The organism is Pseudomonas sp. S1(2024), from assembly GCF_046557535.1.
Map to the genome: position 1 here is coordinate 1 of NZ_JBKGFP010000088.1, position 57,671 is coordinate 57,671.

Below are 57,671 nucleotides of genomic sequence, written 5' to 3' on the forward strand. Positions count from 1 at the left end.
GCGCCCGGTTCTGCGATGCCACTGATCGTGGTGCCATTGCTGGCGTTGACCACTGGTGCGGCCGGGGCCTGCGAATCCACTGTGGTGCTCGACGGAATACTGCTGTTGCCGGCTGCGTCCTGGGCCACCACATTGATTACTGTGCCATCAGCAATCGGCGTGACCGGGGTGTAGGTCCAGTTGCCACTGCCATCGGCCGTCACCTGGCCGATCGGATTACCGCTGCCATCGGTGAGGGTCACCGTGCTGTTTGGCTCGGCGGTACCGTTGAGTACGGCGCCATTGCTCGGGTTGACCACCGGCGCAGCGGGTGCGAGCGCATCCACCGTGGTGCTGCCCTGCGGGCCGGTATTGCCGGCCGGGTCCTGGGCCACGGCGTTGACCACCGTGCCGTTGGCCAGCGGTGTGGCCGGGGTAAATGTCCAGTCACCGTTGCCGTCGGCAATAGTCTGGCCGATCAGGTTGCCGCTGCCATCGGTCAGGGTGACCGTGCTACCCGGTTCTGCGGTGCCGCTGATTTCGCTGCCATTGCTGGGGTTGACTGCCGGTGCCGCCGGGGCCTGCGAATCCACTGTGGTGCTCGAGGGCATGCTGGTGTTGCCGGCTGCGTCCCGAGCCACCACGTTGACCACTGTGCCATCAGCAATCGGCGTGGTCGGGGTGTAGATCCAGTTGCCACTGCCATCGGCCATCACCTGGCCGATCGGATTGCCGCTGGCATCGGTGAGGGTCACGGTACTGTTCGGCTCGGCGGTGCCGCTGATCACGGTGCCGTTGCTCGGATTGACCGAGGGGGCCGACGGCGCCACGCCATCGATAATGGTGCTGGCGGGCGGGCTGCTGTTGCCGGCGGCATCCTCGACCACCGCATTGACCACCGTGCCATCAGGCAGTTGGCTATCCGTGGGATACGACCAGTTGCCATTGCTGTCGGCTGTAGTGTGGCCGATGGGATTGCCGTTGCCATCGGTGAGGACCACAGTGCTGCCTGGCTCGGCGGTGCCGCTGAGGCTGCTGCCATCGCTCAGGTTGATGGTGGGCGCGCCCGGGGCCACGCCGTCCACGGTGGTGCTGCCCTGTCCGCTGGTATTGCCGGCCAGGTCGGTCGCAGTGGCGTTGACCACGGTACCGTCAGGCAGCGGTGTCGCGGGGGTGAAACTCCAGCTGCCGTTGCCATCGGCGGTCGTCTGGCCGATCGGATTGCCGCTGCCATCGGTGAGGGTAACGCTGCTGCCCGGCTCGGCGGTACCGCTGAGTTCGGTACCGTTACTCGGGTTGATCACCGGTGCCGACGGCGCCACGCCATCGATGATGGTACTGGCGGGCGGGCTGCTGTTACCGGCGGCATCCTCGACCACCGCCTTGACCACCGTGCCGTCTGGAAGCCGGGTGTCCGGGGTGTATGACCAGTTACCGTTGCCGTCGGCGGTAGTCTGGCCGATAGGGTTACCGTTGCCGTCGGTGAGCACCACGGTGCTGCCCGGCTCGGCGGTACCGCTTAGGCTGGAACCATTGCTCGGGTTGATCTGCGGCGCATCAGGAAAGTCAGGGGCCTGCACGGTCACGGGCGGGCTGCTGTTGCCGGCCGGATCGGTCACCACTACAGAAACCGTTTCGCCGTTGGTCAGTGGCGGGTTCAGCGGAATCTGGAAGTTGCCATCAGGGCCGACCACCACGCTTACATCCGTTTGCCCGTCGCCGTTGCTGTCGACGCCCACGGTGGCGCCCGGCTCGGCCTTGCCGCTGATGCTGCTGCCATCCGTGGCAATCTGCAGGCCGCTAGCCGGGGCCGGGGCCGTGGTGTCAGGCGGCACGCTGCCTTCACCACTGCCACCGCCACCACCACCATCGTTGCTATTGGCGATCGCAACGCCGCCACCGATGATCGCTGCGCCGGCCAGCAGTGCACCGCCAGGGCTCAGCCCGGCAACGGTGCTGTCGGCAGCAGTGAGCGAGTCGAACCCGGCAAGGCTTTCCTGGGGCACATAACCCGCCACCAGCGGCCCATCGGCAGCAACCGGCGGCAAGTCGACGGCCAGTAGTTTGTCCCGGTCAACCAGGTACAACTGGCTTGCAGGCTGCCCCTCGACATAGAAGTTGGCAATGCGCAGGCTTTCGCCGGACTTCAGTTGTACGATCAGATCGGGACCGCTTTTTGTGTAGCCCGTCACGCTTTCAGGAGCAATATCCAGAACAACGTTACTGCTCTGGGTGAGTGTCAGTATTCCGTTGTTGGGGATTGCGATGGGGGCGGCAGAAGAAACACTTTGAGCGAGGGGAGATACCTTGGCCTGAATCGACATACCTGACAGTCCCTTTGTCAACAGCACGACCGAGCAGTCGCACTCGTATATCCAGAAATAGCATGCCCTCCCTAAAACGCCAGTCGGTTTTCTATAAATAACTCGGAAAGACTTACAACGCTGACGACTACGCCAACACGGCGACCCGAGTGCCCTGCTATTCCGAATTAAATAGTCAAAAATAGTTTCTTGATCAATAAAATAAAGTTGACCTTATTTGGGAAAGCGTACGTAAAAGTACCTTCGGCCATGTTGATGGATGCAAACGGATGGCACTTCCCGGTCAGACCCACTCAACTGGACGCAGGCAAAAAATTGGCAGTCTCCTGGCCAAACTTGAGTTTGGCCACTTTGCTCAGAGACCAGCCACTGGTTTTGAACACATCAGCGCGGCGTCCAGCAGCCTGCCGTGGTCGTACCAGGCATCGCGTTGATAAGCCCTGAACTGTTGCCGGGCTCCCGTGCCCCGCACCTCGACCAAGCCACCCGCCTTGTTGGGGTCGGTGCTATCGACGAACAGTTTGACCGAGTTGTCACCATCGACCTGGTAGGTTTTCACACGCCCTGGAAGTTCGCTTTTGACGCACCCCAGGTACGCCGGCGTACTTCTTTCCGTGGCTCCGGACGCATACCCATGGCCCTCACGTACATCGGGGTCATGTGCGCAGCCTGCCATGAACAGTGTGGCGAAAGTAGACATCAGTATTGCGCCTGCTACCGACCTTGAGCTCTTCACGCGACACACTCCTGCTACCCCATCGAGTAACCTGGTAAAGTGTTGCCAAGCCGCATGCCCTTTTTTTGTTTTGGTTTGCCCATGTTACTGCTCAATGTCACCCGGGCATTAGGCTTGTTTGCTATATCGGTTCAAGGGGCGGGCTCTCCCCGCGAAGATAACCTGGTTCGTGGGTTACTCGGCATGTTCCAGATCGGCCAGCCTGGGCGAGCTTCCCTTGTTTTCCAGTGGGCTCGCACAGGCATGGCCGCAAGCGCATGGTCTTCTTGCGCGAGATTTCAGCTGGCGCTCGACTCGGGGCCTGCAGTGCCGTGTGGCCATGACCCCGACAGAGAGCGGGCAAGGCTTGCCCGAGCCGGGTTGTCACCCTGCCGAAGACCCCGATTTCGGGTGCAACTGGGCCCACAAACGGGGATCAGGCGATGGCCTTCAGAAACACAAACGTCGCTGCCAGATCCAGGACCAGCACAGCAACCACAACGAAGATCATGTAGTAGCGGTCATTCTGAGTCATTTCTGCGTACCCCGCATGATCGATGCCTCAGGGGCGCAGCAATTCCCGTTCCAACATCCTGACACTGGACTGTCCCGCAAAGCTCTACATACAAGCTAAGCTCCACGTTCGGGCGCTTTTTCGATGGCCTCAGTACCCTGCATCTGCATCGTCGCTCTAGCGATCCATACCATCTGGCCAGAACCGGCCTTGAAGAGGATGCACCCATGGCGACAATCGAGACTCAAGCCCTAGCACAAGGGCTCTCGCAAGTAGAAAACAGCTGGCAAAAATATGTAGTTTCCCAAAAAAAAGCTGAAGGCCTGAACGGAGACGAGCTGAACGCAGCCCTGAAAGCAAGTGCGCAGAACTATAAAAGATTCCAGAATCACAGCCAGCAATTTTATGCCGAGGTTCGCAAACGGGTGACGGATGCCGAAAAGCTGGAACACGACATGAAGCTTTATCCTCACCACTACACTTAGAGGGTTTGTTTGCGCTTATGTCCCAGGGGGCACGGCATTTTGCATTCCCTCCCTGGTGCCCTCGGGGGCGGGTTCAGGCCGACCTGGCCTGCCGGATGGGCAGTTCGACCTTGAATGTCGTACCGACACCCACCTCGCTGTCTACGCGGATCTCGCCACCATGACGCTTGATGATTCCGTACGAAAGTGACAATCCCAGCCCGGTGCCCTGGCCGATGGGCTTCGTCGTGTAGAACGGATCGAAGATCTTTTGCAGGCTTTCGGCAGGAATGCCACACCCATTGTCTGCAACTTCGATCCACACCCAATTGTCACTGGCGCCGGTTCGCAGGGTAATTCTGCCACGCTCGGCGCCCATCGCTTGGGTGGCATTGACCAGCAGATTCATGATTACCTGATTGATCTGCGAAGGCAGGCACTCGACCTGCGGCAATGCGCCGTAATTCTTGACAAGGTCTGCCTTGTGCCTGAGTTCGCTGGCAACAATGTTCAATGTTGACTCTATGCCTTGATGCAGGTCTGCCAGTTGCCAGTCATGGCTGCTGTCTACTCGTGAAAAGTCCTTGAGGTCCTTGACGATCCGCGCAACGCGGCTGATACCGTCCTTGGATTCGCGGATCAGCGCCGGAATGTCCTCCAGCAAGTAGTCCAGCTCGATTTCCGTGCGCAATTTCGCCAGCTCCGCGCTGAGCCCGTTCGGAATCAGGGTATTTTCCGCGTCAGCATATGCCTTGAGCATGTCCTGCAAACGGTTGAAATAATCATCCAGTGCGCCGAGGTTGGACGAGACAAAACCAATCGGGTTATTGACCTCATGGGCGACGCCGGCTGCCAGCTGACCGAGCGAGGCGAGCTTTTCCGACTGGACCAACTGGTTTTCGAGTTGCCGGCGTTCATCCACCTCGCGCTGCAGTGCAGCGCTGGCTTGGGTGAGTGCCTGGGTGCGCCGTTCAACCCGCTGTTCCAATTCGTCGTTGGCGCTCACCAGCGCTCGGTTTACACGGTTAATTTCGGCATAGCTGCGCATTAGCCATATCCCCATGTACAGCAACAGCAACACCAGCAGGGTGGAAAACACCAGCAGGTAGAAATGGTATCGCTGAGCCGTTAGCGCTGCTGCTTGCTCGTCGCGGTCCAGCATCAGGGCAATGGCGTCCAGGCGCTCGGCGATCGGAACCGCCTCGATCGCTTCAAGCAGCTGATCGACCTTGGGTTGCTCACGAAGAATCAACTCTATGTGTTTGCTGATGGTATCGATGGGCACCTGAAAGTCGACAGGCAAGCGCTCCTTGTTGACCGAAAGATTGTTGAGTCCAACCAGGATGTCGGCAGCTTTTTCATCGGTTGTGGTCTGGGCAAACTCAAGGCTGCTTAGCATCAAGTCATAGGTATCGCTGGTGATTCTGCGCAGGCGCAGTGTATCGGCATCGACCAATTGACGAAGGTGCACCTGTATTACATCCGCTGCAGCCGGGAGAAAAGCCAGGGAGTTTCGCAGGATCGCATTGTGCGACTTGAAGCGCGAGACCAGCAGCACCTTGTCGTCGAAGGCTTGTTGGTAATCGCGAAAGGCCGTTTGCCAGGCAAGCATATCTGTTTGCGGGTGACGCCCCTCCAGCGTGCCGAATTCCCGCCAAAGACGTTTCATTTCCAGCAGCGGCAGCACCAGCGGGTCATAGTTGTAATTGGTAGTGGTGCGCGACTTGAGCACTGCGCCTTCCCACTGGGCATCGTACTGCTTGATCTGGCGAATCAGATCACGCGCCTGGGCGTAGGTACCATTCTCATCGGATTTGGACATCCAGTACAAATAGACCAGCACCGACGCCAGCGACATGGCACATGTAGCCAACAGCAGAAGACTGCGCCGCGCGTTCAATCTCATAGCGGCTTACCCTCCCACTGGCCAGTGAGCGTCTGCAGAAACTTGATGATCAGCGCTTTATCATCGTCGCTCGGATTACGTCCCAACTGATAATGAAACATGGCATCGACAGCGGCTTCCAGGGTAGACGCCGAACCATCATGAAAGTAAGGGGCAGTGACCGCTACGTTTCGCAGGCTGGGAACTTTGAACAGATAGAGGTCATCCGGATCACCGGTCACGTTGTAGTGCCCCCGATCCGCCTCGGCAACATTGCCACGGTTGGCGAAGTAGTCATCGAAAACACCGAACTTCTGCAGCATATTGCCGCCGATGTTCACGCCCTGATGGCAGGCTATGCAACCGTATTCCTGGAAGCGCTGATAGCCATGCTTCTCTTCCAGGCTGAGGCTGCTGGTATCGCCCTTCAGATAGCGATCGAAGCGTGAATCGGGTGTCAGCAAGGTACGCTGGTACGTGACGAGGGCATCCCTGGCATCGAGGGTAGTCACTGGCTTGCCATAGGCTTGGGCAAAACCAGCCTGGTAGGCCGGATCGCCAGCAATTCGTTGAACCACGGCAGACCAGCCATCTCCTTTGTCGTCCGCACTACCGGTTGCCAGGTGCACCAGGCCGTCAAACGATTGCGCACGCCCATCCCAGAACTGCAGGAAGTTCAGGCTGGCGTTAAAAACGCTGGGGGTGTGAACGGCCAAGGGCTTGCCATCTGCACCAGGCGAGCGCACCTGCCCGTCCGCGCCACCACGGTCCAGGCGATGGCAATCAGCACAGGACTGGCTGTTATCGGGGGACAAACGCGGGTCATTGAACAGTTTGCGTCCCAGCTCCACCCGGGCAGGGTCAAGCTCAGGCACCGCCGGCAATGGCGTCAACGGCCCACCGATGCTCTGGGCAAACGCCAATGCTGGCAAAACCACAAGCATCGCGGAAACGATGCGAACCTGCAGACAGATCGGCACAGCGCAACCCTCCCTGGCGAGAAGCACCTGTCTCCGAGCATAGTGAGGCCAACCGACAAAAGCTAACAGCCGGGGCAAATATCATCTAGGCTGTGGCCAGGGACTAGTCTGGCTGAGACCGGCAAGGAGGGACCCATGGAGCTACCCGTTACCGATGGCACAGCAGACAAAGCCGTGATACTTCTGGTTGACGACGAACCCTCGATTCTCAACAGCCTTCGACGTCTGCTACGCAACCAACCCTACGAACTCCTCCTCGTTGAAAACGGCGCCGATGCCCTGCAGTTACTCCAGCAGCGCCCGATCAACCTGGTGATGAGTGATGCACGCATGCCAAACATGGACGGGGCCACGCTGCTGGCGCACGTACATGAGCGTTTTCCCGACACGTTGCGCATTCTGCTTACGGGTTACGCTGACACGGACACCATCGCAAAAGCCATCAATGATGGGCATATCTATCGTTACATCAGCAAACCCTGGAATGATGAAGAGCTGGTGGTCACCTTGCGCCAGGCGTTGGCCCACCAACATTCGGAAAGCGAACGTAAGCGCCTGGAACAGCTTACTCAGGTTCAGATCAAGCAACTCAAGGCGCTTAACGAAAGCCTTGAACAGCGTGTAGCGGCCCGCACCGCCGAGTTGCAACAAACTGCCGACATGCTTGACCTTGCCTATGAAGAACTCAAGCGCAGTTACGTGACCAGCACCGAGTTCTTTTCGCAGTTAGGCAACATGCGCCTGCCCAAGGCCAAGCAGACGAACCGGCAGGTCATAGAATTGATACGGGTGTATTGCGCCAGCCATGGGCTGGACGAAGGTACCTGTCGCAACCTGACCATGGCTGCAGCCCTCTACAACATCGGCAAGATGAGCTGGACCGACAACATGCTCACCTGCCCCGCCGATCTCATACCTCCACAAGAGCGCGAACTGTACCGGTCGTACCCGAAACAGAGCGAAGCGCTGGTCATGACCCTGGAGCCAATAAAAGAAGCCGCACAACTCATACTTCACCACCAGGAGCGCTGGGATGGCAGCGGTTTTCCGGATCACCTGAAGGGAGTGGCAATTCCACTGGGCGCCCGCTGGTTGAAAATGGCTGTGGATTTCATCGAATTGCAGCGCGGACTGGTTCTGGATCGCCAGCTCAATAGCGATGAGGCACTGCTCTACATACGCAAGCATGCTGGAAAGCTGTATGACCCAGATCTGGTGGAAGACTTCGTCAATGTCTGTGCCGCGTACATGCGCGACATTACCTTGACCGACCCGGCGATCAAGGTGTTGAGCACGCACGAACTGGCAGAGGGCATGATACTGGCCCGCAACCTAAATGCCGACAATGGCATGCTGCTATTGAATGCCGGCAAGGTACTGAGCGGTCCGCTGGTGAAAAAACTGATTGCCTTCGAAGAAATGGAAGGTGGCAGATACAGCGTGTTCGTCAGGGTTCCCGAGCAGGCAGGCAGCCTGCAGCCATCGCCCGCAACGGCAGGCTGACCCCGTTGCGGGCAGGTGCTGAAATCCGTTCGTCATGCATCGTGGCAAGCGGGGTGCCTGGCCGTCCCCGTATGACTGCCGGCACTACTACCAGCCAACGGCTATCCTTCAGGTTTCGGTAGGAGGGCGTATGTGCGGAAGGCTCAGCCAGTACCGTGGCATACATGACTTCGTTGAAACCCTGAGCCTGCCAGAGGCCTGGCGGAACAACGTCGGCGACCAGCCGCTTGGCCGGTACAACATCGCGCCGACCACGCCGGTGGCAGTACTGCGGATGGATGATGCAGGCCCACGAGCGGACCTGGTGAAGTGGGGATGGCGGCCGCACTGGGCGAATGATCGCGCTGCGCCGATCAACGCCCGCGTCGAGAAGGTGGCGCATGGCCCATTCTTCCGGGCGATCTGGCCGCACCGGGCCATCACCCCTATCGACGGCTGGTACGAATGGGTTGATGAAGGTGGGCCGAAGAAGCAGCCGTACTACATCCGCCGCCAGGATGGGCGCCCTGCCCTTTGTGCCTCGATCGGCCAGTTCACCGGCACAGAGCGCGACGGGTTCGTCATCATCACCGCCGACGCTCAGGGCGGAATGGTCGACGTTCACGACCGCCGGCCTGTCGTGTTGTCGCCAGAACTGGCGTACGAGTGGATCGCGGCAGCAATGCCGAGCGAGCGCGCAGAACAACTGGTGCTCAACCTGGGTGAGCCGGCCGAAGCCTTCGACTGGTACCGGGTGGGTATCGCCGTGGGGAATGTGCGTAACCAAGGTGCCGAGCTGATAAACCCGCTTCAGTGAATGGAGGCAAATCCTTTCCGCGCGCTTTGGTATCAGAAATCAACCTGTACGGAACCCGTTTGAACAGCTTGGACAGATACCACGGGCCAATCACCACTTTCGGGCGACTGCTCTTTCCCCCAGCACCAACGTCAATCCCGCTCGGCTCTTTGGCTGGCCTCCGGAGGGGAGTACGCCATGCGATACTCGCCAAGTCGACGAAAAGGTGACTGCTTTATCCAGGGCTGAGCCTTGTGCAGAATAAACAGCTGTAAAGCCCAGAAGCCAAGGCAGAAGGTTGTTCTTCCGCCATTCTCCAACGGCATTTCATAAGACAGTGCCACGCCAGCGAACATGATGCTGACAAAGAAGAAACCGCTGGCCAGGGCATTCGCCAGAAAATTGAGCCTGTACCATTGTTCTGGAAGCAGCTCCAGCGGCCCCAGCGCGATCAGAGCAATGCCGAAAGGCACCGAATACATGATAAATGACGCGGATGGGTCCCCGTATCGCAGGATCGCTATCCACATCGCTAGGTAAACGAACGCTGCCGTCGGAGATCTAGTCGGCTTTATTCGTAAGCCAAACGTCCTGAACCTTCGCAACAAACCCATTACCAATCTCCCTGTTTGGTAAGCGGAGGAAGCATATCACCCCCTTTCAACCAATGACTCCTCCCCGATGAGGCCAACGCCTGGAGCATCCATGACGATTGAGTGGACCGCGCGCCAAACGGCGTGCTCAAGGCAAAGCGCATTTCGCCGAATCGCCATTGGTCATCCCGCCCGGTAAGAACGGTGAGCACGTAAAACCAGCACCATCAGTAGCGCCCGATCGTCAAGGGTCCGGGGATCAGATACCGCCCCCGTATAACTGCCGTCGCACCTATGCGACAATGTGCTCAATGTCTGGTCTCAACCCCGCATTCATCGCCCATCAGCTCGGGCATAGCGTGCAGATGCTCTTATCGACTCATGCGCGCTGGATTAACTCGTCCAACGACTGGCAGGAGCTGGAAAAGCTCCCGATTGGTCCAGAATGGGTCCGACGCTGCGAAGAAGTCACGTAAGTTATTGATAGGTAAGTCTCTTGATCTCCACCGCCAACATCACCATGCAGTTCGGCTCCAAGCCGCTGTTCGAAAACGTTTCCGTCAAATTCAACAACGGCAACCGCTACGGCCTGATCGGCGCCAACGGTTGCGGCAAGTCGACCTTCATGAAGATCCTCGGCGGTGACCTGGAGCCGTCCGGAGGCCAGGTCATGCTCGAGCCGAACACGCGCCTGGGCAAGCTGCGCCAGGACCAGTTCGCCTACGAGGAATTCACCGTGATCGACACGGTGATCATGGGCCACGGCCAGCTGTGGAAGGTCAAGGCCGAGCGCGATCGCATCTACTCGCTGCCGGAAATGACCGAGGAAGACGGCATGGCCGTCGCCGAGCTGGAAACCGAATTCGCCGAGATGGACGGCTACACCGCCGAATCCCGTGCCGGTGAACTGCTGCTGGGCCTGGGTATTCCGCTGGAACAGCACTTCGGCCCGATGAGCGAGGTGGCACCGGGCTGGAAGCTGCGCGTCCTGCTGGCCCAGGCGCTGTTCTCGGACCCGGACGTACTGCTGCTCGACGAGCCGACCAACCACCTGGACATCAACACCATCCGCTGGCTGGAAACCATCCTCACCGCGCGTAACAGCACCATGGTGATCATTTCCCACGACCGGCACTTCCTCAACAGTGTCTGCACCCACATGGCCGACCTGGACTACGGCGAGCTGCGCGTGTTCCCGGGCAACTACGACGAGTACATGACCGCTGCCACCCAGGCCCGCGAGCAACTGCTGTCGGACAACGCCAAGAAAAAAGCCCAGATCGCTGAACTGCAGACCTTCGTCAGCCGCTTCTCGGCCAACGCCTCCAAGGCCAAGCAGGCCACCTCGCGGGCCAAGCAGATCGACAAGATCCAGTTGGCCGAGGTCAAGCCGTCGAGCCGGGTGAGCCCGTTCATCCGCTTCGAACAGACCAAGAAGCTGCACCGCCAGGCTGTTACCGTCGAAAAAATGGCCAAGGCCTTCGACGACAAGGTGCTGTTCAAGGACCTGGGTTTCACCATCGAGGCTGGCGAGCGCGTGGCGATCATCGGCCCCAACGGTATCGGCAAGACCACCCTGCTGCGCACCCTGGTCGGTGAAATGACCCCGGACAAGGGTGAAGTGAAGTGGACCGACAGCGCCGAAGTGGGCTACTACGCCCAGGACCACGCCCACGACTTCGAAGACGACATGACCCTGTTCGACTGGATGGGCCAGTGGACCTCCGGCGAGCAGGTGATCCGCGGCACCCTCGGGCGCATGCTGTTCTCCAACGACGAGATTCTCAAGTCGGTGAAGGTGATTTCCGGTGGTGAGCAAGGCCGCATGCTGTTCGGCAAGCTGATCCTGCAAAAGCCGAACGTGCTGGTGATGGACGAGCCGACCAACCACCTGGACATGGAATCGATCGAAGCGCTGAACCTGGCGCTGGAGAACTACCCGGGCACCCTGCTGTTCGTCAGCCATGACCGTGAGTTCGTGTCTTCGCTGGCCACGCGCATCATCGAGCTGTCGGCTGATGGCGTGGTGGACTTCAGCGGTACCTACGACGATTACCTGCGTAGCCAGGGTGTGCTCGTCTGATTGATGGAGCGGCCTGGCCATCTTGTATTGGCTGGGCCGGACTCTTCGCGGGTAAACCCGCTCCCACAGGGGCTGCGTAGCACTTGAGGCCTATGCAAATCCTGTGGGAGCGGGCGAGCCCGCGAATGACGATTACCTGCGTAGCCAGGGTGTGCTGGTCTGATTGATGGGGCGGCCTGGCCATCTTGTATGGCTGCGCCGGCCTCTTCGCGGGCATGCCCGCTCCCACAGGGGCTGCGTAGCATTTGAGGCCTATGCACATCCTGTAGGAGCGGGCTCGCCCGCGAAGAATTCACCGCCGATCCCACGGGCTGGCACTGCCCGACGAATAATTCGTTAGCCTGCTTTCATTTCCTTCGCGCAACGGCCATGATGGGGCCACGCCCAACCGCCCGCCCGCGAACGAGCCCATGACCGCGCAACAACCCGCCCCCGCCAGTAACACGCTGCAAATCACCCTGCAGATCCTGTCGATCGTTTTCTACACCTTCATCGCCTTCCTCTGCATCGGCCTGCCGATCGCCGTGCTGCCCAGCCATGTGCACGACCAGCTGGGGTTTGGCGCGGTGGTCGCCGGGCTGACCATTGGCCTGCAATACCTAGCCACGCTACTCAGCCGCCCGTTTGCCGGGCGCGTGGCCGATACCCTGGGGGGCAAGCAGGCCATTCGCTTCGGCTTGCTGGGGATTGCCGGCTGCGGGGTGTTGACCCTGCTCTCGGCCTGGACCCTGACGCTTCCGCTGCTGAGCCTGGCGCTGTTGCTCGGCGGGCGCCTGCTGCTGGGCATCGCCCAAGGGCTGATCGGCGTAGCCACGCTGAGCTGGGGCATCAGCCAGGTCGGGCCCGAACACACCGCCAGGGTGATTTCCTGGAACGGTATCGCCTCCTATGGCGCCATCGCCATTGGTGCCCCCTTGGGTGTACTGGCCGTCGACGGGCTGGACTTCAGCGTGCTGGGGCCGGCATTGCTGGTGCTGGCGGTATCTGCCCTGCTGGTACTGCGCAAGCGGCCGGACGTGGTGGTGGTGCGCGGCGAGCGCCTGCCCTTCTGGTCGGCCTTCGGCCGGGTCGCACCGTGCGGTCTGGGCCTGACCCTTGCCTCTATCGGCTACGGTACCCTGACCACCTTCGTCACCCTGTATTACCTGGAACGCGGCTGGGTGGGCGCAGCTTGGTGCCTGAGTGCCTTTGGCGTGTGTTTCATCATTTCCCGGCTGCTGTTCGTCAATGCGGTCAACCGCTTTGGTGGCTACAACGTGGCGGTCGCGTGCATGGCCACCGAAGTGCTCGGCCTGAGCCTGCTGTGGCTGGCACCGTCGCCGCCGTGGGCGCTGATCGGTGCCGGGCTTACCGGTTTCGGGCTATCGCTGGTGTACCCGGCGCTGGGAGTTGAAGCGATCAAGCAGGTACCCAGCAGCAGCCGTGGTGCAGGGCTGGGAGCCTACGCCGTGTTCTTCGACATGGCCCTGGCCATCGCCGGGCCGGTGATGGGCGCAGTGGCCGCACATCTGGGCTATGCCTCGATCTTCTGTGTGGCCGCTCTGCTTGCCCTGGCCGGTGTCGGCCTAACGCTGTTGCTGGCGCGGCGCGCCACTCGCGGCTGAACGCTCGGCCGGCTCCGGCGCGCCCAACGCCTGGCTGAAGAACACCGCGGCTTCATGTTGCAGGGAATGGTGGATGTGCCGACGATCCACACCTGCGGCGTCCTTGCACAACGCCGGCATCCGCACGGACTGCTCGGCATCGCAATGGGCCATGAACACGAAGTGCCCGGCGCCGGCCAGCAGGCGATAGTCCGGTGTCACCGGCAACTTGCGGGCCAGGGCTTCGGCGTTGCGGTCCACCGCCACCAGCTGGTCGCTGTCGCCACTGTAGATCAGCGCCGGTACCTGCACCCCGGCCAGGGCATGGCGCCCGAACAGCAGGCTGAGCGGTGCCATGAGCATCACGGCCCCCACCCGCTGGTCGGCCTCTGGCACCAGCTCGCTGCGGTCGGCAATCAGTACACCGTGGGTCTTGCAGGCGTCGGTGTCGTCAGGGCGCTCCAGGCAGTACTTGCGCAGGCGGTCCAGGTCCGGGCGCGCGCCTGAGAGGATCAAGGCAGTTTCACCACCGGCCGAGTAGCCGATCACCCCAACCTTGCCACCGTTCAGGTAAGGCCCCAGCAAGGCATCATCGCGGGCGGCCGTAATTGCGGCACTCACTTGCAGCGGCCGGCCGTACAGATTGCTCAGGGTGCCTAGGCGGCTGTGGTCGCGGGCGTTATCGCCGGGGTGCACCACCGCCACCACGATAAAACCCTGGCGCGCCAGCGACGTCGCCAGGTAGTGCAAGGCCAGCGGGCTGCCGGTATTGCCGTGGGACAGCACCAGCAACGGGAACTGGCCCAATGCTACCGGCGCCTCTTCACTCACGTCGACCGGGTAGCCGTCTATCCGGCTGCTGCGGGCCTTACCAATGGCCGGGTAGAACGCCAGCGCCTGCATGGGCCGGGCGTCGACCGGGTCGGCCAACGTCATGTGATGCAGGCCGACAACCCAGGGTGCGGCCTCGGCATGGGCCAGAAGGCTACCGAGCAGGGCCAGCGCCAGCATGCAGCGAGAAAGAGTCATCGGCCGGCGGTTCCTTGCAGGGCGAAGAGATAGCCCAGCATAGAACCGGCCTGGGCTGCACAGGATGAAACCTGAATGAAACCGAAGTCATGCACTTCACGCCCGCGCCCTATGCATTTGCGCTTTTCGTCGAACCCGTGGCATAGATGCAGGTCCACGTCTCTACGTGACCGTTTCGCGCCATTTAAGGAGATTCACGCATGAGCAAGCCCGCCTACGTGCCACCCAAGGTCTGGCGCAACGACGCCGCGTCCGGTGGCCAGTTCGCCAGCATCAACCGCCCGGTTGCCGGCCCGACTCACGACAAGGACCTACCGCAGGGCAAGCACCCGCTGCAGCTGTACTCCCTGGCCACGCCCAATGGCGTGAAGGTCACCATCGCCCTCGAAGAGCTGCTTGCCCTGGGCCACCTTGGTGCCGAGTACGATGCCTGGTTGATCCGCATTGGCGAGGGCGACCAATTCTCCAGCGGCTTTGTCCAGGTAAACCCCAACTCGAAGATCCCCGCCCTGCTCGACCGCAGCGTCGAGCCACCGGTGCGGGTGTTCGAGTCGGGTTCGATCCTGCTGTACCTGGCGGAAAAGTTCGGTGCCTTGCTGCCGAAAGCGCCAGCTGCACGCACCGAAAGCCTGAACTGGCTGTTCTGGCAAATGGGCGCGGCGCCATACCTGGGCGGGGGCTTTGGCCACTTCTATGTGTATGCGCCAGAAAAGTTCGAGTACGCGATCAACCGCTTCACCATGGAAGCCAAGCGTCAGCTGGATGTGCTCGACCGGCGCCTGGCCGAAAGCCGCTACCTGGGCGGCGAGGAATACAGCATCGCCGACATTGCCGTGTGGCCTTGGTATGGCCAGCTGGTGCGCGGCAACCTGTATGGCGCGGCGGAGTTCCTGGCGGTGGACGAGTACAAGCATGTGCAGCGCTGGGCCGAGGAGATTGCCTTGCGCCCGGCGGTGCAGCGTGGCACACGGGTGAACCGGACCTGGGGGGATGAGGCCAGCCAGGTGCCGGAGCGGCATGCAGCGGCAGACCTGGACGAATAACACGGCCTCTTGTGGGAGCGGGTTTACCCGCGAATACCGGCGTAGCCCGGTGCCATCCACCGCAGCGCCTGCTTCGCGGGCATGCCTGCTCCCACAAGGCTCGGGCACGGCCGAGGGCTGCTGCTCAGCGAATCTGGTGCTTGTGCAGCAACCGATAGAAAGTCGGCCGCGATATACCTAGCACCTTGGCCGCCACACTCATGTTGTCACTGTGCCGGCTGAGTACATCGCACAGCGCCTGGCGCTCGGCTCGGTGCTTGTACTCTTCCAGCGTGCCCAGCGGTTGCTGTACCTGGTCCAGGGGCTGCAAACCAAGGTCCTGCGCCTCGATTTGCCGGCCTTCTGCGAGCACCAGCCCGCGCCTTACCCGGTTGGCCAACTCGCGGACATTACCCGGCCAGTCATGCCGGCCCATGGCCGCCAGGGCATGCTCGCTGAACGAGCGCGGTCGACGCCCGGTTTCAAGACTGTAGAAATGGGCAAAATGACTGGCCAGCATCGACAGGTCGCCATGCCGGTCTCGCAGTGGTGCGGTCACTACCTGCAACACGTTCAGGCGGTAATACAGGTCTTCGCGAAAGCGCCCTTGCTCGATGGCCCTTTCCAGGTCCACGTGGGTAGCCGCCAGCACCCTGACATCCACCGGGATCGGCTGGCTGCCCCCCACGCGCTCGATGTGCTTTTCCTGCAGAAAGCGCAGCAGGTTGGCCTGCAACTCCAGCGGCAAATCGCCAATTTCGTCGAGAAACAGCGTGCCACCATGAGCCGCTTCGATGCGCCCGGCCTTGCGCTGATGAGCACCCGTGAAAGCGCCCTTTTCATGGCCGAACAGTTCCGACTGGATCAGGTGCTCGGGGATTGCCCCGCAGTTGATGGCAACGAACGGTTGCTCGCTGCGTTGCGACTGGCGATGCAGGGTGCGGGCCACCAGTTCCTTGCCGGTGCCGCTTTCTCCACAGATCAGCACCGGCGATTCAGTGGGCGCCAGCTTGCCCAGCAGCTTGCGCAGTTCGCGGATCGGGCGGCTATCACCGAGCAGTTCGTGGCTCGTTTCATCCACCCTCGCCATCCCTTTGCCGCGCAGGCGCGCCATACCGAAGGCCCGGCCCAGCGTGACCTGAACGCGGGAAACGTCGAACGGCAAGGTGTGGAAGTCAAAGAACCATTCACAAACAAAATCGCCGACGGCCGGCATGCGCAGTTGTTCGGCGCTGAGCACGGCAATCCATTCGGTGTTGCTGCGTTTGATCAAGTCCTTGACCCCGTCCGGGCGCCTCAGGTGCGACGCCTGCAAGCGCAACAGGCCCACATCGCAGGGATGATCCAACGCGGCGCCGAGCATGCAGCTGTGCACATCCCAGCCTGCGCTGCGCAATCCGGGTAACAAACGATGGCAGTCATCGCAGGGGTCGACGATGAGCAAACGGCGTTGGGCGGCAGGCTGCTGCATGACCAATCCTTGGCGCCAGTTTTCAGTTTTTTGAAATAAAACAGTAAGTTGTGGCGCCCGATTAACAGTAGCAACTAAGTTGACGGTTCCCAGTACCGTCTGTCTGCCGAATCATTTTTTTACAATGCGTGACGGGAATTTTCGCACTTTATCGACATCACATGGCGGCATGGGCAAGAACGGATTCGACCTTGGCAAATTTTTTTACAACCAATGTGTGACTCGCCCCCGGACAACGAGCATCAGTACACATAACCCCGCGCTGCACTTCGCGATAACCGAGGCGACTTCGAAGCAACGCGGACTTTAACTGGATGTTTGGGACCATAGAGAGACCGAACCATGAATGCCCCGCTCCGTGTCAACGAAGCACTGCTGATTGCCGACCACGCCTTCGAACCTTTCCAGTGCGTAGCCTGGGATGCACCCAACGGTACTGGTGAACTGAGCCTGGCAGTGATCGACCGGACCAGCACCCGCATCGGCAGCAAGCAAGTGTCTTCGCGCATCTATTCCGACCCGGCCCAGTGGGCCAGCCTGATCGAGGAAGTGCGCGCCGAACTGTGCGAAAAAGGTTACGACCTGCAACCGTGGTCAATGCCGAAATAATATCGGCCGGCAAACCAAGTGCGTGCGTCGCCACGCACTTGTACAACTTCCGGGTTGCTGTTCTGGCAACTTTTCTTATTGCGGCATAGTGTCGCACCGGTGCTTTTTCAATCCACCAACCTGAACTGTTGCAGGTGCTGGTAATCCGCCTGAAGTTGCTGCGCCAGGCGCTGCGCACGCCCCAGGCGCACCGGCGCCAGTTCCATGTCCACCAACAGAGTGGCGCACGGCATCGGTTGCACGGTATTCCAGTGTTGCAGGCGACCGTCGGTGAACACCAGGCAGCGTAACGCTTCTTCGGGGTGGGCCCGTTGCCGAGCCTGCAACCAGTGCCGAGCCTGCTCCAATGCAGCGATCAACGGCGTGCCACCACCAGCTCCCAAGGCTTGCAGCCACGGTTGCAAGGCGGCCGAGGCCTTCAGGCCGTGGCGCTGCCACTGCGGTGAGCGCCCGCTGGCGGTAAGCAGGGCCAACCGGGCACGTTGGCGGTAGGCTTGGTCGAACAGCGCCGCCAGCAGCCCTTTGGTTTGCGCCAACGCCTGGTGGCGACGGGTCGAGGCCGAAGCATCGACGATTACCAGCCACAGTTCTGCGGGCCTGGCCTGGCGTTGCTGCCAGCACAGGTCCTGGCGCTGGCGTGGCCGGCCCTTGAGCAGGGTCGGCAGCCAGGCCACCCGCCCGGCCGCAGCACTGCGCGCCCGGCCTCGGCTGGCACCGTATTGCTTACCTGCGCCTGCTTTGGCATCCGCCCCTTTGGCAGGTGACTGGGGGATGCTCAGGGCTTTTTTGCCCAGTTCGGCACCTCGCGGCGCGCGCCACTGGCCACAGGCTGCGCCGGCATTGCGCCCCAGTCGCCCTGCCCGCCCTGTTCGCCAGGGTTGCCCGCGCCTTGCCGACCGGGCTGCTGTTCAGGCTGCTGCGGCGCCGCAGGTGGGTTGGCCTGGGGCGAAACGCGGCGGCGATGGCGCAAGGCGAACTCGGCCACTGCATCGACATCGGCCTCCTCGATGGCCTCACCACCACGCCACGCACAGTGGGCGCGTGCGGCGCGCAGCCAGACCAGGTCGGCGCGCAGGCCGTCGACCCCGGCGGCGTAGCAGCGTTCGGTAATCCAGGCCAGCGCCTGGTCGTCCAGGGCAATGCCGGCCAGGGCCTGACGCGCCGCCTGGCAGCGCTCGCGCAATTGCGCCTGGGCCTCGGCCCATTGCGCGCAAAAGGCCTGCGGGTCGCTGTCGAAGGCCAGACGGCGGCGAATGATCTGCTGGCGCGCCTCAGGCTCGGGCAAGCCTTCCAGAGCCACGTTGAGGCCAAAGCGGTCGAGCAACTGCGGGCGCAGTTCGCCCTCCTCCGGGTTCATGGTGCCGATCAGTACAAAGCGAGCACTGTGCCGGTGCGAGATGCCGTCGCGCTCGATGCGGTTGGTGCCGCTGGCTGCCACATCGAGCAGCAGGTCGACGAGGGTGTCGGGCAGCAGGTTCACCTCATCGACGTACAGCACGCCACCATCGGCCTGGGCCAGTACCCCAGGGGAGAACTGCGCCTTGCCCTGCCCCAGTGCGGCATCCAGGTCGAGGGTGCCGACCAGCCGCTCTTCGCTGGCGCCCAGTGGCAGGGTCACGAACGGGCCCTCACCGAGCAGGTCGGCCAAGCCACGGGCCAGAGTACTCTTGGCCATGCCACGTGGCCCCTCGATCAGCACGCCGCCGATCTTCGGGTCGATTGCGGTCAGGCACAGCGCCAGTTTCAGGTCATCGGCACCGACCACGGCTGCCAGTGGAAATTGCACGGGTTCACTCATTTCAAGCCTGTTCCTCGCCGTCGAGCAGTTGTTCCTCGAGGGCTTCGCGGTAGTCACCCGGTGCCTGCCACAGACCGCGCTGCTGGGCCTCCAGCAAACGCTCGGTAAGGTCGCGCAGGGCCTCGGGGTTGTGCTCGCGCATGAAGTCGCGGGTCGCCGGGTCGAGCACGTAGGCATCGGCCAGCGCCTGGTAATGATGGTCGTCGATCAGTTCCGTGGTGGCGTCGAAGGCGAACAGGTTGTCGACCGTCGCCGCCATCTCGAAGGCGCCCTTGTAGCCGTGGCGCTTGGCCCCGTCGATCCATTTCGGGTTCAGCGCCCGGGCGCGGATGACCCGGTTCAGCTCTTCCTTGAGGGTACGGATGCGCGGCCGGTCGGCCTGGCTATGGTCGCCGTGATAACTGGCAACTGCCGCACCGGACAAGGTTTCCGACGCCGCCAGCATGCCACCCTGGAACTGGTAATAGTCGTTGGAATCGAGCAGATCGTGTTCGTGGTTGTCCTGGTTCTGCAGCACCGCCTGCACCTTGGCCAGGCGCTGGGCGAACTGGGCTCGGGCCGGGGTTCCGTCGTCGCTGGCGCCGTAGGCATAGCCGCCGTGATTGAGGTAGACCTCGGCCAGGTCGTCGCGGCTGTGCCACAGGCGCCCGTCGATGGCGTTCTGCACCCCGGCGCCATAGGCCCCGGGCTTGGCACCGAACACCCTCCAGCCAGCCTGGCGCGCGGCCTGCTCGGCGTCCACGCCCTGCGCCTGCAGCGCGGCACGCTCGCTACGCACGCGGGCAGCCAGGGGGTTGAGATCGTCGGGCTCATCCAGCGCGGCCACGGCCTGCACTGCGGCATCGAACAGGCGGATGAGGTTGCCGAAGGCATCACGGAAAAAGCCGGAAACGCGCAAGGTCACATCCACCCGCGGGCGGTCGAGCAGGCTGAGTGGCAGGATCTCGAAATCGTCTACCCGCTGGCTGCCCGTGGCCCACACCGGACGCACGCCCATCAGCGCCATGGCCTGGGCGATGTCATCACCGCCGGTACGCATGGTTGCCGTGCCCCACACCGAAAGACCGAGCTGGCGCAGGTGATCGCCGTGGTCCTGCAGATGGCGCTCCAGGATCAGGTTGGCGGAGGCGAAACCCAGGCGCCAGGCGGTGGTGGTGGGCAGGTTGCGCACGTCCACGGTATAGAAGTTGCGACCGGTGGGCAGCACGTCCAGGCGACCACGACTGGGTGCGCCACTGGGGCCGGCGGGCACGAAACGCCCGGCCAGCGCCGCCAGCAGGCCATCCATTTCGGCGCTGCCGCAGGCGTCCAGGCTGGGTGCCACCGATTCTCGCAGCGTCCGTACCACATCGTGCACCGGCTGCCATTCGCTCTGGGCAGGTAAATGCACGGTGCCGCACAGCGCCTGGTCGATCAACTGCAGCGCCAACAGTTCAAGGCGTTCGCGGGTATCGCCACAGGTGCGCCAAGGCTCGCTGCTCATGGCCTGCAGTTGTTCCGGGCGTGGCCCTTGCCACGGCTGGCCAAGTTCACAATCGAGCGGATCGAAGCCTGGCACCAGCGCCTTGGCCAGGGCCCGTAACAGGCTGGCATTGCCACCGCGACCGTCGCCACGCTCGACCCGTAACAGCGCCAGCAAGGTATCCAGCCGCAGCCGGCCTTCCGGGGACTGGCCGAACACATGCAGGCCATCGCGAATCTGCGATTCCTTCAGGTCGCACAGGTAGGTATCCAGGCGTGGCAGCCATACGGCGGCATCGTCCAGCTGGCCTTCCAGCTGCAGTTCACGGTCAATGTGATTGGCCTTGACCAGTTCGAGAATGTCGCGCTGCAACTCGCGAGCGCGCCGCGGGTCGAGCAGCTGCGCTTCGTAGAACTCGTCGGCCAATTGCTCCAGGTGGCGCAACGGGCCGTAGGTTTCGGCACGGGTCAGCGGCGGCATCAGGTGGTCGATGATCACCGCCTGGGTGCGGCGCTTGGCCTGGGCGCCCTCGCCCGGGTCGTTGACGATGAACGGATAGATGTTCGGCAGCGGGCCGAGCAAGGCGTCCGGCCAGCACTGCGCCGACAACCCGACGCCCTTGCCGGGCAGCCATTCGAGGTTGCCGTGCTTGCCGACATGGATCACCGCGTCGGCGGCAAAGGCATGGCGCAACCAGAAGTGAAATGCCAGGTAGCCGTGCGGTGGCACCAGGTCCGGGTCGTGGTACACCGCGCTGGGGTCCACCTGGTAACCGCGCGCCGGCTGGATGCCGACAAAGGTCAAGCCAAAGCGCAGGCCGGCCACCATCAGCCGGCCACTGCGGTACATCGGGTCCTGCTGCGGCGGCCCCCAGCGTTCCAGCACGGCCTGGCGGTTTGCCTCTGGCAGGCGCTCGAAGGCGGCCTTGTAGTCGGCCAGGCTCAGGCTCTGCGCGCACGGGCGCAGGTCCAGCTGGTCGAGGTCGTTGGTCACGCCACCGAGCAACTGATGGATCAGCTGCGTGCCGCTGCCCGGCAAGTCGGCCAGCGGATAGCCTTCGGCCTGCAGGGCCTTGAGTATGTTCAGCGCGGCCGCTGGCGTGTCCAGGCCAACGCCGTTGCCAATGCGGCCATCCCGGGTCGGGTAGTTGGCCAGCACCAGGGCCACGCGCTTTTGCGCATTCGGCAGGCGCGCCAGTTCGACCCAACGGCGGGCCAGTTCGGCGACAAAGTCCATGCGCTCGGGGTGGGCGCGGTAGCAGACCACGTCGGACTGGCTGCGTTCGCTGCGCCAGGCCATGTCCTTGAAACTGACCGGGCGGGTGATGATGCGCCCGTCCAGTTCGGGCAGGGCAATGTGCATGGCCAGGTCACGCGCCCCCAGGCCCTGCTCGCTGGCTTCCCAGCCGGGCTGGTTGTCTTGCGCGCAGATGGCCTGCAGCACCGGGATGTCGCGACGGAACGGGCGCAGGTTGGGGCGCTCCGGGCTGGACAGGGCAAAGCCGGTGGTGTTGACCAGCACTTCGGCACCCACCTCGTCCAGCCAGGCTTCGACCTGCTCCAGGCAGGCGCTTTCCTTGAGGCTGGCCACGGCGATCGGCAACGGGTTGAGCCCGGCGGCCTGCAGGCGCTGGCAGAACACATCGATGAACGCGGTATTGGCCGCCTGCAGGTGCGAGCGGTAGAACAACAGTGGCGCCACCGGCTGCTCGGGGTGCCACTGCGGGTACCAATCCTCCAGCGTGGCGCTGCCCTTGGCCGGGTGATACACGGCAGTGCGCGGCAGCGGCTGCGGCTCGTCCCAGGCATAGTCGCGGCCCAGCCACTGGCTGGCCAGGCAGTTGAACAGGTTGATGGCGTTGGCCTTGCCGCCCTGGCGCAAGTAGTGCCAAAGGCGTTCGGCCTGCTCGCCGCTGACACTGCCCAGGCTGGTCAGCTCCGGGTCGGGGCGGTCGTCACCCGGCACCAGGATCAGCTGCACGCCACGGCCGGCCAACTCGACCAACTGCTCGACGCCATAGCGCCAGTAGCCGACGCCGCCGTGCAGCGACACCAGGATGACTTTGGCATGGCGCAGCACCTGGTCGACGTACAGGTCGACCGAGGCATGGTTCTGTACCTGCATCGGGTTGGCCAGGCGCAGGCTGGGGTAATCCTCGGGCAATTGCTCGGCGGTATCGGCGAGCAATGCCAGGTGCGAATCGCCGCTGCAGAGAATCACCAGCTCGGCGGGCGTCTGGCCGAGGTCGGCAATGCTGTCATCCGGCACGAAGCCGCCGGGCTGGGTCCGCAGCAGGTGCATGCGTCAGGCGCCCAGTGCCTGGCGCAGGCGCGCTTCCAGCTGGGCGGCGTCAAGGTCCTGGCCAATCAGCACCAGGCGTGTGATGCGCGGCTCGTCGGCGCGCCAGGCGCGGTCGAAGTGCTTGTCGAAACGGGTACCCACGCCTTGCACCAGCAGGCGCATCGGCTTGCCCGGGATGGCAGCGAAGCCTTTGGCGCGCAGGATGCCGAATTCCACCACCAGCTGGGTCAGGGCATCGAGCAGCAGGCTTTCGTCGGCTTCGGGCAGGTCGATGGAGATGGAGTCGAAGGCGTCGTGGTCATGATCGTCATGGTCATCGCCGTCATGATGCGAATCGTGGTGGGTACGGCGGCCATCGATGTGCGCCTCGGACTCGGCGCCCACGCCCAGCAGCACCTCCAGCGGCAGCTTGCCGCTGCTGGCCTCGATCACCTTGACCGCCGGCGGCAGTTCTTCAGCCACCTCGGCGCGGACCTTGGCCAGGCCTTCGGCGTCGATCAGGTCGGCCTTGTTCAGCACCACCAGGTCGGCGCTGGCCAGCTGGTCGGCGAACAGTTCGTGCAGCGGCGACTCGTGGTCCAGGTTGGGGTCGAGCTTGCGCTGGGCATCGACCTGGTCCGGGTAGGCGGCGAAGGTGCCGGCGGCCACCGCAGGGCTATCGACCACCGTGATCACCGCGTCGACGGTGCAGGCATTGCGGATTTCTGGCCACTGGAAGGCTTGCACCAGCGGTTTGGGCAGGGCCAGGCCGCTGGTTTCGATGAGGATATGGTCCAGGTCGCCACGGCGTGCCACCAGCTCGCGCATCACCGGGAAGAACTCTTCCTGCACGGTGCAGCACAGGCAGCCGTTGGCCAGCTCGTAGACGCGGCCGGTGGCTTCTTCTTCGGTGCAACCGATGCTGCACTGCTTGAGGATTTCGCCGTCGATGCCCAGTTCGCCGAACTCGTTGACGATCACCGCAATGCGGCGGCCCTGGGCGTTGTCGAGCATGTGGCGCAGCAAGGTAGTCTTGCCCGAGCCGAGGAAGCCGGTGACGATGGTGACGGGGAGCTTGGCCAGTGTTTTCATGTCGCATTGCCCTTGGCAGATTGGCGCGGGCATGCAGGACGACAGCCGCAGGCCAGGCCGGCCGGGCTTGTTCGCCACCGGATCACCCCGCCCGGTTGAAAGTCGAAAACGTGACGAGGCAGGTCTCCTGGCTCGCACCGTTCCATGTACCCGCTGGTGCAGCGGGCTGGCGGGATGACGCCTTCCCGCGCGCGGGCGCAGTGGCTGTGTCGATCCGTTGTCGGTGCTTACAGTTGCGGGGGCAGCCGCGGCTTGTACCGCGTTCCCGTCTTAGCTTCGGCCTGGCCGAAGAACCTCGAAGTGGCAAGGCTACGCAGTGGCTGGCGGGTGGTCAACCATTGCTGTCGGGCTGGCCGACAGCAAGTGGCGCAACTGCGTTACAGTGGTGGCTTTGAGCAGCGAGGCCCACCGGTGAAACCCCTGAACAAGCGCGATATGGCACGCCTGGAGCGTGAACTGGTGGTTTGCCTGACCGAAGCCTGCGAAACCGCCAAGGCGGAGATCGTCGGTTTCAGCTGGCTTACCCATCGTCTCGCGCCCGAGAATTTTCCGGCCAGCCTGCGTATTACCTGGGTGTTCGAGCGAGAGGCCGACAAGGCCGCCGCCGTGGCGGGCGACGCGAAGGTGCGCATGCTGGCACTGACAGGCCTTGCGCTGGAGCAGGCCGGCATTCAGCTGGATCATCCGGCCTGGCATGTGCGGTTTGACAGTGAAGAGGCCTGCCAGCAGAGCCACGGGGGCGACTGGACCAGGCGCTTGATGGGGCGCTGAACCAGGGGCATGCGCGGCCCTGGCTCTTGTAGGAGCGGCCTTGTGTCGCGATAGGGCTGCGAAGCAGCCCCAGGGTTTCAGCATAGTGGCACAAATTGCTGGGGCTGCTTCGCAGCCCTATCGCGACACAAGGCCGCTCCTACAGCGCACGCGGCGCACTCGCGGAATCTGTTTTCCCGCGACAACGATGCCTCTATCCGTTAGGCTACGCATTCCCCTGTCACGAGGTGTTCGTCCAATGCGCCATTGATGCCGCCGTCCCTTCGACGGCCAGTCTTCAGCCTCCGGCTCGCTCCGGAGATGTCGCGGCATTGGTGGAGTTGTGCATGACGAACACGTCGATCCTGACGCTGGACAGCGTCTCCTTGGCCTTGCCTGACGGCAGGCTGTTATTTACCGACCTCAGCGAAACCTTCGACCAACGCCGCACCGGCCTGGTCGGGCGCAACGGTGTGGGCAAGAGCCTGCTCGGGCAGGTACTTGCCGGCCAGCGCGAACCAAGCAGCGGCCAGTGTCGGCGCCTTGGGCGCATCCATCTTCTGGACCAGCAGGTGATCGAGCACAGCGCCACGGTCGCCGACCTGGCCCAGGTGGGCGCGGTGCTCGCTGCGCTGGAGCGCATCGAGCAAGGCAGCGTCGCACCCAGTGACTTCGACACCGTCGGCGAACGCTGGGATATCCGCGAGCAATTGCAGGGGCACCTGCAACGCCACGGCCTGGGCCAGCTCGACTGGCACCAGCCCGCCCACAGCCTGAGCGGTGGCCAGGCCATGCGCGTGGCGCTGGTCGGCGCCTGGCTCAGCGAAGCGGACTACCTGATCCTCGACGAACCGAGCAATCACCTGGACAGCAACGCCCGCGCCCAACTGCTGAGCATGATCGAAGCCTGGGACCGGGGCTTGCTGGTGATCAGCCATGATCGCAGCCTGCTCGCGCACATGACGCGCATCGTCGAATTGTCCAGCCTGGGCTTGCAGGCCTATGGCGGCAACTACAGCTTCTATTCGGCCCAGAAAGCCAGCCAGACGGCGCTGGCCCAACAGCAACTTGCCCGGCTGAAACAGGAGCAGCAACGCCAGGCGCGCGAACTGCAGCGCCAGCGCGAAGACCTGGAACGTCATCAAGCCCGCGCCGGGCGCAACGCCAGGCACGCCAACCAGGCCAAGATCCTGGTCGACCGCCAGCAGGAACGCAGCCAGGCCACTGCGGGCAAGCAGTGCCGCGACCATCGCGACGCCCGGCAGACGCTGCAGGGCAAAGTGCGTGACGCCGCTCACGAAGTCGAGCAGGACTGCGCCATTACCCTGCATGCACCCACGCCGCAGCGTCATCCGGGCCGCGAAGTGCTGGCCTTGCAGGCGCTGCACCTACCCCGCGGCACGCGCAAACCATTGAACCTGCGCTTGTGCCTGGGCCAGCGGGTGGGCCTGGTCGGCGCCAATGGCAGTGGCAAGTCCACCCTGCTCAAGCTGATGAACGGCGAGTTGCCAGCACCGCCCGACAGCCTGCGCCTCAGTGGTGAAACCGCCCTGCTTGACCAGCACTGCAGCGCACTACCAGGCCATACCAGCGTGCTCGACCACCTGCACCAGGCAAACCCGACATTGGCCCAGGGCGACTTGCGCAGCCGCCTGGCGCAACTTGGCCTGGATGCGGCCCGCATCGAACTGCCCAGCGGCCTGCTCAGCGGCGGTGAACGGATGAAGGCAGCACTGGCCGCCGTGCTGTACCGCGAACGGCCGCTCGACCTGTTGCTGCTGGACGAACCCGGCAACCACCTGGACCTGCCGTCGCTGGCCGCACTGGAACACATGATCGGGCAGTTTCGCGGGGCGCTGGTGGTGGTGTCCCACGACCAGGTACTGCTCGACCGGCTGGCGCTGGACGAGTACCTGCACCTGTAGAAGCCGCAATAAATGCATTGCAGGCTATCAATTCGTGACTGGCCGTTCCCGATCTGCCACGGATGTATTATGGTGGCGTGGTGCGCATATAACAGCAGCCCGAGCAATCGGGCACTTGCAAGACAATGAGGGTGTCATGAGCAACGAAAGCATTAATTGGGACAAGCTGGGTTTCGACTACATCAAGACCGACAAACGCTACCTGTCCGTATGGCGCAATGGCGTGTGGGACAAGGGCACCCTGACCGAAGACAACGTACTGCACATCAGTGAAGGCTCCACTGCCCTGCACTACGGCCAGCAGTGCTTCGAGGGCCTCAAGGCCTACCGTTGCAAGGACGGTTCGATCAACCTGTTCCGCCCGGACCAGAACGCCGCCCGCATGCAGCGCAGCTGCGCCCGCCTGCTGATGCCGCAGGTGCCGACCGATGTGTTCATCGAGGCGTGCAAGCAAGTGGTCAAGGCCAACGAGAAGTTCGTGCCACCGCATGGTAAAGGCGCCCTCTACCTGCGCCCGTTCGTGATCGGCACCGGTGACAACATTGGCGTGCGCACCGCCCCCGAGTTCATCTTCTCGATCTTCGCCATCCCGGTTGGCTCGTACTTCAAGGGCGGCATGAAGCCGCACAACTTCCAGATTTCCAGCTTCGACCGCGCAGCCCCGCAAGGCACCGGCGCGGCCAAGGTCGGTGGCAACTACGCCGCCAGCCTGCAGCCGGGTGCAGAAGCGAAGAAAGCCAACTTCGCCGACGCCATCTACCTCGACCCGCTGACCCACACCAAGATCGAGGAAGTCGGTTCGGCCAACTTCTTCGGCATCACCGCCAACAACGAGTTCGTCACCCCGAAATCGGCTTCGGTGCTGCCAGGCATCACCCGCCTGTCGCTGATGGAACTGGCGCAATCGCGCCTGGGCCTGAAAGTGATCGAAGGCGATGTGGAAATCAACAAGCTGGACCGCTTCATCGAAGCCGGCGCCTGCGGTACCGCTGCGGTGATCACCCCGATCGGCGGCATCGAGTACAACGGCAAGCTGCACGTGTTCCACGACCTGGAAAAGGTCGGCCCGGTTACCCAGAAGCTCTACAACGAGCTGACCGGTATCCAGAGCGGTGACGTGGAAGCACCGGCTGGCTGGATCGTCAAGGTTGCCTGAGGCGCTTTAACGGTTTGAAAAACGGGGCATGCCAGCGATGGCATGCCCCTTTTTATTGGGTGCACCGGCTGCACCGGTGTTCGCGGCTAAAGCCGCTCCCACAGGTACAGCGCAAGCCTGAAGCCTGCGCCATCCCTGTAGGAGCGGCCTTGTGTCGCGAAAGGGCTGCGAAGCAGCCCCAGGATATCCGCGCAATGCACAAATCGAGGAGCAGCGCAGGCTGGTGGTTTTCATGCAAGGCGACGCTGCATCAGCAGGTGCCGGGCTTTGTCGAAGGCCCAGTTGTACAGCACGGTGTAGGGCAGGATGATCACGAAGAAGCCCAACTCCACCATGAACGCCTGCAGCAACGAAATTTCCAGCATCCACGCCGCCACCGGCAGGCACCACACCACCAGCCCGGCTTCGAAGCCCAGGCCGTGTGCAAAGCGTGCGCTGGCCTTCCAGTGGATGCGCTCGACCCGCACGTAGCGATCGACCAGCGCGTTATAGACCATGTTCCACAGCATGGCGATCACCGAGAGGGTCACCGCCAGCGCCCCCGCCGTCGCCAGCGACTTGCCCATGATCCAGGACAACAGCGGCGCACACAGCAGCACGGCGAACACTTCATAGCCGACGGCGTGAACCAGGCGTTCGGTGAAAGAGACATTTTTCATTGCAGATTCCATCCAGTGCGTGAGTCGTGCTTCCTATTTTATTTGATAGAACTGATACTCGCGACATAGCTACCATCGGTTTTATCAATACCATGCGCTACTCACCCGAAGCTCTGGTCGCCTTTGTCCTTCATTTTCACGATAGTTTGAATTTTTTTCAGGTTTTTTGAACTTATTTGAATAATGGCCGCATTGTACCGTGCGTGAAATCAGATCTACCCATCAGATGTGATTGACACACGTGTCAACGTCTATAGCCTTGTAATTGAGGGCTGCAATTGCGCATTTGTCGGGACTGGGTACCAGCAAGAGCCCCCCCGGAATTTTGGCAGCTGAGAAAGCTGGTTTCTCTGAAGTAGTGACGACGGGCATAGCCGGTCGGATTCTGAACCCAAGGTCGCAAGGCTGGGAGCTAAAGGATCGCTGCGACTACTCCTCAAACCTACCGAGAAGGCACCTTTGGGTGCCTTTTTGCTTGATGCTTGGCGTCAGCTGCATCGTCCAAAGGCTGCGTGGCTAGGCTCAACCGGGCTCAGTTGCACAAGCTTGAGTAGAGCATTATCCCAGCTCGGGTGATCAGAGAGTGAAAGCGCGAGGCCTCAATTTGGGACCGCCTAGCAGTATAGGATTCAGCATATCGACATGAATGGAGGCCTTCCCCTTCCTGGTTTACAGCGCCTGATAGGCTGTATTTTTCGACCCCATGTAAACCACTTTTTTTCACTGTAAAACACAGTGGTTTACAGTGAAAAAAAGTGGTTTACAGCTGAGCTCGTAATCGGTGGAGAGACTCTTTTCCGTCCCTAGACAGCGGCCTTCATGGACTGCTGGAAGGGCGAAGAGCTGTTTAACGCCAAAAAGGGGGTTAGCAATGATCCTGAACTATCGATTTCCGGGGCGGTTCGGGTGAGTGTTTCCGGAATCAGTTTCTTGACCATGGCGTCAGTCTTGTAGGCTTCTTCAGCGTCGTCGGACAGCGCCGCCCAGCGGGACGGGGTGATGCTAGGGAAAAAAATCGAGCGGATGGAGACCGGGACAAAGCCTGACAAGTCGAATGAAGTAATCTCTCTAGATCCCGATTAGCTGCTATATTTAAATCTTATCCGATCTTATTTGTTTAAATCTAATAATATAGTACGTTGAACGTATAAAAAATACACATCAACTAAATTGAGCTGTGTAAAAGTCTGCTGCGGCGGGTACTGTCTCAACAAAGGAATCGTCGTACCACGGCGCGCGTAGCTGCTGGCGTAGAAGCGCGCGGTCATCGTCACTCAGCAGTGATTGCGAGCCGGCTTCATGCCAATTATGTCCGCGGCGGTCGATCAGGAGTACAAGTGTGCCCCCTGAGAAATTTGACCCTGTGCTAATGGTTGGACGGCGCGAGGACGATCGCGCAGAGAGGTTGTGGTGAAACTGATAACAGTTCGAGACGTACGCCTTGCATCACACGAGGCAGCCACGGAATGGATACAGGCATGCAGCGCTATGTGGAGGAAGGAATGATTTGTTAAATTTGCAACCTGAAGGCTTGAGCCTGATGCTGGGCACTGCTAAGAAGCTTGCTCTCTCTTTGGAGTGGCCAGGGTGAATTTGCAGTGGCTTATTCTGCGAGCCAGACGTTGTGAGGCTCAATACAAGGCACGGGATGATCACGCCGCTGCTGTGCAAGCCACTTGCGAGTCATTTCAACATCGAATATTTGCCCCTGCTCCATCAATGTCAGGATGAGAGCGTCGGCTACACGGTAGCGTCCGCAGGCAGGACAGTCCCGCTCCTCCCAAGGGCCTTCGCATGTAGGTCCAGATGCAATTCCAGCGCAAACCAAACACTTCATAAGCGAACCCCATTCCCGTAGGTTTAATCCATTTTTTACTGAGGAAGGCACGATTAAGCATCGAACGCCTAATTGCATAACTCTGTCGTCGGCCGCGGGTAAGGCACCCAGAGGCAACAACATACCCGTCCGAAGCGCCAGTTGAGGAAAACTCTTAGCCAGACGCCTGTTAACAGAATCCCCTACAGACTTGTGATGCTTACAGACCTGTGTCTAGCGAGGAAACAGTAGAGTAATAGCAGCCCGCCCTCCCCATCCTTCCGGTCCATCGGTTGCACTTTCGACCCAGTAACGCGGTCCGACTTGGATCGTCATGGGCTGGTTGCCAACCTTCAAGAGTTGGGTGACTGTGAAGTTGATTGGAATGGACCATTCATGGCTCTTCCAATTGTACGTCGACTCGCTGTTGATACCGAATGTCGTGAATGTGCTGTTGGTATAGGAAAAGAATGGCTGAAGGAAGGTATGGTTGATTCTTTCTTTGTTATCTGCCGGCGCGGTCTCCAATCCCCACAAATGATTAGCCAGCATCCCGTGGGTCCATCCGTTGGATTGTTTCAGTGCCACGGCTGTAGGACCCGCAGCCCATTGTTCTGCGCTGAGCAAATCATCACTGCCAGTCGGAAATAGCAGCGCTGGGCCGGCGCCCCAGATCCAACCATTTGACGTTGGCTTTTTCGGTGAGAAGAAAAAGCTTTGCGTAACATCTCCTATCCCGGATTTGTCAGCCCCGCCGCCCCTCACTAAACCGTGCTGATCAATCACTGGCAGGATCGTTCGGGAAATGAGGTTCCACTCCGAATTCAATGAAAAAGGAAGCACGGGCTGGATATTGGTGACGCTATGCATTCCGTCCCCGGAGGGCCCGATTTTTTGATCCCAGTTGTACTGAATGGGTAGGCTATACATGGCCGCGATGGGATTCTGGGCTTTCTTAGCTAGTTCAGAATTGTCATCTGCCTCTGCACTGAAAGGGATGAACGGGACAAGTCCGAGCAGCGACAACCCAATGAGCGTTTGGTGATTCCGCATTTTCAGACTCTCCATGAGCGATCTGCGCGCCGCTGCGCGCTCACTGGGCTAGATGATATTGATTACGGTGTCGCTTGGCTTCATACATCGCCGCATCGGCTGTTTTGATCAGTTCGGCGGGATCCGTTGAGTGGCGAGGCGAGTTTGCAATACCGATGCTAGGTGTCACGAAATCGATGACCAGTTCGCCAATGCGGACTGGTTTACTCAAAACACCGAGCAGTCGCGCAGCCAATCGTTCAGCAGCCTCGACGTTATCGCCCAGCACTAGCAGAGTGAACTCATCCCCCCCCAGTCGAAACGCACGATCCGGCTTTCGTACGGAGTTCTCCAACCGGCGTGCGAGACACACGAGTAACTCATCACCCGTTTCATGGCCGAAGGTATCGTTGACCTGTTTGAAACGATCCAGGTCAACGAAAAAGAGGGTCAAAGGCTGAGGTTGCCCTCCCAGAAGCTCTCTTAGGTAATGGTGGAATGCCTTGCGATTGCCCAGGCCTGTTAGGGCATCATTGTGCGCCATGGCATAAAGCTGATTTTGATATTCCACGTGCGCGCTGACGTCATGCAGAATGCCACGGTATCCGCGGAGGGTCTTCTGCCCATCAACGATTGGGGTAATGCGGGCTTGGTAATGGCCTACGCTACCGTCAGCGCGTCGCAATCGAGCCGACAGTGCCGGGCTTTCGCCTCGCTGCTGGGGATGCAGAATACTGTCCAGCACCTCCTCATTTTCCATCAGGGTGGCAAACGCCATCCCCGATAGGGTTTCGGCTGGGTAACCCACTTGGGAACAAAAGGCAGGATTCATGGACTGCAGGTAACCGGCTTCATCTAGCTCAAAATAGCCTTCCTGGATCTCTGCAAGAATCGCGGCATCACGTGCCTCACTTTGTTCCAGACGGTCCAACGTCCGGTTTGCCTCGCGTCCCAAATCGCCTAACTCATCCTTTCCGCATTCCTGTAAACGGGAGTGCGGATTGCCAGGTCCGATCGTCGCTAGCTCCGCATGCATTTTTCGAATTCGGCGCAGCAGAAATCGTTCCAATCCGAGATGGATTGCTACCCAGGCCAGCACCAGGCTTGCGGTCAGGAAAGCCATAAAAAGATTCAGCTGAGCTAATCCCTCCTGATAGAGGTGCCTATCACGTATCACCCGCAGGCTTAGTTGTGCGTTTCCAAGGCTGTCGTGAAAAATCAGATCCACATTGTGATGGGCGGCGTTCATCACGTGCCGCCTCGAAAGACTCATCTGACTGCTGTCGGAACTACCGAGCATCACAGGGTCGAAGTCACCGGGCGGAGCCCAGATAAGCGCGCCACCTAGCTGCCTTTGCAACTGCTCTACCCGCTCGGCATCGAGCAGCGTTCCTCCGAACAGGTAGCCGGAAGGCGAACCAACGCTAACTAGGAGCATCGGAACGTCTTGCACAGTGATCAGTTGCGCACGTGGGGTTGCGCTCAAAGCCGGGCGCAATGATCCCAGACGATCAACTATGCTCGCTTGAAAATCCATGCTCACTGGATAGACTTCCGAGAGTTTTGAAACCCGTTCAGCGTCCAGGGGATGCAGAACTGTGAACGTGTCTGAGCGGGTTTGGATCAGGAAATCAAAACCCGACGCCCCCAGTTGAAGCGTCGGGCCAGCTCGTTGAATAAAAGTGCTGAGATTGGTTAGCCGGTCAACGTCGCGCTCGAACAGTACATCCATCATCGCCCTCAACCGATTAGCTTCGACCAGGAGCAATTGCTCATCCTCATGGTCTAGCCGGCCGAGCAAGACGTTATGTCCCCACCCCCACATCAAGAACATTACCAACAGCATGGGCGGCGCAAACAGACATAGGAGTTTCTTGCGCAGGCTCATGGCCGGTTCACCAAGACGGCATGCATCTTTTGAGCCTCAACCTGCCGGGCAACGGGCAGAGCCGTTGGTAGCGCTCGCCTGAACCGCGTCAGCAAACTTGCGCAGGTTTGCTTGTTGAGCGCTAACCAAGCTTGCGATGGTGTTCTGCGCTGGCGTTTGTACCGTCGTGCGGCACGTGAGCTCATCCAACCCTGGTCGTTTCAGGCGCCATACCGCATCGAGCAAAGCATAGTGGTCAGGTACTGAATCAAAACGCTGTACGTCGACTCGCAAGATTGCCTTGCGCCCCCCTCCAACCGGCCCACCCAGTAAGTCCTGTAGCGCACTGCCAAACTCATCAACGAGGTTTGCACCCCACCATTCCGTTTCAAGAATGACCAGGCCGCTGTCGCCTTGTCGCACCACCAATTGCGGACGATCAACTTGAGGGGGTACGGCCACCCGCTCAACCTGAACCCGCTCCCCTGCGACCCGGCTCGCCTGTGCAGGTACAAGGGTGTGGTAGTTGTTAGGCGTACTGCTGCAACCAGCAGCCATCGTTAGTAACAAAGCCAGCGAGGTCCGGTATAGAGGGGGCATCATATATAACTCCTTGGCCGAGTGTTCCAATCAACGCTGCAGATTTTCCGCACCTGCTGCTTTAGGTCGGCCGCGGATCAGCGACTCAGGATGACGACCCAGGTAGTCCGCTAGGTCTCGTAGCGAACGGGACATGCGTTCTAGCTCCTGCAATGTGTCCCCAAGTTTCTCACGCTGCGGAGAATCATCAGCGATCGCTGAATTGGCGGAGCGCAGGGTTTTCTGTAGCTGCTCCAAGGTAGCAGTCACGCCAGGTAGCGTTTGACCGTCGACGCGTTTCAGGGTGTTGCGCATTTCGCGGAGTGTCCCATCCAGATTCCCCGCGATGCTCTCCAAGGGAAGCTTGCCAAGCCGCTCGACAACGTGCTGCAGCTGCTCTTGCAGTTTTTCCAGACTGCCAGGCACCGTCGGAATGACGATAGGTTGTGCACTGCCGTCAAACTCGACCTTGGGGGCGTCTGGATAGAAATCCAACGAAATGAACATCTGCCCGGTAATCAGATTTCCACTGCGAGCCTGTGCCCTAAGCCCATGCTCAACAAAGGTACCAATGAGGCGCCGTGCGCCGGCATCATCCTCAGGGGTGTGATTAAATGCCTGCAGCATCTTCTGGTGAACAGGCCCTAATCGTTGCGGATAGATAACCGCATCGACCACGACTGGAAAGACCTGCTTTTTCGCATCGTAATCCAGAGTCACCGACGTAACTTTACCGAACTCCACCCCCTTGAATTCCACCGGTGCGCCTGGTGAGAGCCCTCGCATAGACTGATCGAATCGTAATCGCAGGTATTGCGCCTTGCCTGTTGGCGGAGCTAAGGCAGCATCACGGTCTGCAAAGAGCGTAAAACTTTGCTGATCGGCGGCCGGCTCGCCTCGGCTGAAGCTTTCGGGAGCAGCGAACGCCAAACCGCCCATGAGCACGGATGACAAAGACTGGGTCTCTACTTTCAAACCGTTGGCTCCCACCTCCATATCGATGCCGCTTGCATTCCAGAACCGAGTATTCGTGGTGACAAAAGCGTCGTAGGGCGCTTGTACAAACACGCCAATGTCGACCCCTTCGCCGTCTTCTTTCAGCGCATACGAAACAACCTCTCCGACAGGTATTCGGCGGTAGTAAATAGAGGAACCGATATCGAGCGAGCCCAGATCATCAGCGCTCAAAAGAAAGCGCTTCCCCTTTTCTCCATACGTCACAGGGGGCGGAGATTCCAGGCCAGTGAAGGTTTTCTCCGGATTTTTGGATTCACCGGCGTCGGCGCCAATGAAGGCTCCAGACAGCAAGGTGTCTACGCCTGACACCCCTCCGGCGCCGATACGCGGGCGGACCACCCAATATCTCGCACCTTGAGTGGCGAACGACTCGGCCTCTTTAGATAGTTCCACCTTAGCCACAACGCTCTTGCGGTCATCAGCGAGTTCCACGGACGATACCTCGCCTATCACCACGCTGCGATAACGTACCTGAGTTTTATGCGCCACCAGACCTTCGCCGGTGCGGAAGGAAATAGAGATCACCGGCCCCTTCTCCAGATAGTTGCGCACTACCAGCGAGGCTCCCACAAGTAGAGCCAGGATGGGCACAATCCAGACCAGTGAGAAATTGAGACGTCTAGTGCGCACTTGGGCCTGACCTGCACTGCGTTGTTCAGTCTCCTGCGCCATCACTGCGCTCTCCTTGTTGTGACGGACTATCCCAGATAAGACGGGGGTCAAAGCTCATGGCGGAAAACATGGTCAAGACCACCACCATGCCGAAGAACAGAATGCCTGGACGCGGTTCAATGGTCCCCAAGCCGTGCAATTGCACCAGTGCTGCTACCAAGGCCACCACCATGACATCTAGCATTGACCAGTAACCGATGAGCTCCACGAACCGAAACAATTGGGAGCGCTGGCGTCTTGCCCAACTGCTGCGGCGTTGCGCGGTGATCAGTAACAGGGCTAAAGAGCAGAACTTGATGGCCGGCACGCCAATACTGGCGATGAAAATGATGAGCGCGATGTCCCAGGCTCCTGCTTCCCAGAACTCCAACACACCACCGCCAATGGTGCTGTCACTACCTTGCCCAAGCATCTCGGTGCGCATGACTGGCAACACGTTGGCTGGAATGTAAAAGATCAATGCAGCGAACAGAAATGCCCAGCCACGCGCAATCGGATTGGTTTTGCGACGGTGTAAGGGGGCGCCACATCGAACACACTCATGGGCCGATTCACGCAGATCACAAGTTTGGCCGCAACCATGGCATAAACAGACATGAAGATCGTCAGCCAGAATCGATTCGCTCATACCTGACCCCACAGATCGCGAATGTCTCGACCAGCAACGTAGATCAGCAGCATGCTCAATGCAGCCAGTGCGATCAAACCGATACCCGGGATCACATCGAGAAGACCGGCTAGCTTGATAACTGCGACCATGGCACCGAGCAGGCATACCTCCAGCATGCTCCAGGGCCTTAATTTCTCTAGCGCCTGCATACACCCAGCAAACCCAGGGGCTCGGTGACCCCGCATAGCGAAACCAAGAACCCAGCACAGCACGGCAATCTGCAGGATCGGGGCGAAAATGATCGCCAGCGCCAAGACAAGTGCAATGAACGTGATGCTGCCAGAGCTGAGCACCATCACAGCGTCCCAAAGGGTCGCCGAGTTAGAAATACCTTTCATGCTGATGGTCATCACCGGATAAGCGTTGGCGAAGATCAACAACACTCCACCCGTTACGCTCAGAGCCAAGCGCTGCTCCACACTCAAGCTATTGTGGCGGTACAGCACTCCCCCGCAACGGGTGCACCGGGCGCTCTGATGACGCAGCAAGGGAGTACGGTGATACACCGCATCGCAGTACTCGCAAACAATGAGTTCATGTAGGTGAGTCATGGTGAGATTTCGTCTGTCGTCCAAGGCTCAAATGGGCGTCACTTTGCACGCCAGCCTCATCACTAAAGCACACGAACGTGGCTAGAACCGATGCACATTTGATGACACCCCTATATCGCCAGAGGTATCGCCGCAGGATTTTGCTAATACTCAAAAGTGATCAAATGATCATGAATGGATGAGGAAAAGGTGATGATGGACCTAGCCCTTGGCGCTTTGCGTGCCAATCCTGAGATTGCAGTTTTTTTGGCGATTGCGTCGGGAATACTGCTAGGACGAGTGCAGATAGGAAGCTTCCATCTGGGGTCCGTCGCAGGTGCGTTGCTGATGGGACTACTGATCGGCCAAATCGGCTTGCAAGTTCCTCATGAACTAAAAGCTGTGTTCTTCGCCTTGTTCATCTATGCGGTGGGTTTCAAGAGTGGGCCCGAGTTTTTCGGCAGCCTTAACCGGGGCACGCTAAAACTAGTCCTGCTCTCAGTGATCTTATGCGGCACCGCATTGGCCACCATCCTCGCCATGAATGCGCTTTACGACTTTGACGCAGGCTTCACCGCGGGCCTTGGAGCGGGGGCATTGACTGACACGGCGATCATGGGCACTGCGAGCAGTGCTATCGCCCAATTGCCATTGGACGCAGCTGCGAAGAACGAACTTAACAGTCACATGGCTGTGGCTTACGCCATTACCTATGTGTTCGGTACGGTCGGTTTGATCGTTTTTGTCGGAAGCATCGCTCCACGGCTGTTAGGGGTGGATCTGAAAGCCAGTGCCCAAGAACTTGAGAGGCAGCTCGGTATTGAGAGGCATGAGGAAGCGATCAGCATTCCCTACACGCGCATTGTGGTGCGCGCCCATCGCCTCAATCACGCTCAAAAGTTGGGTGATACGATTGCAGATCTCGAAGCTCGCTACCCCTCCCTTAGCATTGAACGTGTCATTCGGGGAGAGCAAATTTTTGAGCGTAGTCCGGCACTGCTTATGCAGCCAGGGGACATCTTAGGTATCTACGCGCTACGCGACTCGGTGGGTCACCTCGCTAGCTGGATCGGGCCTGAAGTTGATCACCCGCTAAGTCTCTCTTTCCCTACACGCAGCGCCGACATCGTGCTAACTAATCGTCTTATGGCTGGGCGTACTATCCATCAAATCAAAATGGCGTTGGTGGGTGCTGAGCGAATGGGATGCTTTCTCACAGGCATCTCACGCCAAGGACTGTCATTGCCCCTTTTACCGGAAACGGTGCTGCGTCGTGGCGATCTGATCAGCCTGACAGGGCGCGCCGCTAGCGTGGACGCACTTGCGGCTCAATTGGGACGTGAACGGAAACCAAGCCATCGCACCGACATCGCTATCCACGCTCTGGGTTTGGTTGTTGGCTCTTTGCTCGGCTTGCTTTCGACCCATATCGGCATGATACCGGTCGAACTAGGGATTGGAGGCGGCATCCTGCTAACTGGTCTTGTGATCGGTTGGTACAACTCGCGACACCCAGAAATAGGCGCTCTTCCGCCCGCCGCACAGTGGGCATTCTCCGAATTTGGCCTGACTGCGTTTGGAGCAGTTGTGGGCCTGCTCGCAGGTCCTGCAGCACTTACGGCCATCGTGGAACAAGGGCTCGCGCTCGTGATAGCAGGCGCCTTAGTCACTCTCATTCCTCCTTTGGTGACGCTCTATTTCGGGCGCTACGTGCTCGGACTTCACCCGATGATCTTATTCGGAGCTTTGGCGGGAGCCCAGACCGAAGCCGCTTCGATGAACAAGATCATCGAGCAATCAGGCAGTAATACTCCCGTGGTAGGTTTTACCGTCTGTTATGCGGTTTCCAACGTTTTGCTAGCTGTATGCGGACCGATAATTATATCGCTAGCGTGACATCAAATCGCTACCAACTGCGATTTTTGGAGCACTTTTCGAATTTTTTTAGAGTTTTTGCTTGAAAGCCGTTTGATGTCGCCTAGTGTCTAGAGTCAGCCATGTAGTTTTGCGTCTCATTCATGGATGGCGATGTCGTGATAGGAGATCAGCAATGTAGGCATTGGTACATGCTCTTTTTCGCTGTGAGAAATCTTACGCTGGCAGTTACCGCCACGGTACAGCGCATGGCGTTAGCGGACGAAGGCAGGGCTCTTGGCAGTTATGGAGACCTCGCCCAGTCCAATGGGACGAAGGCCTGGTAAGCCTCCCTGCCTCACAATTCGGAGTCAGCGACCATGGAAACTTATCGAGCCGGCTCAGCGCACGGCGTGCAATTGCGTCCTCTCTGCGTACCGGTACTCGCTCTCGTAGCCGCCATGCATGCCAACCCCAGTTGGGCAGGCGGGATTCTCATTTATGAGGCGGGACAGGAAGGCAACGGACTGGCAAACGCAGGGTCGGCCGCCCTGGCGAACGATCCCAGCGTACTAATGAGTAACCCAGCGGGAATTACTCAGCTCAAGGGCACGCAAATCAGTGCAAATGCGCAGGTCATTCTCGGAGACCTGCGATTCTCCCGTGACAGTAGCAACCAGTTCGATGGCAACGAAGGGGGCAACTCGCTTGAGTACCTGCCAGGGGCCAGTCTCTTCGTCAGTCACCAAATTGATGAACGCTCGGCGATCGGGTTTGGTATGTACGGTAATTTTGGTCTCGCACTGGATTACGACGACGACTGGGCAGGCCGCTACTTCACCCAAGAGGCTGCGGTTATCGGGGTGTCGTTGCAACCGACGTGGGCCTACAAATTTACAGATGACCTGTCTATCGGCATCGGACCACGCATCATGGTCGGCTACTACCGTACTGAGATGGCCATCAATAACAACCTGCTGGGCCTGGCCGATCGACCGGACGGACAGTTGGAATACAAGGACACTGATGTCGGTGTCGGCGTCAACCTAGGCGTGCTTTATCAAGCGGACCCAAGAACCCGTGTCGGCCTGGCATACACCAGCAAGGTCAAACTGGAGTTTGAAGACAAACCCCACCTGAAAGACATTAATAATCCGCTGCTCCATGCTGCATTACGCCGTTTGGATGTCGACTCTTTGGAGCTCGACTTGAACGTCCCACAGACGCTTACAGCCAGCATTGCTCATGAATTGGGGAACCAATGGACGCTGTTGGGGAGCCTTGGTTGGCAGGATTGGAGCGATTTCGGAGATGTAGGTGTGGATGTTGACGCCAACGGAGGCGGCACCAGCCGTACCGTTGACCGTAAATACAAAGATACCTGGCATGCCTCAGTCGGGGCCTTGTATCAGGCGACTCCGCAATGGCGCTGGAGCGTCGGCCTGGGGTACGACAGTTCGGCCGTGGATGATGAAGATCGTACCGTCGACAATCCGATGGGTGAAGCGTGGAGGTTGGCAACTGGCGTCAACTACACGGTAGATGAAGGACTGGACTTACACCTTGCCTACACCCTGGTGTGGCTGGGCGACATGGATGTTGATCAGACCAAGAGCCGATCCGATACCACATTGTCTGGCAGTTACGACAACAGCGCTCTACACATCATCGGCGGGGGCGCGACTTGGCGTTTCTGAGTGACTTGACATCGCTAACGTAAGGAAGGAGATCCTGCATGAAAACCAAGGTATTGGCCGCAAGTCTTTGCCTCGCCACGCTAATGCTGCATGGCTGCGCGAGCAAATATGTGGAAGCCGATCAATATTCAGGCTTCCTCAAAGACTACAGCGCCTTAAAGGAAGATAAATCGCCGTCAGGGGCGGCGGTTATGCGCTGGATCAAACCGGGAGTAGATGCAAAACGCTACACAAGCGTGTACCTGGAGCCCAGCCAGTTTTACCCAAAGCCACAGCCCACTGAAAAAATTCCGCAATCGACGCTGCAGGGAATAACCCAATACTACGATCAGACACTCAAGAACCATTTCTCTCAAGCGCTGCCTTTGGCAACAAGCCCTGGCCCCGGGGTTCTGGTGGTACGACCGGCGATCACCGCTGTAAGTGCCAAGACAAAAAGCCTGCGACCTTATGAAGTTATCCCGATTGCCTTGGTAGCCGCTGGCATCAGTACGGCCACTGGCATCCGTGACCAGGATACATCCATTGCTACTGAGGCAGCTTTCTTGGATGGCGAAACCAACCAAGTGGTGGCAGAGGTCGTACGTAAAGGGGCAGGCGCAGAGTTGGACAACTCATCACAAGTCATGCAGGCCAAGGATGCGAAGGCAGTTCTGGATGGCTGGGCCAAGGACATGGTCAGCTCGTTCCAAGCGCTCAAGAAATAATCGCAAGCGCCCCATTTAGAACACAGATGGGGCGTTTTCAATTAACCGATATAATTTATAGGCGCGAAACCATGGAAAGCATTCGCGATGAAGACAATGTTAAATTAACTGCTAGAGCCAGGCTTAGTAAAACCAACGACGTCGCTTTATCTCAGAACCCTTTGGCAATATTTGGCAGAAATGACGAAAGCGAGTCTTTTAATGGTAAGCCCCTACAGATATTTAAATACGATGTACAGACGCTGGGGCTGCCCTATTTGAATTGCGGCCTGCCTACAATGCAAGGCGCACCGTTAGACGGGCCTTTACGATTTCTTGCTACCTCGGCCCCCACTGTCGGACACGCACTGGTGGCAATCATTCGATACATGCGTCATTACGATCCTCTGGTCTATTTTCGGTTAGACCACCGCGCTGGGCAAGCTGTACTGCAATTTGAACCGTCGAAAGCCGCTCAACCTCTCAGCCCTCATGCCCTCGAGAAATGGGTGGTAGCTGCCTGGTTGTTGATTGGCGAATTACGCGGCACTAAGTTAAAACCTCTCTCACTGAGTTTTCGACATCGGCCGCTAGGTGATGCAGGTAAATACTCAACCTATTTTGGCTGCCCGGTTTTTTTTGAGCAGTGCAACAATTGCCTCATCATGGCATCTGATGTACTCAATGAGGTAAGCGTCAAACGCGATGCCGAACTACATGAAATGGTGCGTTATTTTCTTGAGCTTCGTGCGTCCCCCGCAACCGGACTGAAAGCACAAGTGGAAGAATATATCAAAATCTTATTACCCTCCCAGCGCTCTACGCTGGAGCAGGTTGCGCTGGCTTTGCAGTTACATCCCCGCACACTTCAGCGACGGCTTGCTAGCGAAGCTATCGACTTTGAAGAATGCTTAGACCGGATTCGGCGGTGCCAGGCTGAACAAATGCTTCAGAAAACTAATCTTTCAGTCGGCCAAATTTCAAACGAATTGGGCTACCGTCGAACAACTTCCTTTTGCCGTGCTCATTTGCGCTGGTTCGAGATGACACCCTTGGAGCACAGACGTCGGCATGGTGATAAGACTATGCTCCAGAAATGACCGTAAACTATCGAGTAGTAGGCTCTAGCAGGGCAACATTCAAGACGAATGTATTACACATAAAAAAGCGGCCTACGAGAGGCCGCATAAAGGAGGAGCATCCAAGGGAGCTTTCAGGTATGACCTTTGAAGCCTAGTCTTTGCGTGGCACTAGCGCAAGCCCGACTTATTCGTACCCAAGCACAGCTTTGAACTCTGTGGAGGCTGTATGTACAAATTCGTAAAAACCACGATTGCGGGCGGCGTGTTATTTATCCTCCCCCTGCTGATAGTTATCATTCTGGTAGAAAAGGCGATTCATATTCTGAGGCCACTGATCCAAAAAGTGATGCCTCTCTTCTCAGGCCACACCCTTGTAGGAGGAACTTCTTTAACCCTCCTTGCTTTGCTTGCGCTGGCCCTAATCTGCTTTGTCGCGGGCTTACTCGCAAAAACCACAATAGCTGAACGTATTTTAGGTGCTCTTGAAGATCGGATTCTGAGCAACCTTCCTGGCTATCAACTAATAAAAGATGCAACTGCCCGCTTTGCCGGTCTTGAAAATATGGAAGGCGCTAAAGTGGGACTCATTGCTGAAGGTGAAGGCTTCCGCTTTGGTTTGGTACTAGAGAGCCACGAAAAGTGGCTGTTGATCTATTTGCCAGATGGAGGGCCGGCCGGCACTACTGCTGGAGAAGTACGGGCCCTTCCACATGATCAAGTAACGTTAACCGATGTACCTTGGCTATCGCTAGTAGCCTGCCTGAGACGAGGTGGCCGGGGGACATTGGACCTGATGAACGAGTATGTGCGGACGCCTACCTAACGGGAGGATTACCGAACGAATACGCAAAAGGCTCAAGGCAGTTGGCTCAGTCACCAGCTTCTTGGCGTCCGCTGCCACAGGACAGGCCCACCCTGCAGCATCAATAGCCTGTGGTGATTCGATATTCGCCTCGTTCTGAAGATCACTGGATATCCTTTTCGGTTCTGCTGGGATCCTGCGCCGGCGTGGTGTACCAGTGCTCGCGAGGTACCCATTTTTCTTTCGCTGGATCGCCTAGGTAATGCGGCGACATGATCTGCACACCGTAGTCATTAAACACGTCCTGGATATTAGCGTGCAGCAGGCTCAGCAGCTCCGCCCTTGGGCGTGGCTCACTCGGAACCGCCTGCGCTACCAAGCGATATTCAGGGTAGAAATCGGAAAGCCCGGTCTGGAACACCTGCGGTCGCGGGGTCTGCAAAATGCCGTCAGTACGCTCGGCCGCTTGTAGCAGCATCGCCTCGACCTGGCGCCACGGGGTGTCATAACCGATTGTCACCACTGTATCGACGATGTAACCCTGGCCTTGCACCACCCGCGAGTAGTTGCGTGTCACCGATCCAGTAATCATTGAGTTTGGCAACGTCAGTACCTCGCCCAGGCCAGTGCGTATAGTGGTGTTGAACATGCCCACCTCGGTCACCGTGCCTTCGTTGTCGCCCACCCGTACGTACTCGCCGGCCTTGAGTGTGCGTGAGTATGTCAGGATCAGCCCCGCTGCCGCCTGCCCGACCACGCTGGAGGCACCCAGCGAAATCATCAGCCCTACTAGCACCGACAGGCCCTTGAACGCGTCGGTGCCAGAACCTGGCAAATACGGGTAGGCCATCACCAAGGCAAACAGCCAGATTGCCAATGACGTGAGTCGAGTGGTGGGCTGGAGGGTTTCTTCCGTCAACCATTTGAGCGTACCAGGACGGGCCATGCGCTCCAGCAAACGCTTGCTGAAACCGCTTATTCCTCGGGCGATGAAGAAAATCATGACCGCCACTGCAAGGCCTGGGATCGCATGCAGGATGCCCGCAACCAAGTACCGCAGCAGGTCGAGCAGGTGCACGTTGAGGCTCTCCCCCCACGGCCGGGTGTAGGGGAATTGGGACAGCACGAAGCTCAGCCACTGGTAGCTCAGCAGCAGCACGAACGCCCAGTAAATCAGCCTCAGCAGGCGGTCGATCAGGAAGTATACGTACTGCATGTCAAACAGCGGCATTTGGCCAACCTTGATCTGCCGCGCACGGTCTCGCATCAATTGTGGGAGGCGCCCGCGCAACTTGCGCCGGCCAAAGTTGGCGCCCTTTATCAGCACCACGAACAACAGTGTGGCAGCGGCAGAAAAACCCAGTGCCTTGAGCAAGAAGCGCAGGCTGCGCGCTTCACGCGTTTCATCCACTACCTGACGCAGGGTGGCGGCAGCCCTCTCGGCGGCCAAGCGGGTATCCCCGCCCTCCACGCCCAGATCCTGCGGCGCGACGATGAACGCTCGGCGCCCGCCCAGCAACACCAGGTGGCTGTTAAGGATCGGGTCAATACTTACGTACAACTCATCGGTGCCGCGCAAGGTGTCTTCGATCACCGTGGTGGCTCGGTGCACCCGGGCAGCGGGGGTCTCGCCGAGTAGCGTGGCATTGAAGGTGAACACGCTGCGGTTGGCAATACGCAATTCGGCCGGCTCGCCCGGCACGCCGTCGGTGGCGCTGCCCGTTGCGTCGTTGCCCTGCCCCACCACTGGTAGCAATGCACATAGCATGAGTAGCACAGTCAGAAGACGATTCATTGCACACTCCCCGGCCGGTAACTCTGTAGTGATAGCACCGCTTCACTGGCCAGTGCCGCGTCCCAGGAACCAGCGATAGTAAGGGTTGTTGCCATCGCTGCGCGCCAGTTCGCGGGCCTCGTTCGCCCACGCCTGGCGGTTCCCGTTATAGGCGTGCAAGCTGAGGCTGTAGAACCGCGCCAGGCTACGCCACTGGTCATTCACCGCCGTGGCAAAACCAGGCTCGGCACCTTGCAGCGGCGGAGCAACGCGCAAGGCCAGCAAGGTCGGCAGCACGCGAGTGATTTCGCGCGGGCGCACCCACGGGGCATACTCGATGCGCGGCTGATCGTCGGTCACCGGCAGGGCATCGGCAGCGTAACGCTGCAGCCCGACACGGTCGGTGACCCAGGTGGCCAGCAAGGCCTGCGGCGAGTCGATGCCCACCTCGGCAAGCGCCTCAGCCACCGGCACCTGCGCCAGGCGCTGGCGAATGCGCGGCACATCCAGTTGCAGCGGCTGCAGCGAACCGATCAGCAGCATCTCGTGAAACTCGGTGGTCCATAGGCTGGCATGGGGGAACACGTCAATGAAGCTGCGCACCAGCGAACGGCTGTCTTCATCGTTCTGGGTCGGCAGTGGCAGCCATTGCGCCATCAGGCCACCGCGCTGCAAACGGGCGGCAGCCAGTTGGTAAAAATCGCGGGAGTACAAATTGACCACGCCAGCAGCCGAAGGCGGTGGCGGCTCCAGGGTCACCAGGTCGTATCGTTCTTCGCTGCGCAAGAGTTCACGACGGCCGTCGCGCAGGCGGATGTCCAGGCGCGGGTCGACAACGGCGGCGTAGTTGCCTTTGAAATGAGGTGCGGCTTGCAGGACTTCGGGCAGTAGTTCGGCCACCACCGGACGGTTTAGGCCCGGGTAGCGCAACATCGCCCCTGCGGTGATGCCGGTGCCAAACCCGATCACTAGCGCCGAACGGGGTTCACCGTTGTGGATCAACAACGGCAGCAAAGCCTGCAGCCGCATATAGCGCAGTGACGGCATGGCATCGCCGGTATTGGAAACGCCCTGGATGTAAAGCCGGCTGAAGGTCTGACCCTCACGCCCCTGGGTCACCACCGCCACCGTGCCGCCCTTGCCCTCATGGTAGTACGTCAACTGCCCGTTGCGCGCCCCTGGCAGCAGGCCAGCCAATTGTTGCGGTGGCGTCAGCAGCGCTACCAGCACGGTCGCCAACGCCACCAGGCCTACCGCAACACTCGCCGGGCGCCGTACGCCCTGCCCTCGCCAGGCGGCTACCAGGCCGACAACTGCCGCTACGCTAGCCAGTACACCCAAGGCCCGCACCAGGCCCAAGTGCGGCACCAACACGAACCCGGTGAGCAGCACGCCGACGATACCGCCCAAGGTGTTGAGCGCCACCACCGCACCGACATCCCGGCCCACGTGGCCGCTGTCCACCGCCAGCCGCAACGCCAGCGGAAACGCAGCGCCGAGCAAAGTGGTGGGCAAAAACACCATGCACAGGGCTGCCACTGCAAACCGGGCGCACATGCCGGCCAGTTCGCTGCCGGTAAGCTGCAGGGCAAAGAATTCGGCCTGGGTCTGCGCTAAAACCAGCCAGCGCCCCAGCCCGGCGAGTTGCAGCATTGCAAGCAGGCCGGCGATGGCGATCAAGAGGCCGAACAAGCCCCAGGGGTCACGAATGCGGTCGGCGCGCCGGGCATACAGCGCACTGCCGGCCAGCAGGCCGCCCAGGTAGGTGGCCAGCACCACGGCAAAGGCAAACGCCCGGGTGCTCATGAAGGGTACGATCGACTGGCTCCAAACCACTTCGTAGCCCAACGCCACGCCCCCGGCCACGCAGTACAGGCTGATGGCCAGGCGGGCCTGCGCCGAGCGCGGCATTGAGGTTGCCTGGGCAGGCGGCGTTAACGCAGTGTCACGCCGGCGCGCCAACCAGGCGCCCAGTGCAGCCAGCAGGTTCAGACTGGCTGCGGCGCAGGCGCTGCCGCTCACGCCAAGGCGCGGCAATAGCACAAAGGCGGCCAGCAAGGTACCGGCAATGGCGCCTGCGGTGTTGGCCGCGTACAAACGACCGCCCGCCTCCGCCAGTTGCCCGCAGGCAGGCGCCAGCGCGCGAACCAGCACGGGCAAGGTGCCGCCCATGAGCAACGCGGGTACCCCCACCAGCACAAAGGGCAACACCCAGGCCAACAGGCCGGCACTGGCTTCCAGCCGGGCGAAGGGCCCGGCGGCGTGGGCCAGGCCCAGGGTGGCGCCCAACCCCAGCACCGCCACGGCCAGTTCCAGGACGACGTACAAGCGTACCGGGCGTTGCAATCGGTCAGCCCAGCGCCCGAACAGCAACCCGCCTACAGCGAGCCCGGCGAAAAATGCACTGATACCGGTGGCCACGGCATGCACTTCTACGCCTACCACCAGAGACAGTTGTTTGATCCACAGTACTTGGTAAACGAGGCCGGCAGCGCCGGAGAGGAACAGCAGCGTGGCAGGTAGGGCCAGCAGCAGTCGAGAATTGGTGCGCGGTGCATGCGAGACAGCGGAGGATGCTGCAGATGATGCCATGCGTGAATGCCTTGTCCGATGATTGGACTGTGGGAGCGGGTTTACCCGCGAATCAGACACCGCAGAGCCTGACACCAGCTTCGCCGATGCTCGCGGACGAATCCGCTCCCACAGAAGTTACGCCAGCTGTTCAGGAATCTGCCTATTCAGTTCCCGAAGCGTGACTCACTGCTTTTTCATTTTTTCTTCGATCTTCTTGTCCACGTCAGCACGAATCTGGTCGATGCTGAAACTGGCCGGACGTTGGCTCGGCGGGTAATCGACAAAGGTCTGCAGGAACTTCGCTGCTTTCTGCACACCATTGAAGATCAGGTAGTCGTTTTTCGCCAGCCAGTCGTAGTATTGGTCAGATACCACATCGGCCCGCTCGTACGGGTCCATGCGCAGGTTGAAGAGTTTCGGTACCCGCAGCGGGGTGAACGGTTCGCTCCAAACCTTGAAGCCACCCGGTGCGCGTTGCTCGGCGAACACCAGCTTCCAGTCACCGTAGCGCATGCCCACCAAGTCGCCGTCATCGTTGAAGTAGTAGAACTCGGTGCGGGCACTCTTGTCGGTTTTGCCGGTGATGTAGTCGAGCTGGTTGAAGCCGTCCAGATGCACCTTGAAGTTTTTTCCATCCAGGCTGGCGCCCTTGAGCAGGCGGTCCTTGATGTCAGTGTCGCCCACTGCGGCCAGCAGGGTTGGGAACCAGTCCAGGCCAGACATCAGCTGACTGGAGATGGTGTCAGCCTTGACGTGGCCTGGCCAGCGAACGATCGCCGGCACCCGGTAGGCACCTTCCCAGTTGGAGTTCTTCTCATTGCGGAACGGCGTAGTGGCCGCATCCGGCCACGACCACTGGTTCGGCCCGTTGTCGGTGGTATACACCACGATGGTGTTGTCGGTGACCTTCAGGTCGTCAAGGGTCTTGAGCAGTTTGCCGACGTCGCCATCATGTTCCAGCATGCCGTCGGCGTACTCATTGCCGACCATGCCGCTCTGGCCTTTCATAGACTCGCGCACGTGAGTAAAGGCGTGCATGCGGGTGGTGTTCATCCACACGAAGAACGGTTTGTTGGCCTTGACCTGTTTGTCGATGAAGTTGATGGCTGCCTGAGTGGTCTCGTCGTCGATAGTTTCCATGCGCTTCTTGTTCAGCGCACCGGTGTCTTCGATCTTGCCGTCAGCGCTGGATTTGATCACCCCACGCGGAGAGGCGGCCTTGACGAAATCGGCATCATCCTTGGGCCAGTAAGGGCGCTCTGGTTCCTCTTCGGCGTTCAGGTGATAAAGGTTGCCAAAGAACTCATCGAAACCGTGATTGGTCGGCAGGTACTCGTCCTTGTCACCCAAGTGGTTCTTGCCGAACTGCCCGGTGGCATAGCCCTGCGCCTTGAGTGCCTGAGCAATGGTCACGTCGCGCGCCTGCAGCCCCACCGGCACACCGGGCATGCCAACTTTGGACAACCCGGTACGCAGCGCCGTCTGGCCGGTAATGAAGGTGGACCGGCCCGCGGTGCAGCTGTTTTCCGCGTAATAGTCGGTGAACATCATGCCTTCTTTGGCGATACGGTCGATGTTCGGTGTCTGGTAACCAACCACACCTTTGCCGTAGGCACTGATGTTGGTTTGGCCGATGTCGTCCCCAAAGATGACCAAGATGTTCGGCTTGTCCGCCGCACTGGCCATCCCCATTCCAAAGGTTGCCGTGGCCGCGAGGGCGGCCGCTGACAACCAAGCTCTACTGGACTTCATAGCTACGCTCTCCGTTTCACTTCACTGCTGTCGTCCACGACTGCTAGCACGGAAACTACCGTGCGCCTGCGGCTGGTTTTCGAATCATTGCGGTGTTTCAAAGGGGTACACACGGCGCCAATCGCTGGCCATGTCGACCACAGTCCAGCCCTTGGCCTGAGCCTGGTCCAAGGCCTTGTCGAGCCGGCCCACAGAACTCTTGCGGTCATACGCCCACTCGCGGTGGGCGTCGGTGTGGTGCACCAGCCCCGCAAAGCGCTTGCCCTTTCCGGCCGTGGTCCATTGCAACATCTGCAAGTCACCGTCAGAGTTGCCAAAGGCCAGCACTGGCCGACGGCCAATGATCGTGTCAATGCTGACTGGTTTGCCCGGACCATCGTCGTTGTGCACGAGCTTGGGCAAACGCTGGATGCTCAATGTGCCTTGCTTATCCTGGAGCGATGCACCCAAGGTAGTGCCGATCACCTGTTCGGGGGGGATGCCATACACCTCTTCGGCAAAGGCGCGCATGAACGCTACCTCCCCGCCGGAGACGATGTACGTCTTGAAGCCGTTGTCACGCAGGTAGTCCAGCAGTTCCAGCATCGGCTGGAACACCATTTCGGTGTAGGGCTTGCCGGTACGCGGGTGGCGGGCGCTGGCCAGCCAGCTACGGCTGCGGGCGATGAAATCTTCACTGCTCACACCCGCATGGGTCGCCAGCACGATTTTCATCATACCGTCCATGCCTTGGGCGCCGAGGGCCTGGTGATCGTTCTCCAGCACTGCCTTGAACGGTTGCTGTTCGCGCCACTGCGGGTGCTGCGGCGCCAGGCGCTTGATTTCATCCATGGCGAACAGCACTTCGAAGTACATCGGTTGCTCGCTCCACAACGTGCCGTCGTTGTCGAACACCGCAATGCGCTCGGCGGGTGCGATGTACTCAGGGCCACCCACCTCGGTAACGGCGCTGACGAATGCCTCGATGGCCTCGCGCGACTGCCCTTCGCGCCAAGAAGCCAGCGATTCGGCCGCCAGTGCCTGCATAACCGGGAAAATCAACAGCCCACACAATAATGTGTGCGCGAAAGCTTTGCGAATCGGGGCATGGCGCATAGTCAACCATCCTTGCTGAAGTTACCTGGCTGACCACGCGGGTCAGGGGTTCAGTTGCTTGAGCGCGTGTTTACCCTGGGCCTTGGGTGGCAGCGCCTCGACCCGCTGTCGCAGGTTTTGCAACACACGCCGGCGGGCATCGGCAGGCGGCCGTTCAGAGCGTCCTGTGGCATAAAATTCTTGCAAGAAGGCTAGCAAAACCACGTCGTTCTGCCCGTCGCCAGGATGTTCACTTGACGACAGCGTGCGCTGCCCGGTGGCACGCCGCAGCCAGCAGTACATAGCGTCCAGCCGCACTGGTTCTTTGGTGCACTGCTGCCGAGCCTGTCGCCAGGCATAGCCGGGCGACTCCAGCCAGGCCTGATGGCGGCGTGCCTGCCAGCGCCGCAGCCGCTGCCAGCCGGCCATCCCCCATTCGCGTGCGGCCCAAGCCAGCCCGGCCAGCAACAACAGCAGCAATGCCAGCAGTACACCATGGCTGGCGATGCTGATCTGCGCCCCCTGGCCCAGCGCGCGCAAGTCCTCACGAAGCGAGAATGGCGCCTGGTAGCTGCCCTCGCCTGCCTCAAGGTCCACGGCGGGCACGGTGAGCGTTCGCGCCTGGCCAGTGATGGCATCCCACCACTGCACGTCGATGGCGGGTAGCTGGTAGCGGCCTGCGCCACCCACCACATAGGTGACACTGTCTTCGCGCTGACCACCCAGCGTGCCCCCACGGCCGTCGCTCAGCGGAATCACACTGGGCGTCTGCACGTAGCGTTTAAGCCCCTTTACTTCAGCGAAGGTCGGCGGCGGGATGAGCATTGCCTGGCTACCGCGGGCGACGATATGCACCTTGCGGGTAAGGCTTTCGCCTGCACGCAAGGGGGTGTGCGAACGCTCCACAGTCTGGTCGACCTCAACCGCCTGCGCGACCAGCCGTTGCTCGCCGCCGCCACCGCCGGGGCTTTTCACCGTGAACGACAAAGGCGCGCTTTGTATCGTCTGCGCAACCGTGCCCTGGCCTGGATGCACACGGAATGTAAGCGCAGGTATGCTGAAAGGCTGGGCCACCGTGGGGGTGATCTGGTAGCTGTAGCGCAGGCCGAAGAAGGCTTTGCCATCGAGTCGCTGGTTCAAGTGCTGGGCCTCGCCACCGGGCGGGTTCACCACTGCACCGGGCAACTGCAGCACCGGCAGCTCGGGCGGCGCGGTGAACCAGGTATCCACCAGCAAGTCCACTTCGAGGGTCATAGTGGCACCGACCATGACGGCGTTGCCCGGTACCAGGCGCGCCTGCACCCGCACCTCTGGCTCCGCAGCATTGGACAACCCCGCCAACCCGGCCAGGCAGCCCAGCAAAAGCACGGCAAGGCGGCTCATGGCGCCTCCTCGGCCGCGGTATGCCGCGCGGCCTCCTGTATCGAGAACTTGCGCTTGAGAAACTGCGCGGGTGATGTGGTCAGGTTGTTCAACCACACTTGGTCGGACGCCGCCTGTGGCGTCTTCTTCTGCTGTTGCTGGCCGCCGACGGCCGGGGTCTGGTCTTCGACCACCTTGTCGGCTTTTTCGTCGGGCGTACCGGCCTTCTGCTGGTCCTCGTAGTCCTTTTGCAACGCGTGCGCCAGCGCCAGGTTGGCCTTGGCTTCAGCGAAGTCCGGCTGCAGGCGAATGGCCTGCTGGTAAGCCGCGATGGCCTGATCGAACTTGAACAGTCTTACGTAGCTGTTGCCTTGGTAGAACCAGGCGGGTGCCGTGTCCAGTTTGCCAAGGACGGCCAGCGCTGCCTGAAAATCCGCGGCCTGATAGGCAGCCACGCCTTTCCAGTAAGGGTCGTGGAAGTGCGCGGCAGCTTGCGGGTAATGGCCGTGCTCGAACGCCCAGCGTCCTTGCTGGTCTGCGGTGAAGAAGGCATCGGCAAGGGCACCGGCCCGGGCAGGCTCTGCCCCGGTCCCCAGTAGCAACGCCAGTAGCAACCCAGGTAACCAGTTCACCCGCCAACCGCGACGTACGCTGAACAAGCCGATTAACAACAGCGGCCAGCACAACCAGTAGCCGGCGTCCTTCCAGTGCACCTGACCGGCATCGGCGCTGGCGGCCTTGAAGTGGCGCTGGGCGTGCAGTTCGATCCAGTCCAGGTCATCGTCGCCCAGCGTAAGGCTGCCCAAGGGCGCGCTGGCGGCCTTGGCCAATCCCTTGAGGCCTTGCTCATCGAAGTCGCCCTGCAAGGGCCGGCCCTCGGCGTCCAGCCGGGGCATGCCTTGGGTAGTACGCAGCGGGCCCGTGGACTGGCTGCCGACCGCCAGCACCAGCACCTGCAACGCCGTGCCATTCAGGCGTTTATCGATAGCGTCGAACTGGCTGGGGTCGGCGCCGTCGGTCAGCAATACCAGGGTGCCTGGCGTTTTTTCCGCATCCAACAGCTTGAGCGCCTGGTCGATCACGCCCAATACATCCTTGCCGGGTGCGCTCATCAAGTCAGTGCTCAATGCCTGGATGAACGTGTCGAGCAGGCCTGGATCCTCAGTGGCCGGCAGTACCAGATGAGCACTGCCGGCGTAAGCGATCAGCCCGGTACGCGCCCCTCCACGGCGCATCACCAAGTCGTGCAGGGTATGGCGCGCGGCAGCCAGGCGGCTGGGCGGTACGTCATCGGCGTCCATCGAAGGCGACAGGTCGACCGCCAGGATCAGCGGCGCACGGTCATCGAGAAAGTCCGGTGTGTCCTGCTGCCAGGTCGGCCCAGCAGCCGCCAGTGCAGCCAGCACCAGCATGGCGCCCACCCCGTGCACCGGGCGCAGTCGGCGTGGGTCCGACGGTGTGATCATTAGGTGCTCGACGAGGTGCGGGGCGATGACACCATTCAACTGCCGCCGCAGGTCGTGGCGCCGCAGCCATAGCAACGGCAGCAGCACACCGGGCAGGATCAGTAGCAGCCACCACGGGCGCAGGAAATGGAAGGCGGCCAGGTCGACGGTCATGCCTGCATCCCCGGGCGTCGTGACCACGCCACCGCCAGCAACTGACTCGCCAGCAGCGCAGCGGCCGCGACACCCAGTGGCCACACGAACAGGTCGCGCTTGGGCTGATGGCTGAAGGTCTGCACCTTGTGCGGGGTCAGCCGGTCTAGTGTGGCGTATACCTGCTGCAGCGCCTCACGGTCGTCAGCGCGGAAGAACTGGCCACCGGTTGTCCGCGAAATTGCCTGCAATGTTGCCAGGTCGACCTTGGCATCGCCGGTGGCGTGGGGGTCGCCGATACCAATGGTATGCACGACGATGTCGTTGGCCTGAGCCAGCCGGGCGGCGTGGTCGGGGGTAATGGCGCTGCTAGTGTCATTGCCGTCGGTCAGAAGGATTAGCACTTTCTCCTGCTCATTGGTGTTTTCCAGGGCTTTGATGGTCAGGCCAATGGCATCGCCCAGTGCGGTGTTGGGCCCGGCCATGCCGATACCGACCTCATCGAGCAGCAGCAACAGACTGGCATGATCGAGCGTCAACGGCGCCTGCGGATAGGCGCCGGTGCCGAACACGATCAGGCCGATGCGGTCGTCCTTACGCCGGGCGATGAAGTCGCGCACCACCGCCTTGACCGCAGTCAACCGGTCGGTTCTCTGGCCGTCGGCATCACTGTAGTCGGTGGCCTCCATGGATTGGGAGATGTCGATGGCCAGCATCAGATCGCGGATCGGCTGTTCGCGCTGGACGGGTTTTTCCACTAGCACCGGCCGGGCACAGGCCGCCACCAGCAGACACCACACCAGCACATTGAGTAGCAGTTGCGCACGCCCGCCGCCACCATTCGCCTGCCCCGGCTGCTTACCCACAGCGCGGCTCATGGCCGCGAAAAACGGCACGCGCAACGCGCTACGGCCTTCTTGATACGGGGCCAATAACCGATAGGCCGGCCACGCCAGCGGAAGCAGCAGAAACACCCAGGGGTAATCAAACTGCCACATGGTGCCCCTCGATCCAGCTGCGGCTGGCACTGAACAGCGCGCTAGCTTGCTGTGCATCCAGTGCGCGCAGGGCGGCATCGGGCGCGTAGGCAAGCGTGTGCAATGTTTGGGCGAAGTCGGCGGGCAGCGGCTGGGGTGCTCGCTGGTCGAGAAAGGTTTGCCAGGCCGCACCGGCCAGGCTGGCAGCCGTAGGCCCAGCGGGCATCGACAACGCAACGCGCTTGAGCAGTTCGGGTAGTTCGCGCAGTGCAGCCAGGCGCTGTTCTCCCTGGCTCGCGGCCAGCGCATCGAGCCGGGCCAGCGCCTCGCGACGATATTGGTCACGCTGCCAGCGGCGCCAGCGCAGCGCAGCCCACAGGCCAACCAGCGTCAGCAGCAAAATGCCGAGCGCAAGCCAGGCCCAGGTCTGCGGCAAGTAGCTGAACGGCGGCACCCCGGGTGCCAGCTCGCGCAACTGGTCTATGGATGGTGCCGTATTGTTCATCGGGGCACCTGGGCCAAGCGCCCCAGCTCACGACGCAATTGGTCAAGGCTGTCGTCGCCGGTGCTGATCAGCATCAGCGGTACCTGGCTGCGACGCAGCAGGTCGGCCACATCTTGCAGGCGCCCGGCCAGAAACTCGCCCAAGGGCCGATTGATGCGCCGCTGCCCCACCTCCAGTTCCACCTGCACAGCACCCTGGGTGACGTTCAGCCGGCCCTTGTCCGGCACCTGGAGGGCAATTGGGTCGTACACCTGAATCGCGATCACATCATTGTGCTGGCTTAGCTGGCGCAGCAACGGCAAGGTGTCTGGCGTGATGCCGGCAAAGTCGCTAATGATGCAGATCAAATGGTCGTGGCCTGCACTGGCAGCGCAACTGCGCAGCACCTTGTCCAGCTGGGCATCGTTTTCCTGGTCGGCGGCATACGCCGATAACCGGTGGTTGGCGTTTACCACCGAGCTGCACAGCGCTTCGACCCGCGCCCGGCTGCGCAGGGGCCTGACGTACTGCACCTGCTGGCCGTCGAACACCATACCGCCGACCCGGTCACCGGCATGAAAAGCAATCCACGCACAGATGGCTGCTAGTTGCGCGGCGCTGACCGATTTGAAGTAACGCTGCGACCCGAAGTACATGCTCATGCGCTGGTCCACCAGCACCAGGGTCGGCCGGTCGCGCTCCTCGGTGAAGGTGCGCACGAACGGTTTGCCGTAGCGCAGCGATGCCCGCCAGTCGAGGTGACGCAAGTCGTCGCCGGGCAGGTAATGGCGCAGCTCGTCAAAACTTAACCCCCGCCCACGCAGGCGCGAGGCGTGGTTGCCGGAGAGGATGCTCGACAGCGGCTGGCGGGCAACGAAGCTCAGGCCGCGGGCACGAGCCTCCAGCGCCATCAGCTCGGCGAGCGAGGCATACACGAAGCCGTCTGCAACTACCTTGTTGGCATCCATAGCATGTCCGTCAGGCGGGAATCGCCACCTTGTCCAGCAACCGGTCAATGACCTGGTCGGCCGCCACGCCATCGGTGACCGCGTCATAGGAAAGCTGCAAGCGGTGCCGCAGCACCGGATGCACAACGGCACGCACGTTGTCGGGCGACACGAAGTCCTGGCCTTGCAGCCAGGCGTGGGCGCGCGACACCCGGTCGAGGCTGATACCGCCACGCGGGCTGGCACCGATCCTGATCCAGCGCGCCAGGTCCGGGTCGTAGTCATTCGGGTGCCGCGTGGCGTTGACTAGGTCGATCAGGTAACGGTCGATGGCCTGCGACACATGCACCTGCGCCACCTCGCGGCGGGCGTCGAAAATCACCTGTTGGGCCAACCGTGCCGGTTGTGCGGCAGCCTCGTGGCTGGCCTGGTCCTCTTCCCGCACCAGGCGCAACACCTGGGTTTCGTCCTCGGGGCGCGGGTAGTCGAGTTGCAGCTTCATGAGGAAGCGGTCCATCTGCGCCTCGGGTAGCGGGTAGGTGCCCTCTTGTTCGATCGGGTTCTGGGTAGCCAACACCATGAAAAGCCCGGGCATCGGGTAGCTCTGCCCAGCCACGGTGATCTGGCGCTCTTCCATGGCTTCGAGCAAGGCCGCCTGGACTTTGGCCGGGGCGCGGTTGATTTCATCGGCGAGGATAACGTTGCCGAACAGCGGACCGGGCTGAAAGCTGATCTTGTTGCCTTCCGGCGTCTGTTGCAGGATCTCCCCGCCGGTGATGTCCGAAGGCAGCAGGTCCGGGGTGAACTGGATGCGCCGCATCTGCGCCTCAAGGTGCGTGGCCAGGGCCTTGACCGTGCGGGTCTTGGCCAGGCCGGGCAGACTTTCGAGCAGAACATGGCCGTTGGCGAGCAGGCCGAGCAGGACATGGCGGATGGTCTCGGCCTGACCGAGGACTTTTTCGGCGACCGATGCCTCCAGGGCCTGGACGTGTTCGTGGGTGTTCACGGGCGCGGTCCTTGGGTGGGTTAGCGGTCTGATAGATCCTAGTCCCACGTGAGGTGGGTGCAATAGCGTGTCGTGAAGAGAGAATAGGGTTTTGATCGGTTTTTGATTTTTTTTCCTGCGCCTGGGAGATCGCGCGCTGCGCGGGCGGCGCGCGATCTTAAACAAAATAATCGCACCGCAAACACATCACGGCCGTTCCTTCCAATAGGGCTCGATGGCCTGCAACCGCGGATCCTCCGGCGCCACTTCACGCATCCGCTGAACATACGGAAACGCTTGTTCACGCTCCCCCGCCAAGGCGTGCAGGTAGATCAGCGTGTACAGCAAATCCGCATTCTCCGGCGCTTGCTCCAACCCGCTACGCAACGCCACCAACGCCTCATCCCGACGGTTCATCCGCGACAGCAGCAACCCCTGGTTGTAACGGATGCGTGAATTTCCCGGCAGCGCCACGGCAGCCTGTTCCATCCAGCCGACCGCCTCATCGGGTTTGTTCCGCTCCACCAGTAGTAGCGCCAGCATGTAGGCCAGATTGCCACGATCGGCCTGGGGCATCTTCTCCAGCGCCACGCCATAACGCAGCAACTGTTCGGCATCGCCCAACCGCTGGGCGCTGCTTTCAAGTGTCACCAGGTTGACCCTGGCAGGGACGAAATACGGGTCCATCTTCAGGGCCTGGCGGTACTCTTCCATCGCCTGCTCGTCGCGCCCCTGGCGTTGCAGCAGCACGGCCAGGTTGAGCCGTCCACCGGGCAAGTCGGCGTTGCTTCGCAGGCGCTGTTCGTACTCGGCAAGCAGGGGCGCAAACGCAGCCGGCAACTGCGCTGGCGGTACATCGGCCAACGCCCGCACAGCCTCGTCACGCACCGCCCGGGTTGGGTCTTCAAGCAGTGGCAGCAGCGGTTTCAGGCGCTCCTCGGCCGGCAGACTAGTAAAACCGGACACCGCATAGGCACGCACCACGGCGTCTTTGTCCTGCAAGGCCCAACGCAGGTTGCTGGCGGCAGCTGGGCCAATGTCCGCCAGCTGGTCGGCGGCCGTGGCGCGGACAATCGCCGGGTTGCTCTTGTCGGCCAACACGTAGCCCAAGCGGCTCAAGGTGGTGGACGGGTCTTGGCGCACGCCATGGAACGCTTGCCCGTAATGGGACGGTCGCTTAGGGTTTGCA

The 57,671-nt window shown here is 60.7% G+C and carries 44 protein-coding genes and 1 riboswitch (1 of these 45 running past the window's edge); of the genes, 15 read left to right on the plus strand and 29 right to left on the minus strand.

Annotated elements, in window-relative coordinates; translation table 11 throughout:
• The coding region (locus tag ACLCGK_RS24280) for an Ig-like domain-containing protein (protein WP_410953108.1) at positions 1-2,303 on the minus strand (2,303 nt) is incomplete at its 3' end.
• Positions 2,304-2,658: 355 nt separating this feature from the next.
• Positions 2,659-3,003: a hypothetical protein gene (locus tag ACLCGK_RS24285; RefSeq protein ID WP_207834881.1), complete on the minus strand. Its 345-nt coding sequence runs from the start codon at positions 3,001-3,003 to the stop codon at positions 2,659-2,661.
• A 756-nt stretch (positions 3,004-3,759) separates the two neighbouring features.
• Here ACLCGK_RS24285 and ACLCGK_RS24290 point away from each other — a divergent pair.
• Complete coding sequence (locus ACLCGK_RS24290; RefSeq protein ID WP_410953109.1) at positions 3,760-4,017, plus strand: hypothetical protein; 258 nt, start codon at positions 3,760-3,762, stop codon at positions 4,015-4,017.
• Between the two features lie 73 nt (positions 4,018-4,090).
• Here the strand turns inward: ACLCGK_RS24290 and ACLCGK_RS24295 are convergent, their stop codons facing one another.
• Positions 4,091-5,902: a DAHL domain-containing protein gene (locus ACLCGK_RS24295; RefSeq protein ID WP_410953110.1), complete on the minus strand. Its 1,812-nt coding sequence runs from the start codon at positions 5,900-5,902 to the stop codon at positions 4,091-4,093.
• Positions 5,899-6,825: a cytochrome-c peroxidase gene (locus ACLCGK_RS24300; RefSeq protein WP_410953143.1), complete on the minus strand. Its 927-nt coding sequence runs from the start codon at positions 6,823-6,825 to the stop codon at positions 5,899-5,901. Before ACLCGK_RS24300 ends, ACLCGK_RS24295 begins: the two co-directional genes overlap by 4 nt.
• 171 nt (positions 6,826-6,996) lie before the next feature.
• Here ACLCGK_RS24300 and ACLCGK_RS24305 point away from each other — a divergent pair, with 171 nt between their 5' ends.
• Together ACLCGK_RS24305 and ACLCGK_RS24310 are read left to right on the plus strand one after the other, a co-directional pair.
• Entirely contained in the window at positions 6,997-8,364 is a 1,368-nt protein-coding gene (locus ACLCGK_RS24305; RefSeq protein WP_410953111.1) for an HD domain-containing phosphohydrolase, read from the plus strand.
• 130 nt (positions 8,365-8,494) lie between these two features.
• Entirely contained in the window at positions 8,495-9,160 is a 666-nt protein-coding gene (locus tag ACLCGK_RS24310) for an SOS response-associated peptidase (RefSeq protein WP_100413722.1), read from the plus strand.
• 131 nt (positions 9,161-9,291) lie between these two features.
• Here ACLCGK_RS24310 and ACLCGK_RS24315 read toward each other — a convergent pair whose 3' ends face one another.
• A complete protein-coding gene (locus ACLCGK_RS24315) occupies positions 9,292-9,621 on the minus strand; it encodes a hypothetical protein (RefSeq protein ID WP_410953112.1) in 330 nt (109 codons plus the stop codon).
• Between the two features lie 607 nt (positions 9,622-10,228).
• Between ACLCGK_RS24315 and ACLCGK_RS24320 the strand changes: the two genes are divergently transcribed.
• Positions 10,229-11,815 carry an ABC-F family ATPase gene (locus tag ACLCGK_RS24320; protein WP_075045122.1) on the plus strand — a complete coding sequence of 529 codons (1,587 nt, stop codon included), beginning with the start codon at positions 10,229-10,231 and terminating at the stop codon, positions 11,813-11,815.
• A gap of 410 nt (positions 11,816-12,225) precedes the next feature.
• Positions 12,226-13,419 carry an MFS transporter gene (locus ACLCGK_RS24325; protein ID WP_100413720.1) on the plus strand — a complete coding sequence of 398 codons (1,194 nt, stop codon included), beginning with the start codon at positions 12,226-12,228 and terminating at the stop codon, positions 13,417-13,419.
• Here ACLCGK_RS24325 and ACLCGK_RS24330 read toward each other — a convergent pair.
• Positions 13,381-14,427 carry an alpha/beta hydrolase family protein gene (locus tag ACLCGK_RS24330; protein WP_410953113.1) on the minus strand — a complete coding sequence of 349 codons (1,047 nt, stop codon included), beginning with the start codon at positions 14,425-14,427 and terminating at the stop codon, positions 13,381-13,383. The two genes, ACLCGK_RS24325 and ACLCGK_RS24330, sit on opposite strands and share 39 nt — an antisense overlap.
• Positions 14,428-14,627: 200 nt before the next feature.
• Here ACLCGK_RS24330 and yghU point away from each other — a divergent pair, with 200 nt between their 5' ends.
• Positions 14,628-15,470 carry a glutathione-dependent disulfide-bond oxidoreductase gene (gene yghU / locus ACLCGK_RS24335; RefSeq protein WP_013972508.1) on the plus strand — a complete coding sequence of 281 codons (843 nt, stop codon included), beginning with the start codon at positions 14,628-14,630 and terminating at the stop codon, positions 15,468-15,470.
• 124 nt (positions 15,471-15,594) lie between these two features.
• On the opposite strand, the gene ACLCGK_RS24340 is transcribed toward yghU, so the two are convergent.
• Positions 15,595-16,920, minus strand: coding sequence for a sigma 54-interacting transcriptional regulator (locus ACLCGK_RS24340; protein ID WP_410953114.1), 1,326 nt, complete (start codon positions 16,918-16,920; stop codon positions 15,595-15,597).
• A 342-nt stretch (positions 16,921-17,262) separates the two neighbouring features.
• Here ACLCGK_RS24340 and ACLCGK_RS24345 point away from each other — a divergent pair, with 342 nt between their 5' ends.
• On the plus strand, positions 17,263-17,529 hold the full coding sequence (locus ACLCGK_RS24345) for a hypothetical protein (protein WP_013972506.1): 267 nt from the start codon (positions 17,263-17,265) through the stop codon (positions 17,527-17,529).
• Positions 17,530-17,636: 107 nt separating this feature from the next.
• Here the strand turns inward: ACLCGK_RS24345 and ACLCGK_RS24350 are convergent, their stop codons facing one another.
• The 4 genes from ACLCGK_RS24350 to cobW form a co-directional block, all read right to left on the minus strand.
• A complete protein-coding gene (locus ACLCGK_RS24350) occupies positions 17,637-18,203 on the minus strand; it encodes a vWA domain-containing protein (protein ID WP_410953115.1) in 567 nt (188 codons plus the stop codon).
• Positions 18,204-18,304: 101 nt separating this feature from the next.
• Positions 18,305-19,327, minus strand: coding sequence for an ATP-binding protein (locus ACLCGK_RS24355; protein ID WP_410953116.1), 1,023 nt, complete (start codon positions 19,325-19,327; stop codon positions 18,305-18,307).
• 1 nt (position 19,328) lies between these two features.
• Entirely contained in the window at positions 19,329-23,090 is a 3,762-nt protein-coding gene (gene cobN / locus ACLCGK_RS24360; RefSeq protein ID WP_410953117.1) for a cobaltochelatase subunit CobN, read from the minus strand.
• Positions 23,091-23,093: 3 nt separating this feature from the next.
• Positions 23,094-24,161 (minus strand): cobalamin biosynthesis protein CobW, encoded by a 1,068-nt coding sequence (gene cobW, locus ACLCGK_RS24365; RefSeq protein ID WP_085602303.1) that lies wholly within the window; start codon positions 24,159-24,161, stop codon positions 23,094-23,096.
• Positions 24,162-24,260: 99 nt separating this feature from the next.
• Positions 24,261-24,474: riboswitch (cobalamin riboswitch) on the minus strand.
• 98 nt (positions 24,475-24,572) lie between these two features.
• Between cobW and ACLCGK_RS24370 the strand changes: the two genes are divergently transcribed.
• The 3 genes from ACLCGK_RS24370 (at position 24,573) to ACLCGK_RS24380 (ending at position 27,992) form a co-directional block, all read left to right on the plus strand.
• Positions 24,573-24,932: a hypothetical protein gene (locus tag ACLCGK_RS24370; RefSeq protein WP_410953144.1), complete on the plus strand. Its 360-nt coding sequence runs from the start codon at positions 24,573-24,575 to the stop codon at positions 24,930-24,932.
• 326 nt (positions 24,933-25,258) lie between these two features.
• Positions 25,259-26,836, plus strand: a complete 1,578-nt coding sequence (locus ACLCGK_RS24375; protein WP_410953118.1) for an ATP-binding cassette domain-containing protein — start codon at positions 25,259-25,261, stop codon at positions 26,834-26,836.
• A gap of 136 nt (positions 26,837-26,972) precedes the next feature.
• A complete protein-coding gene (locus ACLCGK_RS24380) occupies positions 26,973-27,992 on the plus strand; it encodes a branched-chain amino acid aminotransferase (RefSeq protein ID WP_410953119.1) in 1,020 nt (339 codons plus the stop codon).
• Between the two features lie 230 nt (positions 27,993-28,222).
• Here ACLCGK_RS24380 and ACLCGK_RS24385 read toward each other — a convergent pair whose 3' ends face one another.
• The 7 genes from ACLCGK_RS24385 to ACLCGK_RS24415 all read right to left on the minus strand — a co-directional run bounded on the left by ACLCGK_RS24385 (position 28,223) and on the right by ACLCGK_RS24415 (position 36,855).
• Positions 28,223-28,651: a multidrug/biocide efflux PACE transporter gene (locus tag ACLCGK_RS24385; RefSeq protein WP_024087038.1), complete on the minus strand. Its 429-nt coding sequence runs from the start codon at positions 28,649-28,651 to the stop codon at positions 28,223-28,225.
• 2,050 nt (positions 28,652-30,701) lie between these two features.
• Complete coding sequence (locus ACLCGK_RS24390; protein WP_060484360.1) at positions 30,702-31,535, minus strand: hypothetical protein; 834 nt, start codon at positions 31,533-31,535, stop codon at positions 30,702-30,704.
• Between the two features lie 25 nt (positions 31,536-31,560).
• Positions 31,561-33,387 (minus strand): diguanylate cyclase domain-containing protein, encoded by a 1,827-nt coding sequence (locus tag ACLCGK_RS24395; RefSeq protein ID WP_410953120.1) that lies wholly within the window; start codon positions 33,385-33,387, stop codon positions 31,561-31,563.
• A gap of 36 nt (positions 33,388-33,423) precedes the next feature.
• On the minus strand, positions 33,424-33,966 hold the full coding sequence (locus ACLCGK_RS24400) for a membrane integrity-associated transporter subunit PqiC (protein WP_197862810.1): 543 nt from the start codon (positions 33,964-33,966) through the stop codon (positions 33,424-33,426).
• 30 nt (positions 33,967-33,996) lie between these two features.
• Positions 33,997-35,634 (minus strand): intermembrane transport protein PqiB, encoded by a 1,638-nt coding sequence (locus ACLCGK_RS24405; protein WP_060484358.1) that lies wholly within the window; start codon positions 35,632-35,634, stop codon positions 33,997-33,999.
• Positions 35,618-36,262, minus strand: coding sequence for a paraquat-inducible protein A (locus ACLCGK_RS24410; RefSeq protein WP_060484357.1), 645 nt, complete (start codon positions 36,260-36,262; stop codon positions 35,618-35,620). The genes ACLCGK_RS24405 and ACLCGK_RS24410 overlap by 17 nt, the downstream gene beginning before the upstream one ends.
• The gene (locus ACLCGK_RS24415; RefSeq protein ID WP_060484356.1) at positions 36,259-36,855 is read right to left on the minus strand and encodes a paraquat-inducible protein A; all 597 of its coding nucleotides are present in this window, start codon (positions 36,853-36,855) and stop codon (positions 36,259-36,261) included. Before ACLCGK_RS24415 ends, ACLCGK_RS24410 begins: the two co-directional genes overlap by 4 nt.
• 192 nt (positions 36,856-37,047) lie before the next feature.
• Here ACLCGK_RS24415 and aspT point away from each other — a divergent pair, with 192 nt between their 5' ends.
• From aspT to ACLCGK_RS24440, 5 genes are all read left to right on the plus strand, one after another.
• Complete coding sequence (aspT, locus tag ACLCGK_RS24420; RefSeq protein WP_392519322.1) at positions 37,048-38,730, plus strand: aspartate-alanine antiporter; 1,683 nt, start codon at positions 37,048-37,050, stop codon at positions 38,728-38,730.
• Between the two features lie 419 nt (positions 38,731-39,149).
• Entirely contained in the window at positions 39,150-40,385 is a 1,236-nt protein-coding gene (locus ACLCGK_RS24425; protein ID WP_392519321.1) for an OmpP1/FadL family transporter, read from the plus strand.
• A 38-nt stretch (positions 40,386-40,423) separates the two neighbouring features.
• The gene (locus tag ACLCGK_RS24430; protein ID WP_392519302.1) at positions 40,424-41,092 is read left to right on the plus strand and encodes a DUF3313 domain-containing protein; all 669 of its coding nucleotides are present in this window, start codon (positions 40,424-40,426) and stop codon (positions 41,090-41,092) included.
• A 71-nt stretch (positions 41,093-41,163) separates the two neighbouring features.
• Positions 41,164-42,171 carry an AraC family transcriptional regulator ligand-binding domain-containing protein gene (locus tag ACLCGK_RS24435; protein ID WP_410953121.1) on the plus strand — a complete coding sequence of 336 codons (1,008 nt, stop codon included), beginning with the start codon at positions 41,164-41,166 and terminating at the stop codon, positions 42,169-42,171.
• A gap of 208 nt (positions 42,172-42,379) precedes the next feature.
• Positions 42,380-42,976 (plus strand): hypothetical protein, encoded by a 597-nt coding sequence (locus ACLCGK_RS24440; protein WP_410953122.1) that lies wholly within the window; start codon positions 42,380-42,382, stop codon positions 42,974-42,976.
• A 142-nt stretch (positions 42,977-43,118) separates the two neighbouring features.
• Here the strand turns inward: ACLCGK_RS24440 and ACLCGK_RS24445 are convergent, their stop codons facing one another.
• The 11 genes from ACLCGK_RS24445 to ACLCGK_RS24495 form a co-directional block, all read right to left on the minus strand.
• Positions 43,119-44,750 carry a mechanosensitive ion channel family protein gene (locus ACLCGK_RS24445; RefSeq protein WP_410953123.1) on the minus strand — a complete coding sequence of 544 codons (1,632 nt, stop codon included), beginning with the start codon at positions 44,748-44,750 and terminating at the stop codon, positions 43,119-43,121.
• 42 nt (positions 44,751-44,792) lie between these two features.
• A complete protein-coding gene (locus tag ACLCGK_RS24450; RefSeq protein ID WP_410953124.1) occupies positions 44,793-47,321 on the minus strand; it encodes a fused MFS/spermidine synthase in 2,529 nt (842 codons plus the stop codon).
• A gap of 165 nt (positions 47,322-47,486) precedes the next feature.
• The gene (locus tag ACLCGK_RS24455) at positions 47,487-49,055 is read right to left on the minus strand and encodes an arylsulfatase (RefSeq protein WP_410953125.1); all 1,569 of its coding nucleotides are present in this window, start codon (positions 49,053-49,055) and stop codon (positions 47,487-47,489) included.
• An 84-nt stretch (positions 49,056-49,139) separates the two neighbouring features.
• The gene (locus ACLCGK_RS24460) at positions 49,140-50,081 is read right to left on the minus strand and encodes an HAD family hydrolase (protein ID WP_410953145.1); all 942 of its coding nucleotides are present in this window, start codon (positions 50,079-50,081) and stop codon (positions 49,140-49,142) included.
• A gap of 111 nt (positions 50,082-50,192) precedes the next feature.
• Positions 50,193-51,512: a hypothetical protein gene (locus ACLCGK_RS24465; protein ID WP_410953126.1), complete on the minus strand. Its 1,320-nt coding sequence runs from the start codon at positions 51,510-51,512 to the stop codon at positions 50,193-50,195.
• Positions 51,509-53,110: a VWA domain-containing protein gene (locus ACLCGK_RS24470; RefSeq protein ID WP_197862791.1), complete on the minus strand. Its 1,602-nt coding sequence runs from the start codon at positions 53,108-53,110 to the stop codon at positions 51,509-51,511. The genes ACLCGK_RS24465 and ACLCGK_RS24470 overlap by 4 nt, the downstream gene beginning before the upstream one ends.
• Positions 53,107-54,087: a vWA domain-containing protein gene (locus ACLCGK_RS24475; protein WP_410953127.1), complete on the minus strand. Its 981-nt coding sequence runs from the start codon at positions 54,085-54,087 to the stop codon at positions 53,107-53,109. Before ACLCGK_RS24475 ends, ACLCGK_RS24470 begins: the two co-directional genes overlap by 4 nt.
• Positions 54,074-54,571, minus strand: a complete 498-nt coding sequence (locus ACLCGK_RS24480; protein ID WP_410953128.1) for a DUF4381 domain-containing protein — start codon at positions 54,569-54,571, stop codon at positions 54,074-54,076. Before ACLCGK_RS24480 ends, ACLCGK_RS24475 begins: the two co-directional genes overlap by 14 nt.
• Positions 54,568-55,518: a DUF58 domain-containing protein gene (locus tag ACLCGK_RS24485; RefSeq protein WP_410953129.1), complete on the minus strand. Its 951-nt coding sequence runs from the start codon at positions 55,516-55,518 to the stop codon at positions 54,568-54,570. Before ACLCGK_RS24485 ends, ACLCGK_RS24480 begins: the two co-directional genes overlap by 4 nt.
• Positions 55,519-55,528: 10 nt before the next feature.
• Positions 55,529-56,503, minus strand: a complete 975-nt coding sequence (locus tag ACLCGK_RS24490) for an AAA family ATPase (protein ID WP_060484343.1) — start codon at positions 56,501-56,503, stop codon at positions 55,529-55,531.
• A 186-nt stretch (positions 56,504-56,689) separates the two neighbouring features.
• Positions 56,690-57,671, minus strand: partial view of a tetratricopeptide repeat protein gene (locus tag ACLCGK_RS24495; protein WP_410953130.1) — the 3' portion only. It continues 1,295 nt past the right edge of the window; the window shows 982 of its 2,277 coding nt (coding positions 1,296-2,277); its start codon lies beyond the right edge, outside the window; it ends in the stop codon at positions 56,690-56,692.

Bases quoted from the DNA above. Each gene is read 5' to 3' on its own strand.
- ACLCGK_RS24375 (WP_410953118.1), top strand. From the start codon at position 25,259: ATGACGAACACGTCGATCCTGACGCTGGACAGCGTCTCCTTGGCCTTG.
- ACLCGK_RS24305 (WP_410953111.1), top strand. From the start codon at position 6,997: ATGGAGCTACCCGTTACCGATGGCACAGCAGACAAAGCCGTGATACTT.
- ACLCGK_RS24295 (WP_410953110.1), bottom strand. From the start codon at position 5,902: ATGAGATTGAACGCGCGGCGCAGTCTTCTGCTGTTGGCTACATGTGCC.
- ACLCGK_RS24465 (WP_410953126.1), bottom strand. From the start codon at position 51,512: ATGAGCCGCCTTGCCGTGCTTTTGCTGGGCTGCCTGGCCGGGTTGGCG.
- ACLCGK_RS24300 (WP_410953143.1), bottom strand. From the start codon at position 6,825: ATGCTTGTGGTTTTGCCAGCATTGGCGTTTGCCCAGAGCATCGGTGGG.
- ACLCGK_RS24315 (WP_410953112.1), bottom strand. From the start codon at position 9,621: ATGTATTCGGTGCCTTTCGGCATTGCTCTGATCGCGCTGGGGCCGCTG.
- ACLCGK_RS24425 (WP_392519321.1), top strand. From the start codon at position 39,150: ATGCATGCCAACCCCAGTTGGGCAGGCGGGATTCTCATTTATGAGGCG.
- ACLCGK_RS24410 (WP_060484357.1), bottom strand. From the start codon at position 36,262: ATGAGCGAATCGATTCTGGCTGACGATCTTCATGTCTGTTTATGCCAT.
- ACLCGK_RS24310 (WP_100413722.1), top strand. From the start codon at position 8,495: ATGTGCGGAAGGCTCAGCCAGTACCGTGGCATACATGACTTCGTTGAA.
- ACLCGK_RS24325 (WP_100413720.1), top strand. From the start codon at position 12,226: ATGACCGCGCAACAACCCGCCCCCGCCAGTAACACGCTGCAAATCACC.
- ACLCGK_RS24480 (WP_410953128.1), bottom strand. From the start codon at position 54,571: ATGAACAATACGGCACCATCCATAGACCAGTTGCGCGAGCTGGCACCC.
- cobW (WP_085602303.1), bottom strand. From the start codon at position 24,161: ATGAAAACACTGGCCAAGCTCCCCGTCACCATCGTCACCGGCTTCCTC.
- ACLCGK_RS24460 (WP_410953145.1), bottom strand. From the start codon at position 50,081: ATGCAGGCACTGGCGGCCGAATCGCTGGCTTCTTGGCGCGAAGGGCAG.
- ACLCGK_RS24290 (WP_410953109.1), top strand. From the start codon at position 3,760: ATGGCGACAATCGAGACTCAAGCCCTAGCACAAGGGCTCTCGCAAGTA.
- ACLCGK_RS24345 (WP_013972506.1), top strand. From the start codon at position 17,263: ATGAATGCCCCGCTCCGTGTCAACGAAGCACTGCTGATTGCCGACCAC.
- ACLCGK_RS24405 (WP_060484358.1), bottom strand. From the start codon at position 35,634: ATGGCGCAGGAGACTGAACAACGCAGTGCAGGTCAGGCCCAAGTGCGC.
- ACLCGK_RS24475 (WP_410953127.1), bottom strand. From the start codon at position 54,087: ATGTGGCAGTTTGATTACCCCTGGGTGTTTCTGCTGCTTCCGCTGGCG.
- ACLCGK_RS24285 (WP_207834881.1), bottom strand. From the start codon at position 3,003: ATGTCTACTTTCGCCACACTGTTCATGGCAGGCTGCGCACATGACCCC.
- cobN (WP_410953117.1), bottom strand. From the start codon at position 23,090: ATGCACCTGCTGCGGACCCAGCCCGGCGGCTTCGTGCCGGATGACAGC.
- ACLCGK_RS24340 (WP_410953114.1), bottom strand. From the start codon at position 16,920: ATGCAGCAGCCTGCCGCCCAACGCCGTTTGCTCATCGTCGACCCCTGC.
- ACLCGK_RS24430 (WP_392519302.1), top strand. From the start codon at position 40,424: ATGAAAACCAAGGTATTGGCCGCAAGTCTTTGCCTCGCCACGCTAATG.
- aspT (WP_392519322.1), top strand. From the start codon at position 37,048: ATGATGGACCTAGCCCTTGGCGCTTTGCGTGCCAATCCTGAGATTGCA.
- ACLCGK_RS24415 (WP_060484356.1), bottom strand. From the start codon at position 36,855: ATGACTCACCTACATGAACTCATTGTTTGCGAGTACTGCGATGCGGTG.
- ACLCGK_RS24385 (WP_024087038.1), bottom strand. From the start codon at position 28,651: ATGAAAAATGTCTCTTTCACCGAACGCCTGGTTCACGCCGTCGGCTAT.
- ACLCGK_RS24440 (WP_410953122.1), top strand. From the start codon at position 42,380: ATGTACAAATTCGTAAAAACCACGATTGCGGGCGGCGTGTTATTTATC.
- ACLCGK_RS24455 (WP_410953125.1), bottom strand. From the start codon at position 49,055: ATGAAGTCCAGTAGAGCTTGGTTGTCAGCGGCCGCCCTCGCGGCCACG.
- ACLCGK_RS24380 (WP_410953119.1), top strand. From the start codon at position 26,973: ATGAGCAACGAAAGCATTAATTGGGACAAGCTGGGTTTCGACTACATC.
- ACLCGK_RS24450 (WP_410953124.1), bottom strand. From the start codon at position 47,321: ATGGCATCATCTGCAGCATCCTCCGCTGTCTCGCATGCACCGCGCACC.
- ACLCGK_RS24330 (WP_410953113.1), bottom strand. From the start codon at position 14,427: ATGACTCTTTCTCGCTGCATGCTGGCGCTGGCCCTGCTCGGTAGCCTT.
- yghU (WP_013972508.1), top strand. From the start codon at position 14,628: ATGAGCAAGCCCGCCTACGTGCCACCCAAGGTCTGGCGCAACGACGCC.
- ACLCGK_RS24445 (WP_410953123.1), bottom strand. From the start codon at position 44,750: ATGAATCGTCTTCTGACTGTGCTACTCATGCTATGTGCATTGCTACCA.
- ACLCGK_RS24435 (WP_410953121.1), top strand. From the start codon at position 41,164: ATGGAAAGCATTCGCGATGAAGACAATGTTAAATTAACTGCTAGAGCC.
- ACLCGK_RS24470 (WP_197862791.1), bottom strand. From the start codon at position 53,110: ATGACCGTCGACCTGGCCGCCTTCCATTTCCTGCGCCCGTGGTGGCTG.
- ACLCGK_RS24400 (WP_197862810.1), bottom strand. From the start codon at position 33,966: ATGCCCCCTCTATACCGGACCTCGCTGGCTTTGTTACTAACGATGGCT.
- ACLCGK_RS24395 (WP_410953120.1), bottom strand. From the start codon at position 33,387: ATGAGCCTGCGCAAGAAACTCCTATGTCTGTTTGCGCCGCCCATGCTG.
- ACLCGK_RS24355 (WP_410953116.1), bottom strand. From the start codon at position 19,327: ATGAGTGAACCCGTGCAATTTCCACTGGCAGCCGTGGTCGGTGCCGAT.
- ACLCGK_RS24485 (WP_410953129.1), bottom strand. From the start codon at position 55,518: ATGGATGCCAACAAGGTAGTTGCAGACGGCTTCGTGTATGCCTCGCTC.
- ACLCGK_RS24390 (WP_060484360.1), bottom strand. From the start codon at position 31,535: ATGGAGAGTCTGAAAATGCGGAATCACCAAACGCTCATTGGGTTGTCG.